Source organism: Dolichospermum circinale AWQC131C (assembly GCF_000426905.1).
In the GTDB taxonomy this organism is placed as follows: Bacteria; Cyanobacteriota; Cyanobacteriia; order Cyanobacteriales; family Nostocaceae; genus Dolichospermum; species Dolichospermum circinale.
In genome coordinates, this window is record NZ_KE384589.1 from 1 (window position 1) to 57,671 (window position 57,671).

Consider the following 57,671-nt stretch of genomic DNA (forward strand, 5'->3'; position numbering starts at 1 on the left):
AGATGAAATCATCCGTGATTATTGTGTATCTTAATGTCTCATTCTTAAGTTAAATGACTATATTGTGTATCTTAATGTCTCATTCTTAAGTTAAATGACTATATTCAGATCCAATCTGGAATTTAAAAATCCAAGCTGGTAATAATACTTTTAAAGACAATATTAGTATGATAACTCATACTACGTATTTGTGGCAACTGCTGATGCTACACCAATTTTAGTCCTGAAGCGGTTTTTAACTAACCACTCCAGACACAGACAACAACCAGAAGAGTCATCTATAACTAACTCTCAATTAGTCTTGTTTTATTTAATGGTATTTAAAATTGCTTATGCAGCGAAGATAGTTCTTCCTCGTCGGTGCTATGATAACATAGTCCCAGCTTCGTGTCAAGAGATTTCTTTCTTTTAAATCCGCAAAAATTATTTTTTGGCAATATGATAGGGTAGTTATATTAGCCTATTTATTGACTTCTAATAACCGGGAGTTTTCTAATCTTGACAGCCACTTTTCTAAATAAACTTGAATGGCTTTTTTCTCAGATGGATCTTGAGTATCTAATGGATAAGGTAAAAGTCCTAAAATTGCGGCCGTGGTGACGCAAAACATGGATTTTTGGAAACTCATACAAATTTGTACTCGTAAATCATCTTCACTCCTGAGACTGCGACGATAAATACTATGTAAATATTCTGGCAAATAATGACGCATATCCTGCATTAATAAAGTTGGGGGAATCCCCGCACCACCAATAGGTAAAGGATCGGCGTATAATGCACCATATTGGAATCGAGATTGATCTGGAGGAACTTGATATGCTTGGGCGTTTAAAGAAACTGTTCCTAAAAATGGTGTTCCTCTAAAAAATACTGCTTCTACATAGGGAATTGCGGTATCTGCAAGGAAGGTTAAACCAACTGATTTAGGAATAATATCATAGACTTTACCACCAATTTTGACGCTGTATGTAATTGGTTTAATTGCATCTGCCACTAAAGCCAGTTTAATATGTTCTACAACTTGGGGAATAGATTTAATTTCGCCGTTGTCATAGCGGTCTGATAAATTCAGAAACATATCAGCCATGACTCGCCAAAATTGACCTAAACCAGTGTAATAAGCTGAAACTCGTAACTGTTCGGTTAAAAATTCAGGAAATAGTTGATTTAATCCCAACAGCAGGGGATTATATTTAAATTTAGCAGCAATAACGGTTTTTGCTCTATCTTGAAATTCCTGAGTATCTAAATATGCGTCTAAACCGCCTCCACCATGCCACATCATGGTTTTCATGCAATATTCAGCATATTCAAAATTAATCCGATCATGCCATAAATGACGGATTAATTTAGCTAAAGAAACATCACCATCAAAATATTTAAAGAAGGGAAAAAACACTAAAAATTGATGTTCAGCGATGTAAATGAGGTTTTTAGAATAGGCATCTAAAACTATACCATAACTTTTGAGAATGCCAACAACTTCTAAAACATTTTCGGGGCTATCTTTGAGTAATGCACCACCATTTTGTAAGCGTTGAAGATACTCAGCTAGGGGATTGTAAGCGGGCTTTTTTTCAGTTTTGACCATACTATTTCTCCTGTAATTGAATTAGAAATCAAAAGTTAAAAGGCTGAATAATACGACTTTTAACTATTTTGAATAGCTATTTTATGCTCACTGTTGTGTACTAGATTACTAGTGTTTACCATGGTGGTAATTGTGGTTTCGGTGTAATGTGCCAGCCAAGTGGGTTGAATACCGAAAATGAGGATAAATACAGCTAAAATAATAGCAGGAAGGCGATCGCTCCAGTAAACACGAGGTAGGTTGTAAATTTCCTCTGATAACCGTCCAAAAAAGGCACGATTGACAAGATTTAAGAAATAAACGGCAGTTAAACCATTTCCTAGCATTCCTAACAATGTTTGAACAGGGAAAACTGCGAAACTACCGCGAAAAACGATAAATTCGGAAATAAATCCCACCATTCCGGGTATACCTGCACTGGCCATGACTCCCATAATCATTAAACTACCAATCAAAGGTAAACCGCGTTCTGGGTTGAGTAGTCCCCGAACCACGTTTAAATCTCGGCTACCAGTTTTTTTATAGACAACTCCTACTAGCAGGAATAACATAGCGGATATTAATCCGTGACTAATCATTTGCATAACTGCCCCTAATACGCTTAGAGGTGTAGATGCAGCAGCCGCTAACAAGACATAGCCCATGTGTCCGATAGAACTATAAGCTACCATTTTTTTCATATCCGTTTGCGCGATCGCACAAGAAGCGCCAAATAAGACACTAATTACTGCCCATGTAGCTAAGTAAGGGGCTAAATAAGCCCAAGCATCTGGTAACAAATTCATGCCAAATCGCAGTAGGCCATAGGTCCCTAACTTCAATAGTATGCCAGCCAAGAGAACAGATATAGGTGTAGAAGCTTCAACGTGGGCATCTGGTAGCCAAGTATGGAAGGGAAAGAGGGGGATTTTAATGCCAAAACCGACCAAAATGCCTACAAGGAGTAAAATTTGGGTAGCTAAGGGCAGATTTTGACTATTTAAGGTCGAGAGTGCAAAACTGGAAGAACCACTTAACCAAACTATACCCAGGAAACTAGCTAAAATGACGATTCCCGAAAAAGCGGTATAAATGAGAAATTTCGTGGCTGCATAACCTCGTCTTGCACCTCCCCAAATAGCAATTAGCAAATACAGGGGTATTAATTCCAACTCATAGAACAGGAAAAATAATAATAAATCCTGTGCTAAAAATGCTCCAATTACCCCAGTGGTCAAGAGAAAAATTAAGGAATAGTAAAATCTAGGACGTTGTTGAGATTCATCACTACTATAGATAGCAATACAAGTTAATAGTCCATTCAGAAGTAATAACGGTAGTGATAAACCATCTATGCCCAAATTGTAATTTAAGCCAATGGCATCTACCCACAGTAGAGATTCGGCAAATTGTTGAGTAACGTCTCCGGGGTTAAACTGAATGGCTATGAAAATACTCCATAGAAAAATAATACCGCTAAAAACTAAAGCTATGATGCGGGCGAGTTTACCAGAAATAGTAGAAGGATAAAAACCAATGAAAGCCGCAGCAATTAACGGCAGTAAAATCAATGTACTGAGCATAGGGGAAGAGGGAATAGGGAACAGGGAACACAGGAGAGAAATATTCTTTTGCAACTGACAATTGACAACTGACAACCGACAACCGACAACGGACAACTGACAATTGACCTAAAAAGGCAACTTATCGAATAAGCCCAATGAGAAGCTAATGAAAAAACCCAGGATGCTAATAACAAAGATAATTGTCAGCATATAGCCTTGGGATTGACCAGAAATGCTGTATTTCAAACTTTGTCCGCTAAAAATTGCCGCAAAGCCGATTAAATTGACTAGACCATCTACCAAAAAGCGATCGCTCCACGCCGATATTTTGGATAACAGCGCCACAGCACTTACAATCGTTAAGCGGTAAATGCGGTCTATGTAAAAATCATAGCCCAATAAATCTTGTAAAAATCTCCAGATTAAAATTCTGGATCTTGACCAAGCCTTGTGAAGATGAATGGTACTACCAAGGGCTACTCCAGTCAGAGTGGAAGCGAATAGAGAACCAACTATATACCTATCTAAACTTTCCCAGCTAGGTAATAAATACCATTGTTGTAGCATTAATGGTAACAATAATGTTAGTATAGTTAAAGTCACCATTGGTAATGCCATTGGCCAGGCGACTTCTGGGGCGCGGTGGGTTTTTGGTTGAGATTTTCCCCAGAAAATTAACCGGAATACCCTAGTTAAGTTCAAAGCTGTGAGGCCATTAACTAAGATTAAAACCACAATTACCCAGGGGCTAACTCTGACCAGTCCATCAGCCCATGCTAACATTGCCCAGAAACTGCCTAATGGTAGTAGAGTCACCATACCTGCTGAACCAACCACAAAAGCAGTGGTAGTAGCCGGCATTTTTGACCATAACCCCCCCATTTCTGTTAAGTCTTGGGTTTGGGTGGTATAGATAACAGAACCAGAACTCATGAATAATAGGGCTTTGGCGATAGCATGACTGAGGAGTAACATTAAAGCTACCCCGCCTTGTTCTAAACCCACTGCTAAAAATACCAATCCCATGTAAGCACTAGTAGAATGGGAGAGCGATCGCTTAATATCAATTTGGGCAATAGACACCAAAGTTGCGCCCACTGCTGTCATTATTCCCACCACCACTAAAGTATTTAAAGCAATAGGGGACAAAGATAATAATGGTTGAATCTTGTAGAGAATATAAGCACCCCCAGCTACTACCAAGGAGTTTCGCATTACCGAGGCTGGATTTGGACCCTCCATGGCTTCATCTAACCACAGATGCAGAGGAAATTGAGCGCATTTACCAGCAGGACCTGCAATTAAACCCAAGCCAAGTAAAGTAGATGTAACTGGGTTTAAATCAGCAGTTTGCGCCCATTCATACAAATCGGAAAAATTTAAGCTCCCAGCCAGAGTAGAAAGAGTGACAACAGACATTAATAGTAATAGGTCGCCTACCCGTTTCGTCAAAAAAGCATCTCGCGCTGCTGTGACTACCAAAGGTTGAGCATACCAAAATCCTACAAGTAAATAAGTCGAAAGAGTGAGAACCTCTAACAAAGCATAACTGAGAAAGAGAGAATCACTAATTGCTAAACCAATCAAAGCCGCCTCAAAAAATCCTAATAAACCAAAAAATCTGGCTAAGGACCAGTCTTTTTCCATGTAGCCTAGAGCATAAATTTGTGCTAATAGACTTAGTGCGGTAATTAAAACAGTTGCTCCCACACTGACCACAGAAATTTCTAAAGCGAAAGATAATTGGAAATCAGCAGCTTGAAACCAAGTTATCAGTAGATGTTCTGGTTCTCGATTCCAAACATCTTTAAATACTAAAAGACTGTGAATAAAACCTAAGATGGTAGTCAGCAAATTCAAGTATACAGCAGGTCTAGGTCCTGTGCGTTGGATAATTCCTATGCCCCAAGGCAAAGTTAAAATTGCCCCTATTAAACTATAAAGAGGGACGAACCAACTTGTTAAAAATAGAAATTCATTCATCTAAAATCTTCCTTGACAACTGAGTTTCGACTCTCTTAAACACCCTTAAAATAATCCTTTGCTCAAAAACAAAATTTTCTGAGAAAATCCATGTTTTCTTAACTTTTTAGCTAAATATCTTAGGCATATTTGCCTGAAAATAGCCTTTGATCGAGTCATTAAATAATGATGTCACATTTTAGATATTCTCTAAAGAACATTTTTTCCTTCCTGCTGTTTTAAATTAGTTTTTCATGTACATTTGTAAAATTTGCGAATTTTCACCCAGTATTTACGAAAATAGCCAAGTAAAATATCTAGCCAATAGCCCATCTATCTCATACCCAGCCTATGCTAATCCTCCTGATCAAAGAATTAGCTGAGGCTGTAAACTGTAGTGGTTCTAAAAGTGATAAAGAAATTATAAAGCATAAGCTGTCACTCTAGGGATCAGTGAATTTGAAGATCACAAAAGACAGTATAAAGTTTTGTTAAGTTTTTTAAATATATTTTATGACAAACTATTATAGTAATTTATGTTGCCAAGGATGCCAAGGTTTCATAAGCTTAAATATGGCGGTATTTTGGAAAGTGAGCATCCCCGGCCAAAATTTCCACCGCTAGTTCTAAAACGATTAATTTTTGAGGAGTTCTGCGATGCCAATTGCAGTTGGAATGATTGAAACTAAAGGCTTTCCCGCAGTAGTAGAAGCTGCTGATGCCATGGTAAAAGCTGCCCGTGTAACCTTAGTAGGATATGAAAAGATTGGCAGCGCTCGCGTTACAGTGATTGTGAGGGGAGATGTTTCTGAAGTGCAAGCTTCAGTTGCGGCTGGTATTGAAGCGGCCAAAAGAGTCAACGGTGGTGAAGTAGTGTCTACACACATCATTGCTCGTCCTCACGAAAACCTAGAATACGTCTTGCCAATCCGTTATACAGAAGCAGTAGAACAGTTTCGCGCTTAGTCTAGTTGTAGAAGTGCTGACCGTTTAAAGGAAAATCATTAACGAGACTGGTGGTTTGAAATTAAATCTGGTACAGGTAAAAATTTAATTTAAGGACAAAAAAATGTCAATTGCAGTAGGAATGGTAGAAACCTTAGGCTTTCCCGCAGTAGTAGAAGCTGCTGATGCGATGGTGAAAGCTGCGCGTGTTACCTTGGTAGGATATGAAAAGATCGGTAGTGGTCGGGTGACAGTTATCGTCCGTGGTGACGTTTCTGAAGTTCAAGCTTCAGTAGGTGCTGGGGTAGAATCAGTGAAGCGTGTTAACGGTGGACAGGTGCTATCTACACACATCATTGCACGTCCTCACGAAAACTTGGAATATGTTCTACCAATTCGATATACAGAAGATGTAGAACAATTCCGGGAAGGTGTAAACACAATTCGCCCTTTCGGTAGAAGACCATAATTAATCATGCAAATTGCCAGAGTTCGTGGCACAGTAACTAGCACCCAAAAAGATCCCAGTCTGCGGGGTGTGAAACTACTGATGTTGCAATTGGTAGATGAAAATGGCAATCTCCTGCCAGTATACGAGGTAGCAGCCGATAATAGTGTGGGGGCAGGAGTGAATGAGTGGGTACTTGTCAGTCGCGGCAGTGCTGCTCGTCAAGTGCTGGGCAATGAACAACGACCCTTAGATGCAGCAGTGGTGGCAATTATAGATACCATTTATGTTGAAGATCGTGTCATTTACAGCAAAAAAGACCAGTTATAGATAGTCAGGAACAGGTGACAGGTGACAGGTAACAGGTGACAGGTAACAGGTGACAGGTGACAGGTGACAGGTAATAGGTGACAACTGACAACTGAACAACTGAACAACTGACAACTGACAACTGACAAAAAGCTTATTTCAGGAGGAATCTCGCAATGGTAGTCCGCAGCACGGCGGCACCCCCAACCCCGTGGTCAAGGAGTTTAGCCGAACCCAATATTGATAAAACTGCATTTGTACACTCTTCTTGTAACCTAATTGGTGATGTCAATATAGGTGCAAATGTCATAATTGCTCCAGGAACTTCCATTAGAGCAGATGAAGGTACACCGTTTTGTGTTAGTGAAAATACTAATATTCAAGATGGTGTAGTCATTCATGGGTTGGAGCAAGGCCGAGTTATTGGTGATGATGGCCAGAAATACTCAGTATGGATTGGCAAAAGTGCTTCCATTACCCACATGGCGCTAATTCATGGACCTGCTTACGTTGGCGATAGTTGTTTTATTGGCTTTCGTTCTACGGTATTTAATGCCAGAGTGGGTGCAGGGTGCATTATTATGATGCACGCCTTAATTCAAGATGTGGAAATTCCACCGGGTAAATACGTGGCTTCTGGGTCAATAATTACTACTCAGCAGCAAGCGGATAGATTACCAGATGTCCAGGTGCAAGATCAAGAATTTGCTCACCATGTAGTCGGAATTAATCAGGCTTTGCGGGCTGGTTATCACTGTGCTGCGGATAGCAAGTGTATTGCACCCATTCGGGATGAACTTAATCTTGCAGCAGATAAATCTTATACAAGCATTGAAATTGAAGAGTTAGAAAGGAGCAGTGACGTGGCCAGTTATAGCTTAGGTGCAGAAACAGTAGATCAATTACGTTATCTACTAGAACAAGGATTTAAAATTGGCACAGAACACGTAGACCAAAGACGTTTCCGTACAGGTTCTTGGCAGAGTTGTCAAGCCATTGAAACCCGGTCTTTAGGTGAGGCTGTTTCTGCTATAGAATCCTGTTTGCGAGACCATAGCGGTGAATATGTGCGTCTATTTGGTATTGATAACAACAGAAGACGGGTATTGGAAACAATTGTTCAACGTCCTGATGGTGTAGTCGCTGGTACATCTAGCTTTAAAGCACCTACGGCCGCATCCGTTGGCAGTTACAATGGTAATGGTAACGGGAATGCCTTTGGTAGTGGGAAATTGAGTGCCGAAACCCTAGAACAAATTCGTCAACTTTTGGCCAGTGGTTACAAGATTGGTACAGAATACGTAGATGAGAGACGTTTCCGTACAGGTTCTTGGAATAGTTGTGAACCAATTCAATCTACATCTACTCAAGCAGTTATTTCTGCTTTAGAAGAGTGTATAGAGTCCCATAAAGGTGATTATGTACGTTTAATAGGCATTGACACCAAAGCTAAACGTCGCGTATTGGAAGCAATTATCCAAAGACCAAACGGAATGGTAGCGTCTGCTGGTAGCAGCAAATCATTTACAAGTACAAATTCTGCAACGGCGACAGCAACGGCGACAGTTACCAGCACCCGTCTAAGCGCAGAAACAGTAGATCAATTGCGCCAATTGTTGTCCAGTGGGGCAAAAATTGCGGTTGAACACGTAGATCAGCGCCGCTTCCGCACAGGTACTTGGACAGTTGCGGGTCAAATTCAGACTACATCTGAACGAGAAGCGATCGCAGCTTTAGAAGGATACGTTTCTGAATATCCAGGCGAGTATGTGCGTTTAGTGGGTACAGACCCCAAAGCAAAACGCCGCGTATTAGAAGCAATGATTCAGCGTCCATAGGAGTAGGTAAAAGGGAAAGGGCAAGAGGCAAGAATTACCAATTACCAATTACCCATTACCAATTACCCATTAGCTAATATATCGTCCATTTCCGGCTTCCGAGGTAATAAATTTCATGTCAATATCGCTGCTACAACTGAGCGATAGATTTGATACACATATTTATGGCGACGTGATTATTCATCCCAGTGCGGTATTAGCCCCGGGAATAATTCTCCAAGCAGCTACTAACAGTAGAATTGTGATTGGTGCTGGGGTATGCCTGGGTATGGGGTCAATTCTCCAAGTAAGCGAGGGTATCCTAGAAATAGAAGCAGGAGCAAACCTGGGAGCCGGTTTTTTGATGGTTGGTCAAGGTAAAATTGGGGCTAATGCCTGTATTGGTGCAGCAACAACGGTTTTTAACTATTCCGTAGCGCCAGGACAAGTGATTGCCTCTGGTTCAATTTTGGGGGATACTAGTCGGCAGGTTGTTGAAGCGTCAGCGGAAGAACCAGATCCTTCTAATTCTCAGCCAGAGAAACCAGAGAAACAGGAACAAGTAATTTCCTCAACTCAACTCTCGGTAGCGGCTTTTCTGGAATTTAAACACCAATCTACACCCGTATCTCCACCTTCACCCACACCGAAAAGCCAGTCTCCTCCGGTAGAAGAAACCGCTGTAGTAAGTGATTCTACATCTGAAGAAACTACGCTCCCGGAGTCTACAGAAGAATGCTCTGATCACTTAAAACCCAGTGAGTCGAATCTTGAAACTCACAATATTTTTGGTACACAAATTTATGGACAAGGTAGCATAAATAGGCTGCTGAGTACATTATTCCCCCATAGACAATCTTTGGGCAATCAAAACTCTGACAATTCTTCAGGTTAAGTGTTAAGTATGAAGTGTGAACCCAAGTCCATATTCAAATGCTAGTTTTCATTCTTCTGTGATTGAAGACGCTATACGAACCTTATCCTGGAAAATAATGCAGATGGAAACATATAATGAAAGTGCTTTGAGCAATATTCATGCAGAACGTCGCCGTGATAGCCTCAAAGATACTGCTTTAGGTTTAGTCTCAACCCTCAGTTTCCCCGCTATAGTTGGCACGGCTGACATGATGTTAAAGTCGGCTGGAGTCCACTTAGTTGGCTATGAAAAAATTGGTAGTGGTCATTGTACCGCTATTGTCCGAGGTGGTATCGCTGATGTACGCTTGGCTGTAGAAGCAGGTGTACAAACTGCTGAACAGTTTGGACAGTTGGTGTCTAGTTTGGTGATTGCGCGTCCTTATCCTAATTTGGATATAATTCTACCTATTAACCGTCTGACTCGATTTATGGGAGATGGTAGATACAGCCGTTTGAGTAATCAAGCCATTGGGCTGGTAGAAACTCGCGGCTTCCCAGCCATGGTGGGTGCTTGTGATGCCATGCTAAAAGCTGCTGATGTCCATTTAGCTTCCTATGAAAAGATTGGTGCTGGTTTATGCACCGCCATCATTCGTGGTTCGGTGGCTAATGTAGCTGTAGCAGTAGAAGCAGGAATGTTTGAAGCGGAACGCATTGGTGAGTTAAATGCAGTTATGGTGATTCCTCGGCCATTAGATGAGTTAGAAGAAACTTTACCTGTGGCTAGTTGCTGGATGGAAGAACGCCAACCAGTGAATATACCTATTAATATTAAAGAGAAAATCACAGATGTGGAGGCGGTGGAGTTGCCAGATTTAGCGAAATTGCCTGTGAGGGTGAAGGAAGAAATTTGGCATGATGAATAATATCACAGGGAATAGAGACTTTATAGTATTTCCGTAGTATTTCAGGAGAAAACGATCATGTCTTTTACAGTCAAAGAACTAGAAGAAATACAGATAGCATATCCTGACTATCGCCTGGAATTAGTAGATGGGAGTATCATTATTATGAGTCCGTCGGGTTATGAATCGGAAGAAGTAGGTACTGAGTTTGCAGCTTTGTTAAGAAATTGGGTAAGACCTCGTAAACTAGGGCGTGTAGTTGGTTCTAGTGCGGGGTTTAAATTACCAAATTCTGATTTACGTGCGCCTGATGTATCTTTTGTTTGTGCTCATCGCCTCAGAAAATCAACGGAAGATTATGCAGAATTAGTTCCTGATTTAGTAGTTGAAGTAAAATCTAAAACTGATTCTTTAGATAAACTGAGAAAAAAGATTGAAGATTTTATGAATTTAGGTGCAAAAGTTGGAATTTTAATTAATCCCAAAACAAGAACTGTAGAGGTTTCTTCTCATGAAAAAACAGTAATTTTCAAAGATGGTGATATTTTAACTCTTCCTGATTTATTACCTGGTTGGGAAGTGGCAATTTCTGAAATTTGGTCGCCTGTTTTTGAGTAGTTTGGATGATGATGAAATCCACATTCCGCTTTTTTCTATTTTTTTTCTATTATTGATGTTGTATTTTGTCCTAAAAATAAGAAATATTACTATTACTAGCGATCGCCTAACAGCAACAATGGGCGGGGGTCTGCTGATTGGCTGCTAAGGAAAGTCAGGTAATGGGATTTTACTTTGAGTCTATTACAGATGGGGTAACAAAAAATGATTGCTGTAAAAGATAAGTTTCCTAAGTTAACACCCGAAGAATATTTTGTCTGGGAAGAGAAACAATTGCTTCGCCATGAGTATCTTAATGGTGAAGTTTACGCTATGAGTGGGGGAACTCAAAATCATGGACGAATTGCTAGTAATATTATTTTTATTGTTAAAGGTCATTTACGGGGTGGTGGTTGTCAGGTTGGTAATTCCGATTGTCGTGTAAATATTTTGGAAACGAACGATTATGTTTATCCTGATGTGAGCGTTACGTGCGAAGATAGCGATCGCACTGCAACCCAAGCAATTCAATATCCCTGTTTAATTGTTGAGGTTTTATCTCCGAGTACAGCCAATTATGACCGAGGGGATAAATTTAGATTGTATCGTCGCAATCCTCGTTTGCAAGATTATGTTTTGGCTGATGCTGAGAAAATAGCGATTGATTTATACCGCAAAAATGATCGCGGTAATTGGGAGATTTTTAATTATCAGTCGGGGGATAATATCGAGCTACGAAGTATTGATTTAAGTTTTCCCATTGAGTCGGTTTATGAGGATATTGTTTTTGAGGAGCTAGTATAGCATTAGATCAAGTAAGTATTCCAAGCTCATAGATAAATTTCCTTTCCCACGCTTGTGTCTCATAAATTAGCGAAATCCTCATCAGTAAAGATCATCTTTTTGCTAAAAGCAGCCAGTTTTCAGGGATTTTAACTATCAGACAGGGAATAAATTACCTGACTTGTTGATCTTCTACAATAAGTGTGATACCTTTGTATTCAGGTGATTAAAGGTGTAGATATGAATTTATCCTACCAGCTACTGAAAAATAATTACTCTATCTTCTCAGTCACAATTTCCATACTTTTCTCTGTCACAGCTTTGACACCAGTGGCAGCAGAAAGAGTTCAGGACAGTCTGGAAAAAACTACAGTACAAATCAATACCGAAGATGATATTTCTCCCGGTGGTTCAGGTGTGATTATTGACAAAAAAGGAAAAACTTACACAGTTTTAACCGCTAATCACGTCGTTTGTGATGCAATAAAAGGAAGGAAAAAAGTTACCTGTAGTACAGATATTACTTACACAATTCGTACTCACATCGGTAAAGATTATCCTATTAAAGACCGTCAAGTATTACAGAAAAATGACAATGACCCAGATTTGGCTACAGTAACATTTGAAGCAGAGGAAAATTATCCGGTCGCCACTTTAGGCAATTCTGAAGAGATAAAACTTGAGGCAGATATTAAAGTTGCCGGCTTTCCTACTATTTTTGACAGGAAAGGGACGGAGAGAACATATACTATTACACGAGGTAAAGTAGTTACCTTTGCTCGCGGAGAGAAGAACGGTTATACCCTAGTATATGATGCAGCTACAAAAACTGGTAACAGTGGCGGACCAGTGTTTGATGATTCTGGTAAAGTTATCGGTATTCATGGACAAGCTGATTTAAGTGGAGGAGATAAGAGTGATCCCACAGGTTCAGAAACTAGAGTCAACCGGAAACCAATCATACCCGTAAAAAAACCAGCACCTGGACAAAAAGAAACAGGAGCATCCGCTGAGGGAAAAACAGGATTTAATGCCGCAATTCCCATTAATACCTTTTACATTATCACTAATCAGAAACCTCCTATTTGGACTGGAATTGCGCCAAAGAAAGAAGTAGAAATACCAAGCAAAGGCAAAACTGTAGACCTTATAGCAACCAAAGGTAATACTGTAGACCTTTCCATTACTGGTAAATTGGAACAATTATTATCTGAAGGTAATTGGCAAGGGGCTGATCAAGAAACAAAGTCTTTAATGTTACAAATTAGCCAAGCTTCTGGATCGCTGAATGATAAAACAATTTCTCGATTATCCTGTGAAAATTTAAGTGCTATTAATCGAGCTTGGCAAAATAAGAGCCAAGGACGCTTTGGGTTTTCAGTACAAGCACAAACATGGAAGAGTTTATTTGGTACTAAATTTGAACCAACAAACGAACATTTTGAAGATTTTGCTACTGATTTGGGCTGGCGTTATCGAGGCAGATACTTATATGGTGATCAGCTTAAATATTCTTTAGAAGCTCCTAAAGGGCATCTTCCCAGAGCATTTTTAGACGGACCAGTCTGGGGCAAATTTGTTGCCTATTTAGATAGTTGCAAGATATAATCAATCCCCTTATGATTGTCGCTTTGTAACTAATGCAGGCGTATATCCTGATGATTTCCACTCAACAACTAGTCTATGAGTTCAATAACTTCAGCTTATTGACTAAATAGGCTATAAATTCCTGATTTTATCTTTAAATTCGGTGAAAAAAAATGTCAAAAAGAATCTCGTGCCTATCCTATTTGATCAAAATCTTGGCATTATCCACTCCATTAGTATTAATGCAATCCTTTCCCAGTTGGGGACAATCTGCTTCTACCCAGCCAGAAATTGGTTTTGAAGTTGAGGGACAATCATAACTTAATCAAATAGTTTTGCCTTTGTATAAGTATGTGGGTGAATGTCCTAGCACTCGAACTTATATAGGTGACACTACAGCCTGGTTTACATCCTCAAGTGAACCGCCGAAAAAAGGTAGAAGAGTAATTATCAGAAACGTTTCACGAGGTATATCTCCTGATAATTTTCCGTACACTGATCGGGATTATAGTAAAGGTAGATCCTCTGAGTTCACCAGAGTAAGCGCTGGAACTAGGCATAGTGATCGTGTATTTGTTGTCAGACAAAATTACAAAAATGAATTTGAATATGAGATTAAACAAGATAATTCAGTAGTGGAGAGAGGACAATTTTTTGCATCTGTCCGTCAAAGTTCTACAGTGTCAGAAATTCCTAGAGAAAAACAAGAGGTTGATAAAGGATATTGTGAAGAAAGAGGGGGTTTTTTGGGTCTAGGTTGCAAAAAGTGGGTATCTAACAAGGTTAAAGAGTGTCCTGAAGACTAGATTTTTATTCCCAGATATTTGTCACTGCTGCACCATATCCCCGACTTGTACTTTAATTTCTTGGTCAGACGACAAGATACTACGACATTGCTGATTTTCAAACTCTTACTTTTTCTCCCTTTGCGCCTCTAGGTCAGACAAATTCATATACCTACTTTGATTCATTCACCAACGCCGTAAAAAGCCCAGTTAAAAGAATTTCGGTGTTACATAATGGCGGTATGGATCTTGTTTCGCACCAAGACGCAAAGGGACAAACTTTGAGCGCACATTCCGCAGGTATTTTTAAAATTTTTGGCATTATTTAGAACCGGATGATAACATCACCAAGTCCAAAATTCCAACTCTATTCCAGATTGCCTATTTCCTGCTATTATTATTAATTTATTGATCTCCGTCTGGGGGGTGACTACCCTGGGCAGATGCTACCCCATCGGGTAATATGACAAAACAAAACCTTAAAACTCACCAACCGCTGTTGACTGCAACGCATGACGAATCAACTGAACAATGGTTTTACATTATTTCTCAGTCTACTAGTTGAGGCCATGCCCTTTTTACTGCTGGGTGTATTTTTCTCCAGTGTACTACTGTTTTTTATTGATGAGAGTAAATTGGTTGAAAAAATGCCCAAAAATCCCCTACTGGGGGCTTTATTCGGCAGCACAATGGGTCTTTTGTTTCCAGTTTGTGAGTGCGGTAATGTACCTGTGGCCAGGAGACTGTTGATGCAGGGAGTACCTACACCAGTGGCAATGGGCTTTTTATTAGCCGCACCGACGATTAACCCAATTGTGATTTGGTCAACTTGGACTGCATTCCGTGATCAACCAGAAATAGTAGTGTTAAGAGTGGTATTTTCTCTGGCCATTGCTACTATTATTGGTTTTATTTTCAGTTTTCAATCAGACTTAATTCCCTTTTTGCAACCAAGTATGGCTCGTTACCTTAAATTTAACCCCCCTACTCAAGCAAAAACGACACGGGGGGGAAGACAATCCCAATTACAACTGCAAACCAGTAGGCCTAGTTTATTGCAATCGGGAACTTATATTCTGGGTGGAACAACGGGAAAACCAAAACGCATAGATGATTATTACAGTGAAGTGGCTGCAATTCCTAACTTTAGTAAACCTTTACCAGAGAAACTCCAGTCTGTATTAGATAATATTGTCCAAGAATTGCGGGAATTAGGTGGAGTTATGGTATTAGGTAGTGCCATAGCTGCTGCTATCCAAGTTTTAGCCCCCCGTGAACTCATTCTCAGTCTGGGAGCAGGTCCTGTTAGCTCCATTTTAGCCATGCTAGTATTAGCGGCAGTTGTATCAATATGTTCTACGGTTGATTCTTTCTTTGCTTTGTCTTTTGCTTCTACTTTTACCAGTGGGTCGTTATTGGCGTTTTTGGTGTTCGGACCGATGATTGATATTAAGGGTGTTGGTTTAATGTTATCCATTTTTAAGCCGAAAGCTCTGATCTATCTTTTTTTCCTGGCTGGACAATTGACGCTTTTGTTCACTTTATTCATGAATTTGCACGTCATTTGAGATGATGGGACTTACGCCAACTACAGAAAGGCTTTTTCTTTGGTGTCTTCTGCTTCTTTCGCTAGGGTTACTAGGCGTTGGTGCGGCTTTCCCTGGTTTCGATATGTGGTTGATTATTCCGTAATTTGTGCGTAAGTAATTAAGTATTATCACTTCACCTATTACTGACAAAATGCCAATTTTTCAATTCAAAGCCTCAAATAAATTCATACCCTGGTTAGATGTGGTCGCTATTGCAGCTTGGGGTATTTTAATGTTGAAATACTGGCTAACAGGTAAACTGTATTTGTTAATTCACCCTGATTACTTTTGGTTAGCTATTGTCGGTGGTATAGGTTTGTTAATTGTTGGTTTTTTTAAAGGTTTACAACTGTGGAAACACCGTCACCAAGCTGATAAGGCTAATGCACTGCATATTAATGTATTTCCTCCTGGTTGGGGTAGTTTCCTGCTATTAACAGCCGCAATTCTAGGGTTAATCATTACACCCCGTGCTTTTGCTAGTCAAACGGCTTTAGACCGAGGTGTGACAGAATTAATTGGTGCGACTCGTGTTCAACCCCAAGCTTTTCGCGCTCAGGTTCGTCCAGAGGAGCGATCGCTGGTAGACTGGGTAAGAACACTAAATGTATATCCTGAACCGGACGCATATACGGGACAAAAGGTAAAGGTGCAGGGATTTGTGATTCACCAACCTAATGTTAGTCAAGAATATATATTTTTAGCCCGATTTATCCTCACTTGTTGTGCCGCAGATGCTTATCCAGTAGGATTACCAGTACAGTTACCAAGTTCGTCTCGTCAACAATACCCACCTGATACATGGTTAGAAGTGGAAGGACAAATGACGACTCAAACTATTGGGGAGAAACGTCAATTAACTATTGCGGCCAATTCTCTGAAAAAAATTCCCCAACCTCAAAATCCTTACAGTTATTAATCAGGAGTAGATGATGATTGTAACTTTTGCTTGTGCTTCTTAAATCCACAATCATATAGTCGTCCTAAAATCCAAAATCTAAAATCCAAAATCTAAAATCCAAAATCCAAAATCTAAAATCCAAAATCCAAAATCTAAAATCCAAAATCTAAAATCCAAAATTGTTAGATGAGCAGATCTTATAAATTTATTCAACCATTAGATGGAATTGCGATCGCCCTGATGCTACTATTAAGTATGCTGATAGGGTTAATCATCTGGAAAGGTGATGTTGTCAAACCTATTGTCCGCAATTTTACCTGGGAAAAACAACAAATTGGAGCGGATGATATTTCATTTTCTCTGAATTTTAGTCGGCCTATGGATATCAAAAGTGTGGAGGAAAATCTGAAAATAGATCCACCTTTGGCTGGTAAAATTAGTTGGGCAGGAAGAAGAATGGTGTATACACTGCTCACACCAGCCCCCTATGGCACAACTTACCAAGTTAAATTAGAAAAAGGTAGAGACAAATATTCCCAAGCAGAAGGAAAAAACCGGGTTATGCAGCCTTTTAATGGTAGTTTTACCACCCGCGATCGCGTTATCCTTTATATTGGAACTAATCAAGAATTTCCAGGACAGTTGGTACTTTATAATTTAACCAAAGAACAAAAAAAGGTTCTTACCCCTAAAGACTTAATTGTTATGGATTTTGAGCCGTTCCCTAATGGTGAAAAAATTGTATTTTCTGCTCGTTCTTCTCAAAATCCCGACCTACTTTCAGCCCAAATTTATACTGTTACTACGGGTATTTCTAGTCAGGTTGGTACTAGGAAAAAAGCAGCAGGGAAAGTTGACTTAATTTTGGATAACAAAGAATATCAAAATCTAAAATTTGACCTTTCAGCAGATGGAGAAACTATTGTTATTCAAAGAGGTAAACGGGATAAACCTGGTGATTTCGCTCTCTGGTATTTACCTACTAGCAATGATATTTATTCAGAAAAACCCACTCCAAAACGTTTACAAGGGCAACCGGGCGGCGATTTTTTGATTACACCAGACAGCAAAGCCGTAGCAGTTTCCCAAGGTCAGGGAACAGCAATTGTTTCTTTAGACGGTAATAGCAACAAACCCCTAGATTTTCTTCCCCAATTTGGCTTAGTACAGGTCTTTTCTAAAGACGGCTCCCAGGCGGCAATGGTTAAATTCAATACCGATTATACGCGGGATTTGTTTTTGGTTACGAATCAAGGTGTACAAAAGCAATTATTAAAGACTAAAGGTTCTATTCTGAGTTGTCAGTTTGATCCTGCGTCCCCCACTCTTTACTGCTTACTGACACAACTTATTTCCCAGGAACAATATCTGGAACAGCCTTACTTACTGGCCATTGATTTGAAAACAGGAATGCAAAAACCACTACTACTGTTACCTGCTGCTCAACGCAATGTGCAAACGAGTTTAGCACCTGACGGTTTAGGCTTATTATTTGACCAAGTAATTCCCATCAGCAATAATACCACACCATTACCCGCAAATACCTTAAAAACTGAGGATGGTGAACCGATTGCTAGTAGTAGTCTTTGGTTGATGCCCTTGCTACCCATCCCGGATAATACTAACATTGACATTAAACCAGAACAATTACCCCTCGTCGGCTTTCATCCCCATTGGCTACCTTAGACGATTGACAACTGACCAAAAAATTTTAGATTTTAGATTTTAGATTTTAGATTGGGAATTTTCGGGACAAGCTTTGCTCTTTCAAAGTGGAACTAATTCACAATCGTAATTTGTAGATTTAATATCTATTGACTATTTTGTTTGTGTCAATAAATAAGATCGCTTAGGTACTTGTGGGTTATAATCATAGTGAGTATAACAAATTGACCTCCCATTAGCCTTCGAGAACGCGACGCTATCGGCCAAGTACAGATGATAAACACGAAACCGTAGTTATGGAAAAATTGGAAGACAGCAACCAACAAGACTTGATTGTAGAACTTGACATTGATCAACACGCACAGGTCAATTTAGAATTTCAGCAACTACTAAATTTAAATACAGAATTACGCACGGCCAATAATGATTTATACGCTCAAGTAGAGCAGTTAAAAACGGAATTAGCTGAAGCGGAAAAGGTTTTGCAATGGCAGAAAACACGCTCTAGTGTTACTGAGTCTATGTTTAAACAACAATCTCAAGAGCTTTCCGCTGCCGGTGAGCAAATTCAGTCTCTATATCAACAGTTAGAGGTATATGTACAAACGGTTCAACGTCAAGAACTCTATATAGAGGGTTATAAATCCCATTTGGAAATTAGCCAACAACGTTTAGCGCGTTTGGAACGAGAATGTTCTTTACTACAAAGTAATTATAGTCAAGAGTCCCAGCAGCTATTACAATGGGAAAATACTTGTCGTGAGTTGCAAACTAGACTCATGCGTCAACAACGACAGACTTTACAATTTAAATCGGCCTTGGAAAAATGTCTAGATACACCAATTCCTAGTCCTGGAAATTATGTAGAGGATCATATTCATCATCCATACAATGTTATTCACAAACAAACTAGATTCTCTAGAAAAGCTCGATCTTTGTTCCCCAACGCTCAACCTATTCAACCTTGGTCTGGAGTTACAGATTCTGAAGATGATTCTATAGATACCTGGATTCCACCAACTGCAAATATTGCTGATGACTATGGCCATGAGCAAGAACCATTCATCTCCCAGCCCATCACAGATAACATAGAAACTGTATCTACTTCTCAAATATTACCGGAAAGTCCGCCACAGGATGATATCACCCATCAGCTTTTTGCTAGTCCATTACCTGAAGTAATTTCACCAGCAGCAGCAGGAGAGGTAAATATTCATCATCCTGATGAAGATGATACATTTATTTGGAAAAATTTGCTCTTGAATCTGGAGGATAATGAACAAACAGAAATAACAATTAAGCAGGATGTGGAGTTAGAAATTAATCCATTGGCTACTAATGAAAATGATGCCAGGAATAATTTACTATTATCACCAGCACCGGAGTTACCAATAACTTCTACAGAGGTGGAAATGGAAGATTATTGGTTAGATGTTGCAGATGATGAATCTTTGGATCATAATACATCCGATACATCTGAAAATAAATCACCTTCACCATTGATTTATCCCCAACGACCACCCAAGGGACGGAAATCTTTAGCGTCCGTAGAATTGCCGAATTTTCGACCCAAACCTAAGTAATTTGTGAAGAGTTTATTTCTAATCAAGTTTTTGATAAAATGCTTGTTGAGAATGAAAATTTTCAAAATGAAAATCATTAATCAATTAAGGGCAGGATAAGAATGACTCAGGTGCTTTTAGGACAAAATGAAAGCATAGATTCGGCTTTGCGTCGTTTTAAACGCCAAGTTGCTCAAGCTGGTATATTAGCTGATGTAAAATCTCGGCGACACTTTGAAACACCTTTAGAAAAGCGTAAACGTAAAGCAGTTGCTATTAGACGTAACCGGCGTTTTAGATAAACATATTTCGGTGGCTACAAAATTTGCTTGAGATGTTATAAGCTAAAGATATACTGCAAAAGTTAGTTGCTGGGTGTAAATTAGTTAGTTTTATCATTTTAGGAGTTCCTAAGATATTTAACTATTGCAAAAACAGCTTTTTTTACGCTTATAAATATTATAATATGCTACACCCATAATTATTGGGTGTTAGCATTAATATGTAAAAATTAAGCAAGATATGTTTTCGCACCAGTAAATCATCAATTACCAACTACCGTACTAAACAGATGAATGATAACTTTAATTAATATTTTCGCTCTTTTGGTGCGAACATGGTGATTGTGACTGGACGATATTGAATATCAATACCTGTTGATGAGTAATAGGCCATTGTATGTTTAAGAAAGTTGATATCATCTCTTTGAGAAAAGTCTTCTCGGAAATGAGCGCCACGACTTTCTTGACGATTTAAGGCCGACGCTAAAATGGTTTGTCCTACCACCATTAAACTGTGTAGTTCCAAGGCTTCAACTAATTCTGTATTCCAGCTTTTTCCCTTGTCATCTAAGTATATTTGTGAATATTGCTGTTGTAATTCGGCTATTTTTTCCAAACCCTGACCCATTAATTCTGCGGTGCGAAAAACGCCGCAATATTCAGTCATATTATCTTGAAAAGATTGACGAATTTGATTAATTCGATATTGTCCAGGTTGTGCTATTAAAGCTTGAATTTGTTGCTGGGATTCCCTGATGTACCGTACTTCATCTACTGATGGTAATTGACGATTTTGGACATAATTAGCGATCGCTGCTCCGGTTCTCTTGCCATAAACTACACATTCCAATAAAGAGTTACTACCGAGACGATTAGCACCGTGAACAGAGACACAAGCTGTCTCACCTGCGGCAAAAAAACCCTCAACAAAACCATCAGCACTATTACGGACTTGACCATCAGTATTAACAGGAATACCACCCATACAATAGTGAATCGTCGGACGTACCGGCATAGGTTGAGTTACAGCGTCCACACCGACCAAACGATGGGCTTCTTCCCAACAAAAAGGAACACGACTCATAATTTTTTCCCGACCGAGATGGCGTAAATCCAGGTAAACAAAAGCACCACCGGGACTACCATCAGTATTTACACCACGACCAGCACGGATTTCATAAGCGATCGCCCGTGAGGTAATATCACGAGGGGCTAATTCCATGCGACTGGGGGCGTAATTAGCCATAAACCGATCACCTTGAGCGTTAATTAAATAAGCTCCTTCACCCCGTACAGCCTCGGAAATCAACACCCCCACCGGGTATAAACCAGTGGGATGAAATTGGACAAATTCCATATCTTGTAGAGGTAAACCAGCGATCGCGGTCATTGCCAAACCGTCACCAGTGGAGGCATAATCATTAGAAGTCGTATTATAAACGCGACCATAGCCACCTGTAGCGAACATCACAGCCTTTGCTCGTAGTACCTGAACATCTCCATCCACAAGATGAAACATGACCACACCCTTAGCCTGGCCGTCCTCTAAAATCAGACGCATTACATACCATTCTTCATAAATTTGGACACCATAACGGCGTAAATTATTTACCAATTCATGTAGAATCGCGTGACCGGTTTTATCAGCAGCGTAACAAGTACGGTTATGAGAATGGCCACCAAAAGCCCGTTGAGCAATACGACCATCAGGTAAACGAGAGAACAACACCCCTAGATGTTCTAAATCAATCACCACATCTGGAGCTTCTTGGGTTAAAATTGCGACTGCATCTTGATCTGCTAAATAATCAGAACCCTTCACAGTATCAAAAGCGTGTGCTTCCCAAGAATCTTGATCATCAACATTTTTCAAAGATGCAGCCATACCGCCCTGAGCAGCCACAGAATGAGAGCGAATGGGGTGAGTCTTAGCAACTACCGCTACCTTTAAATTAGGGTCAATGCGGGCGATTTCCAGCGCAGCCCGACATCCAGCCAAACCACCACCAACAATAATTACATCATGTTCTAGCATTGTCAATCACCGATGATAGATGATAAAAGATGATCAAAAAATTCCCCGTCCTGGATTAGGACTTACGCAATTGTCACAAAAAGTTATCATCTTTTGTTTGTATTCAGGTCTAAAGATAGAACTAAATTCCTGACTAGGATTTCATCTATTATGCCACTTGCGTAAGCCCTGCTAGAGACAGGGTAACAAATCATTGGTTTATGTTGATTCAGTCTTTGTTTCCGGCTCTACAGCATTCAATTCAATATTATTTAATAGAGTTGTCACAAAGGCAAAAAGTAAAAAAGGCAGAGACAGGAGAACCACAAGACCCACCGTAGCCAAAGCGTAAACAGGTCGTTTCGCGCCCATTAATGCTAACGCAGATGCTAAACTAATAGTAATGGTAATTAACCAAACAATAATTTGGCCATATATATCACCAAAGGTCAAGGTACAAGCAAACCGATAGTTTTGAAGATTATTTTTGTTCATTTTATAAATTGGCCTTAATTCTCTTCTATAGCTACTACCTTAAAGCTATGTTTGCCAGGTGAGCAATTTCTCAATATTTTTCCAAAGTTTGTAATATTACTTTACAAATATCAACACCTTGGGTAAAATTTTCCTGATATCGTCATGATTTTATTAGTCTTGAGACTTATACGTAAATTGGCAAAGATATTGAAATATAGTAAATTTTCGGTTATTACCTTTAATTTGTGGTAAGTCGTCCGAATTACTACCTTTGAAAACCACCATGAATAAATTTCATAAATCATTCATGACTATCACAGCCATAGGATTATTTATTGCTCTTTTGCTGAGTTAAACAACCATTCAAGCCCAGGAAGCAACAGTTATTCAATGCGTCAAAGAATACACTAAATTGAACATTTCACCTGATGCAGCATTAGCACAGTGTCAAAAAACTAATCTTGCCAACTGTGTTAAAAATTTAACTGGTCAGAAATATGTAGCCAAATCAGTTTCCCAATCTAATGGACGTTACTTAAATCTAATGGACGTTACTTAGTTGATTTAGGTGACAGTGATACAAGATGGCTAGAGGGTAAAAGCTGGAAAGACAAAGGATGTAGCGCCCACACAGAAGGTCCATATAAAAGACAAAGTGATCAAAACTTAACTTTTTGGAGTAAACAGCGTTCCTATGAGTGGTTTAGGCAGGGTTGGTGTACACAACCACAGATAGAATTAGAGCAAAATTACTCTCTTGACGAAGCAAAAACACTTTGCGAATTAGGTTTACAGCCAAAATCATAAAAGCTGCCACTCCTCACTCATTTTTTTAACAGGGCGTTTTCAATCAGGGGAAAAGATTTCTTGGAAATCTATTTCCCCTGCTCACTGGCCGGGAAAAAGCTAGAGGTGGGGTTTTGTGACAATGAAGAGGTAAAATAGGGGCGGAAACATGGTTCTTGGTATACTTTATAACCTTGGAGATATTATCGGAGATTTGTGGAATGTGATTCAGGTCAATTTAGACAATATTTTAAAAATCTGGATATGATATAGAAGTAAATGAAAATTTAAAAATATTGATTTCAATGTTAAATGAATCTACCAAATTACCAAAACTTAAAGATTCACTAATCGAGCAAATTCTTTTAGGAAATAAACTTAGTCCTGAGTTAATTGCAATTCTGACTATATATTTTGTCCAAGGGATATTAATGTTATCCCGGTTAGCTGTTAGCTTTTTTCTCAAAGATGAATTGTTATTAAGTCCCGTACAAATGTCCGCAATTATCGGTATCAGTACCATACCTTGGATGATTAAACCATTATATGGTTTTGTTTCTGATATTTTACCATTATTTGGCTACCATAGAAAAACTTATATATTCTTATCAGGAATTATAGGAAGTGGGGCTTGGTTGAGTTTAGGAACAATAGTTAATAGTGGCTCAACTGCAACAATGATGATTCTCCTTTCTTCTTTTTCCGTTGCTCTTAGTGATGTGATAGTTGATTCCATAGTAGTGGAAAGAGCCAGATCAGAATCAGCAGAAAAATTAGGTTCTTTACAATCTCTTTGCTGGGCTATTTCGGCCATTGGTAGCTTATGTACAGCTTACTTTAGCGGCCTACTTTTAGAATACTTTACCACTCGTACAGTATTTTTAATCACGGCATTATTTCCTATAATCACCTCATTTGTCGCTTGGTTAATTACAGAAAAACCCATGAACAAAGATGATCAAAAAAACAATTATGATCATATTAAATATCAATTAGTACAAATACGTCAAGCAATCACAAAAAAAGCAGTTTTACTACCAACAGTATTTATATTTGTTTGGCACGCTACACCAAATGCCGAATCAGCATTTTTCTATTTTACAACCAACGAACTACAATTTCAACCAGAATTTTTAGGACGAGTGAGATTAGTCACAAGTTTTGCTTCTTTAGTCGGAGTGTGGGCTTTTCAGCGTTACTTTAAAACTATCTCCTTTAAAATTATCTTTACTTGGGGTATTCTTATATCCACTGCTTTAGGAATGACAACTTTATTATTAGTAACTCATACCAACAGACTTTTAGGAATAAATGATCATTGGTTTAGTTTAGGTGATAATTTAGTTATTACAGTGATTGGACAAATTGTATTTATGCCCGTCCTAGTATTGGCAACAAAGCTTTGTCCTCCCGGTATAGAAGCCACATTTTTTGCCTTAATAATGTCTATATTTAATTTAGGAGGAACAGTTTCCTATTGGTTAGGGTCTATGATGATGAAATGGTTAGGAATCACAGAAAATCAATTTGATTTATTATGGTTACTAATCATCATTACTAACTTTAGTTCTTTAATTCCCATATTTTTTATTAATTGGCTACCAGATGGTACAATGGAAATTGATGATAGTTCATCAATATAGTTTTTATAGTCTTTCAGGATAGTCAACCAAAAAAATGCAAACATTAGAAACCCAAGATAACCAACAAGATAACCAAGTTCTAGAAAAATCCTATACCATCAAAGATTGGCAAGGTGGATATGAATCCCTTCCTGAAGAATATGACTATTGGATTGATGATATCGAAGGAGAAATACCCCCAGAATTAGCGGGAACATTATTTAGAAATGGAGCAGGTTTATTAGATATAAATGGAGAAAGATTACACCACCCTTTTGACGGTGACGGTATGATCAGCCGCATTACATTTATCAATGGTCGCGCTCATTTTCGTAACCGATTTGTACAAACAGCAGGTTATTTAGCAGAACAAAAAGCAAAAAAAATTCTTTATCGGGGGGTTTTTGGTACACAAAAACCGGGTGGTTGGTTAGCTAATATTTTCGATTTTAACCTCAAAAATATTGCCAATACGAATGTTATTTATTGGGGTAAAAAACTCCTAGCATTATGGGAAGCAGCCGAACCCTATTTACTCAATCCTCACACCTTAGAAACTTTAGGAAATGAATATTTTAACGGTGTCTTGTCCAAGGGAGAAGCCTTTAGCGCCCACCCACGAATTGATCCCAATGGGATATTAGTTAACTTTGCCATAAAACCGGGATTATCAACTACAATTACCATCTTTGAATTGAATACAAAGGGAGAAGTTACCAGCAAAAAAAATCATCAAGTTCCTGGTTTTTGTTTCATTCATGATTTTGTAATTACAGAAAATTACTGTATCTTTTTCCAAAATCCCGTTAACTTTAACCCCATACCTTTTGCTTTAGGAATATGTGGTGCAGCCGAATGTATTAAAGTTGAAAAAAATCAACCTACAAAAATCATCATTATTCCTCGCACCACAAATACACCCATTGAAAAAGTCAAAATTTTAGAGACTAAAGCGGGTTTCATTTTCCATCATGTTAATGCTTTTGAACTAGAAAATGAAATTATCGTTGATTCTATTTGTTATGAATCATTAATGAAAGTTGAACCGAATAGCGATTATCGAAAAACTGATTTTGAGAAAAATTCACCTCCCCAACTATGGAGATTTCATCTAAATTTATTAGAGAATCAAGTCGAAAATCAGTTAATAGACACTCGTACCACTGAATTTCCCACCATTCACCCGCATCACGTAGGTAAACCATACCGTTATTTATACAGTGCTGCGGCTCATAAATCAACATTGAATGCACCATTACAAGCCATTTTTAAGGTAGATTTAGAATCAGGAAAAAAACAACTTTGGAGTACAGCACCGCGAGGATTTGTAGGAGAACCAATTTTTGTTCCTCGCGCACATTCTCAACAAGAAGATGATGGTTGGATTATAGTTGTAGTTTACAATGCAGAAAATCATCGTTCAGAGATAGTGATTTTAGATGCTCAGAATTTGGAAAAAGGTAGAATTACAAAACTACGTCTAAAACATCATATTCCCTACGGTTTACATGGGAGTTTTACACCAGAAATATTCATTTGATAGTTGACAATTGACAGGGGACAGACAAGAGATATAGAGATTTCTCTTGTTTTCCCAAATGTACAATTAATTTTGCTCAGGTACTTATTCATTTAACGTAGGTTGGGTTGACGAAACCCAACAACATCACATTTATCTCTGTTTCCTGTTCCCCAGTATAGTAACCGTTCTCTATCATACAAATAAAAATATAATTGTAACAAAAACTACAAAATTCATATATTTCTCAAAAAACAAGGTAAGCTAACCTTATGAATCCAGTTGACAAAGATACTATACTCAGGACTAAATATTATGGTAACAACCTCTCTCCCACTTATGGAAGGTGATTCTCCGGCGCATATTTGCCCCTATGATCAAGCTTGTAGCTATTTACAATGGGCTGCTAAAGAATTAAAATTAGATCAAAGTGTCGTAGAAATACTTAGCTATCCCCGCAAGGTTGTTACAGTTTCTATACCTGTGAAAATGGATCATGGAGATGTGCGGGTTTTGACAGGACACCGGGTACAACATTCGGATATTTTAGGACCATATAAAGGTGGTATTCGCTACCATGAAGCGGTGACATTACGGGAAGTTTCCGCCCTGGCCATGCTCATGACTTGGAAATGTGCATTGTTAGGTATTCCCTACGGTGGTGCGAAAGGGGGAATTCCCATAGACCCTAAAAAGTTCACTGTGGGGGAATTAGAACGAATTAGCCGCCGTTATATCAGTGAATTAATTAAGGACATTGGACCATCAGTAGATATACTTGCTCCAGACATGGGAACATCAGCGCGGGAAATGGCGTGGATGATGGATACCTACTCTGTTAATGTCGGTCATTCTGTTCCAGGAGTAGTTACAGGTAAACCTCTATCTATCGGTGGTTCATTAGGACGAGAAATGGCTACCGGACGGGGTGTAATGATTATCATCCGTGAATCCCTGGCAGATCATGGTAAATCCTTGACTGGAGCGCGGGTAGCGATTCAAGGCTTCGGTAATGTCGGCGGTGCTGCGGCAGAATTGCTACATAAAGCAGGGGCGAAAATTATCGCTGTTTCCAGTGGTGCTGGGGGTATATTTTCTGAAGCTGGTCTTGATATTCCCGTTCTTAAAGCCTATGCTGCTGAAAACCGCCGCAGTGTAGTAGGATTTCCCCAAGGTAAACCTATTAGTAATGCAGATTTGCTAACTTTATCCTGTGATGTACTAATTCCCGCTGCATTAGAAAACCAAATTACTCAAGAGAATGTTAATCAAATTAAAGCGCAATTTATCGCGGAAGCTGCTAATGGTCCTGTAACTTTAGAAGCTAACCGAGCTTTAGAAGGTCGTGGTGTTACCGTTTTACCAGATATTTTAGCCAATGCTGGGGGTGTGGTGGTAAGTTATTTAGAATGGGTACAAGGTCTTTCTTACTTGTTCTGGGACGAAGAACGAGTTAACAAAGAAATGGAACATTTAATGGTTCAAGCTTACCGTAAGGTGATTCATGAGTCAAAGGTAAGGGGGGTAAATCTGCGGTTAGCTGCTTATACTTTGGGTGTAGGTAGGGTCGCGCAAGCTTTAACTGATAGGGGTTTATATCCTTAGTTATGTTCTTAATCTAGATTAAGTAGGGTGTGTTATAGCTTTAGTCTAACCCACCTTTCTATAATTTTTGTACATCATCTATATAGCAAGCATTGATTTATTTAAAGATATGTTTTGCTGTTTCATCAGAATGATTACCTACATTCCACACTTCATGATGAAGTATAAGTCCTTTTAATAATTATTCTTAACAAAGGTTAAAAAATTACGTATTAAAACTGAAAATATATTATAAAATATGTTTGTTTAAAAACAATAAAAAATGAGATTACGTAAATATTTTCATCTGAGAAAATGAAGTAATGAACTGCGGAATATGGATTTTAGTAAATCAAGAGGAATACTAACCAAGTAGTAACTGAGAGTTTTAATATCAGTATACAAAAAAGTTGTCAAAATACTTGGCAAATAAAAGATCATCTGCTATACTAGTTTCATACCCAAAAACCTAATCCCCTAATCCCCTGTCCCTACGGGGATGTAGAGACGTTCCTCGGATCGTCTCTACTCTTTTATATTGATTATATTGATGTTGCAGGTTTCTGAAATTTTAGATATTAGATCTTCAACCTAAAACCAACCTAAAAAATCCAAAATCCAGTTAGTCCCTATCTAATCAGCATTAAGAATTTTAGGAACTCGGAAAAAATCACCTTCCTGTTGAGGTGCGCTGTTGAGGATTGCTTCTCTTTCAGGATAAGGGTGGAGAATGTCATCTCTGGTGACATTGCTAACATCAATAGCTCTGGTTGTTGGTGCGACATTAGTAACATCCAGTTGATTTAGTTGTTCAATATAATCCAGAATATTACCTAATTGAGTGGTAAATTGTGTTTCTTCATCTGCTGTCAATTCTAAACGAGCGAGATTAGCAACTTTACGAACTAGTTGACTATCAATCATAATTTATCAGTTGTTAGTGGTCAGTTGTTAGTGGTCAGTTGTCAGTTGTCAGTTGTCATAAAATTAACAACCGACTCATGGCTAACTTAAAAGAATACGTCAATTTGCGATCGCCCGGTAGTTTTTAGCCAGTTTTGAGCTTCAATGTAATTATTGGGAGCCATGCGAATTGCTCGAATCCAATAATCCGCTGCTTGATCAAACAATGCCTCACCACCGTCATGATCCCCGCTTTCCTTAGCTCTTTCACCTTGAAAATGATAAATGACGGCGATATTATTTAAAGCTTGGGGTAATCGTGGATTTAACTCAATAGCCTGATGATAAAACTCTAAAGCCTTGTTATGATCACCGTTACTGGCATAAATCAAGCCCATATTATAGAGAATATAACCGCGATCATTGGGGTCTTCTTCCACTTCCAAGGCTTCTGTATAATAGTCTAGTGCTTCAGCATATTCGCCTTCTGCCTGTGCGGACATCCCATCTCGGTAATAAACAAATGCCTCTTTAGCTTTTTTGTCGGTTGGCAATATCTTGAGGATGATATCTGCCATAACAGTAAAGGATTTGTCAACAAAGTTATCGTTTTTCTGTGTTCTTGGCATATAAACCTTTTTGGTTACTCAATTCCAGCATAAACCTAATATCGCTAATTTAACTGATTTGTGGGGGTTTGAGTTGGGGAGGGAGGAGGAGACACGAGTATTATATGCTATAATATAATCATTAACCGTAGATAAATGCAAGGGATTAGGGATAAATCATATTTATTCATATCTATTAATTTCCAGCTTGACAATATGATCACCATCTGTAAATAATCAATCAAATCAGATTCAAAACTATTCCCATAAATTGATGATTAAGGCACTAAAACTACCTCAAAAATTAATGTTGCTTGGTTCAGGAGAACTAGGAAAGGAATTTGTAATCGCTGCTCAACGTTTAGGTAATTATGTGATTGCTGTAGATAGATATGCTAATGCTCCTGCTATGCAAGTAGCTGATTGTGCAGAAGTTATTTCTATGCTGAGTGCTGATGATTTAGAAGCAGTAGTAAATAAACATCAGCCTGATTTTATCATTCCTGAAATTGAAGCTATTAGAACCGAAAAATTACAGGAATTTGAACAAAGGGGAATTACAGTGATTCCCACAGCAGCAGCCACTAACTACACCATGAACCGCGACAGAATTAGGGAATTAGCCCACAAAGAACTAGGAATTAGAACTGCTAAATATGGTTATGCTGTCACCTTAGAAGAATTAATTACTATTTCTGAAAAAATTGGTTTTCCCAATGTTGTTAAACCTGTGATGTCCTCCTCTGGAAAAGGTCAATCTGTAGTTAATGATAGAAATGAAGTAGAAAAAGCTTGGCATTATGCTATTTCTAATTCTCGTGGTGATAGTCAAAAGGTAATTGTCGAAGAATTTATTAATTTTGAAATTGAGATTACCTTATTAACAATTAAACAATGGGACGCACCCACAATTTTCTGTTCTCCCATTGGCCACCGTCAAGAAAGAGGAGATTATCAAGAATCTTGGCAACCCGCAGCTATTTCTGAAGCTAAAATATTAGCATCTCAAGAAATCGCCAAAAAAGTTACTGATGCTTTGGGAGGTGCGGGAATTTTTGGGGTTGAATTTTTCATCACTAAAGACGAAGTGATTTTTTCTGAACTTTCTCCCAGACCCCATGATACAGGAATGGTGACATTAATTTCCCAGAATTTGAATGAATTTGAATTACATCTGCGAGCGATTTTAGGTTTACCAATTCCCCATATTCAACAGTTAGGATTTTCTGCAAGTGCGGTAATTTTAGCTTCAGAAAAATCTGATTCTATTACTTTTACTGGTGTAGCTGAAGCTTTAGCAGAAAAAGATGTAGATATTAAATTATTTGGTAAACCTACTGCTCATCCTTATCGTCGCATGGGAGTGGCCTTAGCGAAAGGTGGGGATATACAGGAAGCGAGAGAAAAGGCCACAAAAGCAGCTAGTCAGGTGAAAATAAGTAAATAGTATTTTGTCAATAGTAAAAGTCCTGAACAAATGAGTATTATATTTGACACTCAATCGTCAGGACTATGATTTTGAGATAAATTTACAAGAATCTAACAGTGATGAAAGTTGACGGAACGGGAAAAAATCTCCCTGATGTCAATCTTTGGTACTATTATTACCGAACTTATGCAACATTCATCACCTGGTAAAGCAGTTTGTTGACAAGATTATTTTTTGGGTGAAATCAGCATCATCATATTTCGTCCTTCTTTCTTTGGTGCTTGCTGTAGTTCACCAAAAGGCTCTAAATCTGTAGCCATACGCTTAAGCAAGGTTTCTGCCAAGTCACTGTGTTGAATTTCCCGACCTCGGAACATTACAGTAGCCTTAACTTTATCGCCATCTTTGAGGAAGCGTTCGGCTTGCTTGACGCGCACATTATAGTCGTGTTCTTCTATTTTGTAGCGCATTTTTACTTCTTTCACATCAGCCGTATGCTGCTTCTTCCGGGCTTCCCGCGCCTTCTTTTCTTGCTCAAACTTATATTTCCCATAGTCCATAATTCGACATACCGGCGGGTCAGCTTTATCACTGATTAGCACCAAGTCCAATTCCTTCTCTTCGGCTAATTGTATGGCTTCTTGGGGAGTTATAATTCCCAACTGTGCGCCATCAGTGTCAATTACCCGAATTTTCGGGAAGCGAATGCGTTCGTTAATTTGGGGCAGATCACGAGTTCTTTTTTTCTCAATCACAGGCATTATGATTAGTGGCAGCTCTTTAGTTAAGAATTTGGGTTGGTCTTGATTTAGTTAGCTTGGTTGAATATGCCGATTAAGGCAAAATACAAGAGTAACTCAGAATTGAAAAATGAATATCCATCTCCAGTGTAGCTAATTCATACACTAGTTGGCAGTCTCAACATATTTGTTATGCTATTGCTATACAAAACTTGACAAAAACCGGTTCAAACTTTCTTTAAATGTTGAACTTTAGGGAAGTTTGATCAAGTATTCGACTATTTAGTTTTGTTGTTTATAGCGGTTCTTGGTTGAGTCAATTACAATAACGCCACTCCCAACGCCCTCCCCGCCAGTCAGGGAGGCCAGGATGTACATTATTAAGATTAGGAAACGCTATAATTTCACTAAATTAATTAATGTAAATTACATGATATTTAACACCAATAACTATGGTTGCAATTTATCCTCATTAATACTTAGAAACCTAAGATATCTATGAGGATGCTTCTAGGATAACAAAATTAGGTATACAGTGGAGATAATCAAATATAATTTAACATATTAGGGAACAAGAAACAAGGTTAATAATTGCTTAATCACAAAAGAGGGAAAAGTGACGACTGCAATACATTGGCAGCAACGGGTTGGTAATCAAAGAGACTGGGTATGGCGGGGTTGGCAAACTCGTTATACTTATATTCGTCCTGTCAAAGATCATCCAGGACAAACACCATTGATTTTACTACATGGCTTTGGTGCTTCCATTGGTCATTGGCGGCATAATTTAGAGGTATTAGGTAAACACAATACAGTTTATGCTCTAGACATGATTGGATTTGGCGCATCTGAAAAAGCTGCAACTAATTACAATGTAGAATTATGGGTAGAACAAGTTTACGACTTTTGGAAAACCTTTATCGGTCAACCAGTTGTTTTAGTGGGTAATTCCATAGGTTCACTGATTTCTTTAGTGGCAGCGGCTACCCATGCCGACATGGTAAAGGGTATTGTGATGATCAGTTTACCAGATCCCAGCCTAGAACAAGAAATGATCCCGACTGCTTTCAAACCCGTGGTTAGGGGTATTAAAAGTATATTTACCTCCAGATTAATATTAAAACCGATATTCTATTTTGTGCGTCGTCCTAGCGTGCTGCGGCGTTGGGCGGGTTTAGCCTATGCTCATCCTGAAGCAATTAGTGATGAACTGATAGACATTTTAGCAGGACCTCCCCAGGACAGAGGATCTGCCCGTGCTTTTAGAGCCTTATTTAAGGCAACAACAGGGGCTAATTTTAGTCCGAGTGTCAAGAAAATTTTACCAAACTTAACAATTCCCATGTTGTTAATTTGGGGGAAAAAAGATCGATTTGTTCCCCCAAAACTAGCGGATCAATTTCTGCGCTACAATGAGAAACTAGAACTAGTATATCTGGAAAATGTGGGCCATTGTCCCCATGATGAATCACCAGAACAGGTTAACGAAGAAATTTTAGATTGGATAGGTAGAATGGGTAACTGGCAATAGGTAAGGAGATGATTAAGTTCTTGAGTAACGGTGGTAAGTTATTCAATATTGACTTCTGTAGTATCAATATCCGTACTTCCGTCAACACCATGAGCGATAGAAACCATTTTAGTGAGAATATCCTGACTGGGAACTTTACCTTTTAATACCACAGTGCTACCCGTTTGAGCAACCCAGAGAGTGTCAATATCATCAAGGTCAGGATCTTGATCAAATGCTAATGCTACGCGCTTTGCTAAACCACTTTGGTCATATTCTCCGTTTAATCCTATTCGTTCTGGGGGAGTTGTTTGTCTATTAACATCAGTTGTGGGATTAACTTGAGTGCTTTCCGATTGTTCTAAACCAAAAAGTCTTTGTAACCAACCCATAAATACTGATCTCCTATCATAATTCACCTCTGATTATAATATAAGTCCTTAAAAGTAGATATATCTAACCAAGAAAATTTTGGACAAAATCCACTAGTAGTTAGATTTCTGGATAACTTTTCCAGAAGAACTGAATGATTGGAACTATTAAGTTTGACGCTCCCCGCCCTATAGAGGGACGGGGATTCTTGTTTCAATGAGCAACCTTACTCAAACTTGTTACCAAGTCTGAGCAGTGGGTTATCCGTATAGCTTCATCAATTTTTTGATATTGCTGCTTTGTGCCTTTGGCTTTAAATTCAAAAACAATCATCTTTTATTCCCAATCCCGACCTATTTTGAGTCTAACATTCTTTAGGAAATCCACCAACCTCTAAGATTGGTAAAAATGAAACTACCCTCTCTCACGATTAAGCTGCGCTTAATATCGCTTGGAAGGTGTTTAATTTTTACCCGCCTTACATCCCCACTCTGTAGAGAGATGGGGTATTACGGCGTTTTCTGATAAAATAACAATTAAGACCGACAATTCAGCGTGGTAGAAATTCGCTTCGCACTCATGAGTGCCGGTCTGCGTTCATGCCATGCTTTTTTAGTTGCCGATGAAACATACGCTGTCAGTTATAGTTGAAGATGAAGCGGGAGTTCTATCCCGCATTGCTAGTTTATTTGCACGTCGGGGTTTTAATATTGAAAGCCTTGCTGTCGGTCCTGCGGAGCAAGGAGGAGTATCGCGGATTACAATGGTTGTACCTGGTGATGATCGCATCATCGAACAACTTACCAAGCAACTGTATAAGTTAGTTAATGTTCTCAAAGTGCAAGATATTACAGAAATACCTTGCGTAGAAAGAGAATTGATGCTTCTCAAGGTAAATGCTAATAGCAGTAATCGTTCAGAAATAATTGAATTATCTCAGATTTTCCGGGCGCGAATTGTTGATGTGGCTGAAGATTCTTTGACTTTAGAAGTTGTGGGTGATCCTGGTAAAATGGTAGCAATAGTTCAAGTGCTACAAAAATTTGGACTGAGGGAAATTGCCCGTACGGGTAAAATTTCTCTAACTCGTGAATCAGGTGTAAATACTGAATTACTGAAGTCTTTACAGGTAAAAGTCTAGGGTGATTAAACGCCGATTAAACTTATAGTTGACAATCAAAGTTTCCCGTCCAATTAAGCAGCAGATATGGTGTAACTACTATGTCTGCTGCTATTATTTTGCTATTATTTTGATTTAATCAGGAATTATGTCAACCTGGCGTGACTTAATGAGTGAAAACTTGATAAAAAGTTTATAGTTCAAAGCAAAAAATAATAACCGATAGATTATGTTCATATTTGGTTAGTAAGCATAAATTATATAGCACTCAAACATGACTAGTGAAAATTTATTTTGGTAAATTATCACCCCAGAGGCAGAAGACACAAACCCCAAGAATATATTTTCATTAATCAGCCATTGATGCTATGTGATTTGGGATAAACTCCCAAAAAATGATGAAGATATTGAGTAGATTCATTGATTATTAAATTTTCACCATTTTACCATTAAGATTTGTTTGTATTGATAACCAATTTAGAAGTGGGCAGGTAATCCCTATGATTGATAATTGAATAGGGTTATTTGCGTCAACAGTTTTTTGAGGTTATTAATCAGAATTTCAGGTGTTTATCCAGTGAAAAAATTCTGTAGATTTTCCTGGAGATACTGATATGAATATCCTATTTTCTGTTTCTCATGTCACCATTCAGAGAACAATTAGAAAATTATCAAATCAATTAAGTAAAATCAGGAATAGACATTGGTTTATTTGTGATATCACGGTTTTTGCAATGACACCATTGTTAGCATTAGGATTGCGTTTAGATGGTAATCTGAACTTGCAAGAAGATATTTTCCAGTTGGGAATTGCGACAATTTTGTTTTTAGTAGTCAAACTAATTATCTTTTGGGGGTTTGGTTTTTATAGACGCTATTGGAAGTACGCAAGCATCGAAGAAGGGATTTATATAATCACATTGATGATGGGTGTGGTAGTCATCCAAACGACTCTATTTAATTTATTGGAGATGCTATTAGGTGAACTTCCGCAATCACTGCCAATTTTGGAGGGAATACTATCTTGTATATTTGTGATTTTACTGCGGTTTAGTGTTCGAGTTGTAGAAAGGATAAGCCACAGACAAAAAATATCTAAAAATAGAGAAAGAGTGCTGATAATTGGTGCTGGTAGTGCGGGGGTTTCCCTTGTAGAAGATATGCAAAGAAATCCCCAATTTGGAGCTTATCCCGTAGGATTTATTGATGACGATATCAAAAAACAGAATATACATTTAAGGGGAATTCCTGTATTAGGAAATCGCCAGAAAATTTCTGAAGTTATCAAAACACTAAAAATCCATAAAGTTATCATTGCAATGCCTACAGTTCCTGGACAAACTATTAGAGAAATTGTAGATATTTGTCAAAACAATGGAGTGCAACCTAGTACCTTGCCAGGAATATATGAAATCCTGAATGGTCGCGTAAGAGTAGATAGTGTTAGAGACATCAAAATTGAGGATTTACTCAGACGTGAACCCATTCAGACAGAACTAGAAAGAGTAGCCCAATTTATCAAGAACAAAACAGTATTAATCACAGGTTCAGGAGGATCAATTGGTAGTGAACTATGCCGACAAATTTTACGTTGTCATCCAGCTAAAATTATCCTAATTGGCCATGGAGAAAATTCTGTTTTTAATATCCAACAAGAACTCGAAAAACTGATTCAAATATTGAAAAATAATCATAAATCAGCACCGGATGTTAATATACCACAGATTTATACTTTCATTGCTGATATTAGAGTACAGTCGAGATTGGAACACGCTTTTGAGAGATTTAAACCGGATGTAATTTTTCATGCTGCGGCTCATAAACACGTTCCTCTGATGGAATTAAATCCCGCAGAAGCAATTACTAATAATGTAATGGGAACGAGAAATTTACTACAAGTAGCATTGCAATATAATGTTGAACATTTTGTGATGATTTCCACAGATAAAGCAGTTAATCCTACTAATGTCATGGGTGCTAGTAAAAGAGTAGCAGAAATGTTAGTTTTACAAGCTGCAAAAGAAAGTGGTAAATCCTATGTAGCTGTGCGTTTTGGCAACGTTTTAGGAAGTCGTGGTAGTGTAGTTCCTACGTTTCAAAAACAGATTTTAGCAGGGGGACCAATTACAGTTACTCATCCTGATATTTGCCGATATTTCATGACCATACCGGAAGCAGTTCAACTAGTTTTGCAAGCATCTATTCTGGGTCGTAGTGGTGAAGTTTTAATGTTAAATATGGGTGAACCGGTGAAAATTGTAGATTTAGCGAAAGCATTAATTCATCTTTCGGGATATGAAGTTAACAAAGATATTGACATAGTATTTACAGGTTTAAGACCAGGAGAAAAGCTATTTGAGGAATTGTTTATTGAGGGGGAAGAGTATGAAAATACTGAACACGAAAAACTATTAGTTGTGAAAAATGCAAGTCGGATTATTCCTAATTCTTTGAATATTACTGTAGAAAAATTGCTAGGAGTAGCTGCCAGAAATGATACCAATTCTATTATTTTATTGCTGTCGCAATTGGTAGCAGGTTACAAACCGAAATTCCCCGAAGAAAGCAGTTTATTAGATGCAGCTAAATATGCAAATCAGACCTCCCATAGGCCGGTAAATATTTTAGCAAATATCGAGCCAACAGGTGCATAAACAGTCTTCATAGTTTAAATCAACCTCAATGAAAATCATGCAATTAAGTAATAGAGTTCAGATCAAAGATTTTCCCAAATCAAACTATTTATCTTCCCTCAAAAAAACAGTGAGAACTTTTGTGAGAAGAAAATGTGATTGGTCAATAGGAATTTATACAGGGGAATCACCTTTTCAATTAAGTTCTCCAGAAAATATCAAAAATCCGGTTTTGACGGCCAAAGATGTTACAGATATACCAGCAGACTTAGTTGCTGATCCATTTATGGTTTGTGAAAATGGGATTTGGTATATGTTTTTCGAGGTACTAAATAGTTTGAATTTTAAAGGAGAGATAGGACTTGCAACTAGCAAAGATGGCTTGAATTGGCGTTATGAACAAATCATAATTAGGGAAGATTTTCATTTATCTTATCCTTATGTATTCAAGTTCCAAAATGAATACTATATGATTCCAGAAAGCTATAAAGCCAATGCAATTAGGCTATATAAAGCAGTTGAATTTCCTACTAAATGGACATTGGTTAAAACTTTACTAGAAGGCAGCGATTATGTAGATTCTTCAATTTTCAATTTCCATGATCAATGGTGGATGTTTACGACATCTCCCCAGGGTAATATACTGCATCTTTACTATGCTGATGAATTAATGGGAAATTGGGTCAAGCATCCTCAAAGTCCTTTAATAGAAGGAAATTTTCATATATCCAGACCGGGAGGAAGGGTAATAGTATCTGATGGCAAGATTTTCCGATATACACAGGATGTGGTGGGTTTTTATGGTAATCAAGTTAGGGCTTATGAAATTACCAATTTGACAACTACTAACTATGAAGAAAAAGAGATCATCCATAATCCAGTGATTAAAGGAAGTGGTGCAGGTTGGAATAAAATTGGTATGCACAATATTGATCCACATCAACTTGATAATGGTAAATGGATAGCTTGTGTGGATGGTTATCAAATAGTTTTTGTATTTGGCATGGCAGAAAGAAAAAGAATTAAGATTATGACGAAAGCCAATGCCAAAAAATAAAAACATAACCCTACGTCGTAATTTTTCTTGGACTTTCATTGGTAATCTAATTTATTCAGGTTGCCAATGGGGAATGTTAGTAGTTTTAGCTAAACTTGGTAATCCAGAAATGGTAGGGACATTTACTTTAGGATTAGCAGTAACAGCCCCAGTCATGATGTTTAGTAATCTCCAATTACGAGATATTCAAACAACAGATGCTAAAAATCATTATCTTTTCAATGATTATTTAGGTTTAAGATTGATCACCACAGGGTTAGCATTACCAATAATCTTATGGATTACCTTAGCGACAGGATATAAAGATGAGACAGCAATAGTCATAATTTTGATTGGTTTTGCTAAAGGATTAGAATCAATTAGCGATGTTTTTTATGGACTGCTTCAGAAACATGAAAAAATGGATCGCATGGCCATATCTGTAATGATGAAAGGTCCTTTATCTTTACTGATGTTAAGTATAGGTACTTATATATCAGGTAGTATTATTTGGGGTGTCTTGGGGTTAGTCATAGCTTGGGCTTGTATTTTATTGATCTGGGATATCCCTAGTTATCGGTGGTTGATTAATAAATTTACATCAGAAGGTGAAATTCCTGATTCTCTGGAGGGAAGGACAGCAAAACCTCGGTGGCAATTAGGAACTATCAGGAAGTTAATTTGGTTATCCTTGCCTTTGGGTTTGGTAATGATGTTGATTTCCCTGAATGCTAATATTCCTCGTTATTTTCTCGAACATTCTTTAGGCAAAAAAGAACTCGGTGTATTTGCTGCCCTTGCGTACCTGATAGTGGCAGGAAACATGGTAGTCAGTGCATTAGGTAGCGCAGCCCGTCCTAGACTGGCAAAATACTACGCGGGGGGGAACGTTAGCGCGTACCAAAAACTTCTCCTCCAACTTGTTGCTATTGCTTGTCTGTTGGGGTTATCCGGTATTTTAGTCGCTTGGGTTGCTGGTGGGCAAATCTTAACTATTGTTTACCAACCAGAATACGCCAAATATACTGAGCTTCTGATTTGGTTAATGGTGACAGCGGGAATTGGGTATGTTTCCTCCTTTCTCGGTGAAGGAATGACCGCTGCTAGATATTTTCGTACGCAAATTCCCTTATTCATTGTAGTCACCAGTACATCCGCGATCGCTTCCTTCTGGTTTATTCCTAAAAATGGACTCAAAGGGGCAGCAATAGCACTGATGATAGCCGAAATAGTCCGCACAATTTTTACATTAGGAGTCATATTTCATGCCGTACATCGCATCCAAAGATATCAAACACACAAATAGAGAAATTACTCAAAAAACTCGACGCATTCTTCATGTTTTAGGGGGTATGAATCGGGGGGGAATTGAAACTTGGCTGATGCAAATTTTACAGCATATAGACCGCGATCGCTTCCAAATGGATTTTTTAGTCCATAGCACAGAACCCGGTGCTTATGACCAAGAAGCACGCGCTCTCAACAGTCAAATTATTACCTGTCCCTATCCCTCTCGACCCTGGATTTACGTTCCCAAATTTCGCCAGATTTTGCGTGAACATGAACCCTATGATATTATTCATAGTCACGTACATCTCTTCAGTGGTAATATTTTGCGTCTAGCCGCTCAAGCAGGTATACCATGTCGCATTGCTCACTGTCACACAGACACATTAGCTATAGCCACGAAAGGGGGACTTTATCGCCGCTTATATTATACCTGGATGAAATCTTGGATTAACCGCTATGCAACTATGGGTTTAGGAATCAACAACCAAGCGGTAGCAGCCTTATTTGGTTCGAGTGACAAATCTAACCCCCGTTGGCAAGCTATTAATTATGGTCTGGATATCACCCCTTATGCAGATAAAATTGATGCAGCCGCTCTCCGGGCTGAACTTGGTATCCCTACGGATACTTTTGTAATTGGTCACATAGGTAGATTTGTTGAAGTAAAAAACCATACCTTTATCCTTGATATTGCCGCAGCAGTAGTCAAAAGAGAACCGAAAATGCGTCTTTTGTTAGTAGGAGAGGGTTCACTGAGATCGCAAATAGAACAAAAAGCTTCCGAATTAGGCTTAACGGATCATGTTATCTTTACAGGTGTTCGTGCTGATGTTGCCCGATTAATGCGAGGTGCTATGGATGTATTCCTGTTCCCATCCCTTTTTGAAGGATTAGGAAATGTACGGTTAGAAGCACAGTGCGCGGGATTACCTGCCGTAATTTCCGATGTTGTTCCCCAGGAAGGTGATGTAATCAAACCCCTAGTGCAGCGACTTTCTTTAAGTGAATCAGCGGATACTTGGGCAGAAGCAATTTTAACTTGGAAAAATAAAGTCCCAGGGATTAATCAAACTGAGGCTTTAAAAATCATGAAAGACAGTAATTTCAACATTGAAAAAGCCGTCAAACAATTAGAACAGATTTATCAAAATTAAATATTCAACAACATAGTTTTATGAATCAACAGTCTCTTCACAGGAAAACAATTTATCCTGATAGTTTAATAATTTCCGTTTTCTTTTGTCTCCTTGTATTGCTAGGATGTCTGCCAACTACAAATCAATTTTTGCACTGGTTTATTATTCCAGTAACATTGAGTGGAATTGTCATTGGTATTGACGCTGTGCAATGGTTTCGGGGGCGATTAAATATCTTTTCTCCCGTAGGCGTTATGGGTTTATTAGGTGTTCATTTTTTCTTCTTAGCACCCCTACTTCATGTTAGTTGGAATAATTGGTTAGGTAGTGATTTAATACCACCTCCAGACTGGAGACCCTGGGTAGGTGGAATGGCAATTCTCAACTTATTAGGTATTTTAATTTATCGCGTTTCTAGAAATATAGATTTTTCTGAATTTTTTCAAAAAAGATCAATTAGAAATCAAAAAACAGTTTGGATGATTAATAAACAACGTTTTCCTTTAATTGTGGGGATAGGACTAATTGTTTGTTTAGTTTTACAAATATTAGTTTATAGCCAGTATGGAGGGTTAATTGGTTATATCAATGCTTTCGCAGATAAACAAACCGAAGCCGGAGTAGGACAAGGTTGGTTATTAATGATTTGTGAAAGTTTTCCTAATTTAGCAATGATGGCATTTTCTGTCTATGCTAAAGATAAAAAAAGATTACAAACATGGCCTGTATTGATTACAGTTTTGGTCATATTTTTTGTAATTAAATTACTATTTGGTGGCTTGCGAGGTAGTCGTAGTAATACAATATGGGCATTATTTTGGGCAGCGGGAATGATTCATTTTTGGCTGAGGAAAATTAATAAAAAACAAATCCTCATGGGGATGATATTTTTCATATTTTTCATGTACTTTTATGGATTTTTAAAATCAGGGGGAACTGAAGGATTTGAAACTGCCTTACAGGGAGCAGAAGCTAGGGAAGAATACACAGCAGAAAATGGGAGAACTTGGGAGAACTTATTATTAGGAGATTTAGGAAGAACCGATGTTCATGCTTATATGCTATATAGATTAATGGACGATGATAGTGATTACCAATATGCTTGGGGACGAACTTATTATTCAGCATTTGCTCTTTTAATTCCCCAACAACTTTGGCCTTATCCCGAAAAACCACCAAATAAATCGAAAGAAGGAACAGACCTACTTTATGGTATGGGTTCTTATATTCCTGGAGTGTGGGTATCCTCCAAAGTTTACGGAATTGCTGGAGAAATAATGCTAAATTTTGGACCCTTTGCTGTACCTTTTTCTTATATTGTTCTGGGGATAGTTGTTGGATTAATTCAACGTTCTTTGGCAGGGTATTCAAAAGTAGATACTCGCTTACTATTGCTACCAATGTTAATCAATTTCAGTTTTACAATTTTGATAGGTGACTTGGACAATCTTATATATTTTTTAATCACTGTTGGTGGTGTTCCTTCTCTGGTAATTTTTAGCAGTTCTGACAGAAAAATACTCCTCTCTCACCCTCCTCTTATCAATGAGAGAAAACAAACTCCCCTTTATAACTAAATGACCAATTACCCATGAGCAATTACCTATGTTAAAAATTCTTCATTTAATTAACAGTTTAAATAGAGGTGGAATTGAAATGTGGCTACTTTCTATGCTGCGACAAATTCCCAGAAACCAATATCAGATGGATTTCTGTTGTAAAGGACAAAATGTAGGTGCATTAGCAAATATTGCAGAAGAATTAGGTGCAAAAGTATTTCATTGTCAATTAAATTTTGCTCATTTTGGCTTTATTAACAATTTAAAACGGATTATCATAGAGGGAAATTACCAGATTCTCCATAACCATTTAGAAGCTTATAGCGGTCTTGGTACTTGGCTAGGTAATGAATTAGAAATCCCAGTGATTACCTCCTTTCATAATACGAAATTTTTTACTCCCCAAACACCATTAACTCGTCGTTTTGTAATTCGACAATTACGGTCAATTTACGCAAAATTTAGTATTCGCTACGCATTGGAAAATTCTCATTTAGTTACAGGTTGTTCTCAGGGAGTAATTGATAGTTTGACAGGTTTTGATCAAAACATAAAAAATTCCGGTCTTGTTTTAAATTATGGTGTGAATATTCCCGATTTAGCAACACCTGAAAAATGGAAAGAGTTGCGTAATTCCTTTGGTTGGACTGAAGACACCCCGATTATTCTTCATGTAGGAAGATTGATAGAACAAAAAAATCATTTAGGATTACTTTCTATATTCCAAAAAGTTGTAGAAAAGATTCCTACAGCCAAACTGTTGTTAGTAGGAGAAGGTCCATTACGAGGATTAATTACAGAAAATATCACTAAACTCGGACTTATAAATGCAGTTAAGTTAATCGGACTGCGTGACGATATTCCGGCATTAATGACTTGTGCTAACGTTTTTTTATTTCCCTCTTTTCATGAAGGATTTGGGCTAGTTGCTATTGAAGCTAATGCAGCAGGATTGCCAATTGTTGGTTCAAAAATCCCCGGTTTAATAGAAGCGGTCAAAGATCGAGAAACAGCAATTTTGCATGAAGTAGAAGACCTAGAAGGCATGGCTAAATCAACGATTGACATCATCAATAATCGCCAATATGCTCAAGACCTTGCTCAGGCTGGAAGAGCCTGGATAAAAAGTAAATATTCCACGGAAAATAGTGCCAAAGGACTAATAGAAATTTACCATAATTGCCTAATCAAAACATAAAAATTAAGCTTAAAAAAATGGATGTATTAGTAACAGCCAGCGCCCACTTTGGAATCACAAGTGATGGTATGCTGTGGACTCCAAATCAATCATTAGATTATCACTTCTGGTCTCGATATTTAGACGTATACGATGAAGTTAAGATATTGGCACGAGCAAAACCGTATCAATTACCACCATCCGGCTGGAATCAAGCTTCAGGACCAGGAATCAAAGCGATACCTTTACCCGACTATCAAGGCGGATCAGGCTTAGTAAGAAACTATACTCATATCAAAAAAACTGCGATCGCTGCGTTAGCGAATACGAAAGCCGTACAAATGCGTTTATCCTGTGATATCGGTGCAATTGTCTGGCGGTGTTTAGCATCTTCAAGACCTTATGGCATAGAAGTAGTTAATGATCCTTATGATGTCTTTGCCCCTGGTGCTTATAAGCATCCTTTGAGAGCAATTTTTCGGAGATGGTCAACGTGGCAATTACAACGTCATACTGCCAATGCTACCGCTGCTGCTTATGTAACAGAATACTCATTACAAAAGCGATATCCGCCAAAAAACGGGGCATTTTCCACTTATTTCTCCAGTATTGATTTACCCAACTCAGCCTTTGCGGCTGCACCGCGAGAGCCAAGAACAGGTATAAAATCATTTACGCTTATTAGCGTAGGTACATTAGCGCAACTTTATAAAGCACCAGATGTCTTAATTAAAGCCATTGCAATTTGTGTACAAGAAGGGTTAGATATACAACTAATTTGGGTAGGAGATGGTAAGTACAAATCAGAACTGCAAACATTGGCAGCGGAAAAAGGTATAAATAAGCGAGTCACATTTGGCGGATATTTATCCACCAGAGATCAAGTAATTGAGCAATTGGATCAAGGGGATCTTTTCGTTCTCCCATCATACCAGGAAGGCTTACCAAAAGCCATGATTGAAGCCATGGCGCGAGGGCTACCTTGTATTGGCTCAAATGTAGGGGGTATTCCCGAATTATTACCAGAGGAGGATATGGTTAACCCTGGTTGTCACATAGCACTGGCACATAAAATCCGAGAAGTTGTCACTAACCCATACCGTTTAGCAACTATGTCAATTTCCAATTTAGAAAAAGCCAAAAATTACAGAGAAGATATTTTGCAAAAACGCCGAATTAAATTCTACAACCATGTCAAAGAACAAACGCAGACATGGTTATCAAGCCAGACAAAATCCTTTTAAATTATCTATCAACCTCTAAATAAAAATGAATAAAATTTTAATAGTAACAACAATTCCTAGCACTATTAATGCCTTTCTTTTACCTTTTGTCGAACATTTCCGGTCTCATGGTTGCAAAGTAGATGCAATGGCGCGGGGAATCAGTGCAAACGCTCAATGTTTAGCCGCATTTGATCAAGTCTGGGATATAGAATGGTCAAGAAATCCCCTAAATCCATTGAATTTAATAGCTGCTCCTCAAATGATTCAGAAAATAGTTGAAAAAGAGAAATATGATATAGTTCATGTTCACACACCAGTAGCAGCTTTTGTAACTCGCTATGCTTTAAAAAACCTGAAAAAGCAACTTAATACAAAAGTCATTTATACAGCCCATGGTTTTCATTTCTACCAAGGAGGTAAAGCTTTGAAAAATGCTTTATTCCTATTTTTAGAAAAATTAGCTGGCTATTGGACGGACTATTTAGTAGTAATTAATCGTGAAGATCAAGCAGCCGCTCAAAAATACAAACTTGTATCATCAGAACGGCTTAATTATATGCCAGGAATTGGTGTAAATTTGCAATATTACAAAGCTGATTCTATCTCTTTAGAAGATATTGAGAAATTACGTCAAGAATTAGGACTAACAGCAAACACTAAATTGCTGTTATCAGTAGCTGAATTTATTCCCCGAAAAAGATTGTCAGATATCTTAAAAGCCTACTGTAATTTAAACAGAGCTGAAACCTGTTTAGTTTTTGCTGGAGACGGAATATTAATGGAGGAAATGCAGCAGTTAGCAATTAAATTAAATATTCAAAATCAAGTCCGATTTTTAGGAATACGTCGAGATATTCCTATTTTAATGCGTACCGTAGCAGCCACAATTTTAGTTTCCGAGCAAGAAGGGTTACCCAGATGTGTAATGGAAGCTATGTCCTTAGAAACTCCAGTAATTGGTACAAATATTCGCGGAACTAGAGACTTATTAGAAAATGGGTGTGGTTTACTTGTAGAAGTGGGTGATATAGAGGGAATAACAAAAGCCATGACATGGATATTAGATCATCCAGAAAAAGCGAGAATTATCAGTAAAAAAGGACGAGAAAAAATAGCTGATTATGACATAAACCAAATTATTAAAATGCACACAGCTTTATACACTCAAGTTCAGACACCAAACTTATAGCGATTCACAAACATTAAAAAATCCGCAATAATTATGAACAAATATCCGGTATTATTAGCTCTTTTTATCTGCATTTTTATAGTTTTCCAAAATGGAGTATTTCCACAAAACTTATCTGCATTAGCAACAAGAAAAGTTATTAATAACGAAAGAGGATTTTACTATGTATTTCCTTATAATGATCAGTGGTCAAAAGTTGGAGCTTATATAGGATTAGCTCATTATGATAGTTTTGAAGCCATGAATCAAGAAGCTATTAGAGGAATTCAGGGTCGTTTTCAACACTTTCATTCTCAGGATGAAAATAAATATGCTTATTTTCCCTATGCTGAATTAAAGGAATATGAAACTGACGAATTAAATCAAAATCATCCACCATTATGGGTTACTGCTAAGTATAAAGATCAAAAAAAACCTGTAATTTTTGAATGGTTGTCAAAAGAAAAAGCCCAAGGTGTGAATTTTACTGATGAACGTTATATAAATTTCTTTATTAAAAAATATGTCCGTAATAAACTACAAAAAAATTCCTATCAAAATATTTGGTTAGGATTGGATAACTGCGCTTTTAATTACAATTTATATGGTGTATTTGATGAAAAAAATAATTTTATAAAAAACGTTAAATGGGAGAAACCATTTCCCCAAAATAATCAAGAGTTTTTGCAATCTGTCAAGCATTTTTTCAAACGAATTAAAGAATTAGCACCCGATATTAAAATTATTTGTAATGAAGGGAGTATTGCTGATGAAACTCAGTATAATCAAATATTTGCGAATACAGATGGAGTTATTTTAGAAGATTTTCTTGGTGAGATATATAATCAAGATGGAAATTATGCTAGAGATAAAATTTATCAGATTTATTTGCGAATGAAAAATTTTGCAACCAACAAAGTACAAATTTATCAACCTCATACACACGACCGAGATGAACTTATTCATGATATGTACCTTGGATATTTAATTTTTGGTGGAGAAAATCGGTTTTTAAGTATGGATAATGATCAAAGTCAAGAGATTGATCCAAAACGATATATAGAAATTAAAAGTGCTTTGGGTAATCCAACTTCTCCAGCAACAGACCAACAGGAAATAAATAAAAGTCAAGGATATCGTCTTTATTCCAGAACTTATGAAGGAGGAATTATATATTTTAATCTCACGGGAAAAACGCAAACCATAAAATTAAAATCAGGACAGAAATATTTTGATGAAGATCGTCGTCCAGTAACAAGCATTGTCATTCAAGATAAAACAGCCAAATATGTAGTTTTTAGTCCACAATTAAAAGCCGAAAAACCTGTTATTAGTCCGGTTCAAGACGGAATAATCACCGGTAAAGTTCTTGTGAATATCGAGAGTGAAATACCTAATGCAACTATTAGATATACTATTGATAATAGCGAACCAAATCAAAATTCTCCAATTTATACTAGTCCGCTTAAACTAACTAAAAGTGCTATGGTAAAAGCTAAAGTGTTTAGTTCTAATGGTTCTACAAGTTGGACATCAAATACTTATTATAGTATGACCAATAAATTGCCGCAAGTTGAATTTCATGTAAGTGCAGCCAGTGGAAGTGAATTTTTAAATATGGATTATCCTTTAGTAAAACTAAATTACATGAGTGGGAAAACAGTAACTGTTAATTATTCAGTTATAGGGGGTACAGCCAAGAATGATGGTATAGATTATAAGTTAGGAAATGGTCAGTTGACATTTAAAGCTGGAGAACAGTACAAATATTTACCAATACCAATTATTAATGATGATCAAAAAGAAAATAATGAGACTATTAAAATTAAGCTTTATCAACCAATTAATGCCAAGTTAGGAAATAAAAATTTATATACTTATACAATTAAAGATAATGATTAAAGGTATTGACAATATGGCTATATTATCTTTTGTATTTTCGCTATATTTTTAATAAGGGTTTTGTTTCGCGCACAGGTGCAAAGACGCAAAGAATAATATAAATATCTGATAGCGTAGCGTAAGCCATATCAGGATTTATTAAGATTAACAGAGTAGAAAAACATGAGAAATAGCGAATCACAAACTAGGAATTATAATCAATCTTACCTAAGATGGATTAGCAGATTTATCAAATTAGTATTAGATAGATTTGTCGCTTTTATCGGCATAATTTTTCTTTTTCCTATTCTGATAATTGTAGCAGGTGCTATTTATTTGCGTATGGGGAGTCCAGTTTTATTTATGCAACCCCGTCCAGGTAAAAATGCTCGGATTTTTAATTTCTATAAATTCCGCACCATGACTAACGAAAAGGACGCAAAAGGTAATTTATTACCTGACGAAAAACGCTTAACATCCTTTGGTGATTTTATCCGCAAAACCAGCTTAGATGAACTTCCTCAATTGTGGAATGTTTTCAAGGGTGATATGAGTTTTGTTGGTCCACGTCCTTTGCGTGTGCAATATCTTGAACTTTATACTCCTGAACAAGCTCGTCGTCACGATGTTTTACCAGGAATTACAGGACTAGCTCAAATTAATGGTCGTAATGCTATTAGCTGGGAAACAAAATTTAACTTGGATATTTGGTATGTTGATAATTGGAATCTTTGGCTAGATTTGAAAATTCTTCTATTAACATTTTGGAAAGTCCTGAAGCGTGAAAATATCAGTCAGGAAGGATATGCAACTGCGCCGGATTTTAAAGGTCAAGAATAAATAAATCAGGTAAGGGTCAAGAATAAATAAATCAGGGCTAAAGCCCTGACTACAAACATGAGATCATATCTTGATGTGAAATTTGCGTCAGTCTTATAGATATCAACTCAAGGATGGGAATTTTATGGACAAAGTTGTTATTTTTGGCAACAGTTTTTTTGCAGAAACTATTTACTTTTATCTCCAGCATGATTCAGATTATCAATTAATCGCATTTACCGTTGATGAATCTCACATGACATCAGAAAGTTTCCATGATTTACCAGTTGTGGCTTATGAAAAACTTGAAAAATATTATCCACCAACTGAATACAAGTTGTTTATTCCTCTCGGTTATGAAAGATTGAATAAGCTACGGGCAGAAAAATATTATAATGCCAAAAATAGAGGATATGGTTTCATTTCCTATATCAGTTCTAAGGCTGATTATCATAATATATCTGTAGGTGAAAACTGTTTGATTTTAGAAAATAGTATCATAGAACCTCAAGTGACTATTGGTGATAATTGTATTCTTGCTGGTGGTAATCATATTGGACATCATTCGATAATTAATAATCATTGTTTTCTTGCTTCTCATGTTGTCTTTGGTGGACGAGTAATCGTAGGAGAATACACTTTTATTGGCATGAATGCTACTATTAGAAATGCCATAAATATTGGCAAAGAAAACATTATTGGTGCGGGGTCAATAATTCTTACCAATACCGAAGATCAAGCAGTTTACTCTCCAGGAGAAACTCCAAAATTTCAAGTTCCTAGCAATCTTATCCATATTTAAAGGAGAAAATAATTTATGATCGATTTTTCCTGTTTTGCTGTTGGTAATGGGACTTTATCTATCAATTGTTTAGAACTTTTATTACTCAAAAATTGCCAATTATTAGGAGTATATTCGCCGGATAATTCATTACAAGCATGGTGTGAAAGTCATGGAATTGAATACATAGGTTCTCGCAATCTTTTTCACAAAAGACTTTTGAGCGTTGAATATGACTATCTTTTTAGTATTAATAATGTTCAATGGATTATTCCCAAAAATGTAATTGCTAGAGCGAAAAAAGCGACCATTAATTATCATGATGCTCCACTACCAAAATACGCTGGTTTATACGCAACTTCCTGGGCATTACTCAACGGTGAGACCGAACACGCTGTCACTTGGCATCAAGTCGTTTCCCAAGTTGATGCTGGACCTATTTTTAAACAAAAAATAGTGCCAATTCGCCCAGATGATACAGCCTTTACTTTAAATATTAGCTGCTTTGATGCTGCGATCGCTTCTTTTGATGAACTGACAGAAGAATTAATCGCTGGTAATGTTGAACCAATACCCCAGGATTTATCCCAACGAACTTATTTTGGTTATGAACATCGTCCGGTTTCTCTAATATCTTATGATGTCAGCAGTAAGGATATTTGCAATTTAGTTAGAGCCTTGGATTTTGGTCCGGTATGGCTAGACCAGGCAGGTTATCGGAATGAATTAGGTCAACCTAAAATCTGGCTACCAGGAGGAGTTGTTGTAGTCGGTTCTGCGCGGCCAATCATATCTGAATATGGAACTCCTGGACAAGTTCTGAATTTAAAAGCGGAAGGAATTAGTATTGCTACCATAGACGGGGCGGTGCAATTTGGTAATTTAAAAACATTAAATGGAAAGGACATTTCTTTTCAAGAGTTGCAACAATATTATGGTGTGCGGGTTGGTGATGTTTTACCTGTAATTGACACGGAAACTAAAAAGGCAATTAGTCAGCGGAATATTGCTGTATCTCGTTATGAACAAATTTGGGTTGAAAGATTAACAAAGTTTACACCTTTTCAACATCCCTATTTAGGGCGAGAAATATCCCATCAATTACCAGAGTTTTCATCTCCCCAACTGCAACGTTATCGGATTTTGTCCAATGTACCTGTAGAACCAAAAAATCTATTGGTGATGTTTGCAGCTTATTGTGTGCGATTAGCCGCCGAATCAAGTGGGGAATTTGATTTAGGACTACAAACGGAATCTCAGCGCGGCATTGCTCCTGAATTATTTTCGCAAATAGTTCCTTTGCGTGTGAATTTTGAAAAGGAAGAGTCTTTTAGTGATTTTCAAGGGCGATTATCAGCGGATTTAGATTATATAAATAATTTAGGTAGTTTTAGACATACGCTATTAGGACGTTATCCTGAATTACATGATACGGAATACGGGCGGAATCTTTTTTCTAGAAATAACTCCCCGTGGTCGCCAAAAATCTTTCCGGTAGCGATCGCATCTGTTCCTACTCCCGATGCTTTAAAAGACTTGGCTGACTGGGATTTTATGAATGCTTCTATGGCCTTTGTGGCTTATGAGGATGGGAGTGACAGTGAGTTGGTACATAGGGGGGAATTGAGTGATACAGACTCTAGGGAAATTGTCCAACAACTTGAGGTTTTTATCTCTGCTTGTTTAGAACATCCTGATCAATCTTTAGATAAGTTACCAATTCTTAATCTCAGCCAACAACAGCAGATTTTAGAAGCATGGAATCAGACTGCACAACCTTTCGCGGCAGATAAATGTATTCATGATTTATTTGCCCAACAAGTAGAGCGGACACCTGATGCTATTGCTGTGGTTTTTCAAGAACAACAATTAACTTATCGGGAATTAAACACACAAGCTAACCAACTAGCGCATTACTTAATTTTACAGGGAGTTGGACCGGATGTGTTGGTGGGTTTGCTGATGGAGCGATCGCTAGAAATGATGATCGGGTTATTAGCAATTCATAAGGCTGGAGGGGCTTATCTTCCCCTAGACCCTGATTTTCCTCAAGAGCGTTTGGCTTTCATGGTAGAAGATTCCCAAGCACCCATTATTTTAACCAATTTAGCAGCAACCAGGGAAGATTGCCCCACGCGGGAAATGGGGAATCTGAGGATTATTCCCATTGATGCAATGGTGGCAGAAATTAGCCAACAACCGACGACGAATCCCCATACAGAAGTTAAACCAGAAAACCTCAGTTATGTCATCTACACCTCCGGTTCTACGGGAAAACCCAAGGGTGTGATGGTAGAACATAGAAATGTGCTTAACTTTTTCACAGGAATGGATGGGGTAATTAACCATGAACCGCCAGGAGTATGGTTAGCTGTAACCAGTTTGTCCTTTGATATTTCAGTTTTGGAACTCCTCTGGACTCTAGCACGGGGATTTAAAGTAGTAATTTATAACCCTAAAGCAGAGCGGAAACCTGCCACTTCCCAAAGTTTAAAACAGCAAAATCGCTCTAAATCCATAGATTTTAGTCTTTTCTACTTTTCTAGCCATGAAAGAAATCAAGATGCGGGGGAAAAATATCGCTTATTACTAGAAGGGGCTAAATTTGCCGATGCTCATGGGTTTAAAGCAGTTTGGACTCCTGAACGTCATTTTCACGCTTTTGGTGGCTTATTCCCCAATCCAGTGGTCAGTAGTGCAGCGATCGCTACCATCACTAAAGACATCCACATCCGCGCTGGTAGCTGTGTTTCTCCACTACATAACACAATTCGTCTGGCGGAAGATTGGTCTTTAGTAGATAATCTTTCCCATGGTCGAGTAGGTATATCTTTTGCCGCTGGTTGGCAACCCAACGATTTCGCCCTGTATCCCGATAGATTTGCCAACCGCAAGGAAATCATGTTTGAGCAAATAGAGGAGGTACAGGCACTTTGGCGGGGAGAAAGCCTTGAGCTTACCAACGGAAAGGGAGAAAGGTGTTTTGTGCAAACTCTACCACGTCCCATTCAACCGACTCTGCCAATCTGGATCACAGCCGCAGGTAATCCAGAGACCTTTCGTGAGGCAGGAGCTAAGGGTTTTAATATTTTAACTCACCTACTGGGACAAAGTTTAGAAGAATTAGCGACCAAAATTGCCATTTATCGTCAAGCTTATACAGAAAATGGACATACAGGCGAGGGAATTGTCAGCTTGATGATACATACTTATGTAGGGGAAAGTAAGGAAAAAGTAAAGGAACTGGTGCGGCAGCCAATGCGCCAATATTTGGCCAGTTCTTTGGATTTAATCAAACTTGCGGCCTGGTCTTTCCCCACCTTCAAGCAGAAAACCACGAATGACAAAGGACAGTTTTCGGTGTCCCATTTGTCTGACCCAGATATGAATGAGGTACTAGATTTCTCCTTTGAACGCTACTTTGAAACTAGTAGTTTATTTGGAACAGTGGATACCTGTGTACAGATGGTAGATCGAATTAAAGCCATTGGTGTTAATGAAATTGCCTGTCTGATTGATTATGGTGTGGATACGGATACGGTACTATCTCAATTACCGCTACTGAATGAATTGAAAACACGAATCGCCTCTCAACCTACCACTGAATCTGTAGCCGATTTGATTAAGCGTCACCAAGTGACACATCTGCAATGTACTCCTTCTATGGCTAGTTTACTGATTGCAGACACCCCCAACCGCCAAGCTTTATCGCAGTTATCTAATTTAATGATCGGTGGTGAGGCTTTTACCGAAGCTTTAGCAAAGGAACTTAGACAGATAATTCCCGGACAGATTCATAATATGTATGGTCCAACAGAAACCACTGTTTGGTCTGCAACCCATACTTTAGCTCAAGTCAATGGAGTGGTTCCCCTGGGTCGTCCCATTGCCAATACTGAGTTATACGTTCTGGACAATAATCAGCAACCTGTGCCTGTTGGTATCCCTGGTGAGCTATATATTGGTGGTGCAGGGGTGACGCGTGGGTATTTAAACAGACCAGAATTAACTCAGTCAAGATTTATCCCCCATCCCTTTAGTAGGGACACTAACGCCCGTTTATACCGAACTGGGGATTTAGTTCGCTACCGCAGAGATGGTATTTTAGACTTTTTAGGACGCATAGATTTTCAAGTAAAAATACGGGGATATCGGATTGAATTAGGAGAAATTGAGACAATTTTAAGCCGACATGAAGCAGTACAAGAAGCTGTAATTATTGTTCGTGAAGATATCCCAGGGGATAAGCGACTTGTAGCCTATATTTCCAACCAGGACAACAACCAATGTCATGCAAGTATGAGAGAATACTTGCTTTCCCACTTACCTGAGTATATGGTTCCTTCTAACTTTGTTGTTCTGGAGAAGTTTCCCCTGACTCCCAACCATAAAGTTGACCGCAAGGCCTTACCTGCTCCCATGTTAGCGCCTGTGACTGGGGATACTGTAAGTACCATAATACCCCAAAATCATGTTGAACAAACTCTGATAGAAATTTGGCAAAAAGTGCTTCAGATTTCCACCGTGGGAACTCAAGATAGTTTCTTTGATTTGGGGGGTAATTCCCTAGTTGCAGTGAGATTAATTGGGGAAATTCGCTCAGTATTTAATGTAGATTTACCCTTGATTACTTTGTTTCAAGCTCCAACTATACTCGACATTTCTGAGCAGATTATGGCTAAGTCCGCGAATCAATCCAGTTCACAACATTGGGGTCAAATCTGTGCCAATAAATCCCGTCATGAAAAAGTGGAGATGGTAGGAATATCCAGATAAATTATTGCCATTGATATAGGTAATATAGGCTGATCATTTGATATTTTAGATTTTGGGTTGACTCTTCTTCAATCTAAAATCTAAAATCCGAATTTCTGAACTGACAAACTTATTTTTTTTGATTCTCGATATTCCTCAATATTCATTTATCAACATAGTGCCAAAGTGGCGAGAATATTTCAACGGATTTAGTATAGTTATTAATAACTGCTCATTTTTACTTATTAGATAGACTAGTAAATGAATATAATTTAGGATGTATAAATATGAATAATCGCCAAGAAATACTAGAAATGTTAGGTGAAGCGATGGAAATAAATAGTGCAGAACTTACAGAAGAAACAGTATTAGAAAGCTTAGGAGATGCCTGGGACTCAGTGGCTATACTATCGGTAATATCAATCATTGATAGTCATGCTCAGAAATCTATTCCTGTTAATCTTATAGTCGAGAGTAAAACGATTAAAAACCTCATTGATTTGGTCTATAAAAATGACAATTAAGGGGGATATCGTGAGGAACGTTCACGAAGTGTGGCCAAGCCATAACCCAACTTTAAATACCAATTGGTTATCGGTTATTTTAACAGTAAAGGAGAATAAGATGTTAGAGACGAAGAGAGAAGAAGTTATGAAAATCATCAAAAGGGCATTTGCAGAAGTTGGAGATAAGTCAAATATTAATTTGCCCAAAAAATTAGATGAAGAAACGAGAATTTTAGGAGGAAATTCGCCTTTTGATTCTATGCACGTTGTCAATATTATTGTTCTGATTGAAGATTATATTGCAGATACATTTAACCTGAATATTACCTTGGCTAATGAACATACTATGTCCCAGGGTAAAAGTCCATTTTTATCTATTAGGACATTGACAGATTATATAGTAGGTAATCTCATCTAATCTTCAACCATGAAAAATCTTCAAAATAGTCTTTATCAAGACCGTATTGTTTTAATTACTGGCACAACTAAAGGTATTGGACTGCATTTAGCAAAACATTTTTTAGAACAAGAAGCTATTGTTTGTGGTTTCGCTCGTTCTCAATCATCTTTGCAACACAATCAATACTATCATTATCGAGGAGATGTAACTAATATTAATGATGTGAAAGGAGTTATACAAGAAATCAGAAAAAAGTTTGATCATTTAGATATACTGATTAATAATGCAGGTATAGCGTCAATGAATCCTTCTATGTTGATGCCAGAAACTACTGCTAAAGAAATACTTGATATCAATATAATTGGTGTTTTTAATATGTCGCGGGAAAGCACCAAGTTGATGATGAAAAAAAACTATGGTAGAATTATCAACTTTAGTTCTGTTGCTGTTCCTATGCACATTGAAGGAGAGGCAATTTACGCATCTAGTAAAGCAGCTATTGAAGAATTTTCTCAGATTTTTGCCAGAGAAGTTGCTAGATTTGGCATCACAGTTAACGTCATTGGACCTTCACCAATTATGACAGATTTGATTGCTAAAGTATCTCCAGAAAAAATCCAAAATCTTGTTAATAAAATGCCTTTAAGTCGTTTAGGAGAATTTAAAGATGTGGAAAATGTGATTGATTTTTTTGCTAGTGAAGCTAGTCAATACATTACAGGACAAGTTATTTATCTGGGAGGTGTTTCATGAATAATCTTGAGAGATTTTTCTCCTATTTCGCAGATTATGATCATAAAACTGCTTTAATCTTGAATAATCGAAATTATAGTTACAACTGGATTTTAGAACGAATAGAATACTGGTCTTATATTTTGTCGGAGGAAGGTATAGAAAAATCTGTTGTTGGTTTTCAAGGAGATTATTCCCCGGAAATTATAGCCTTATTCTTCGCACTCATGCGGCTAAAAAATATATTAGTCCCTTTAGGTGTAATTAATCAGCAAGAACAAAAAAGATATTTTGATATCGCTAATCTTCGGTATATTCTGTCAATTGATAAACAAGAAAAGTTAGTAATTCAAGATTTAAAAACTATTGTAGATAATACTACTTTATCTCAATTCATTAAAGGGGAATCAGCGGGAATTATCTTATTTTCTTCTGGTTCTACCGGCACACCCAAAGGAATGCTTCATGACTGTGATAAATTATTATCAAAATATAATCATGGCAGAAAAACTCTCAATACTTTAGCATTTTTATCTCTGGATCATATTGGAGGAATCAACACTCTATTATATCAATTATCTAATGGAGGAATAACAGTCTTAACGGATGATAGAAAACCAGAAAATATCTGTCAATTAATTGAAAGTTGTCATATAGAATTATTGCCAGTCTCTCCAACTTTTCTGAATTTACTTTTGATGTCAGAGTCTTATAAAAATTATGATTTAAGTTCTTTAAAAATTATTAGTTATGGCACAGAAGTAATGCCAGAAAATACATTATTGGCTTTAGCTAATGCTTTTCCTGGGGTAAGTTTAAAACAGACTTATGGACTATCAGAATTAGGAATATTACCCACTAAAAGTGAAAGTTCTGAAAGTAAATGGGTTAAGTTAGGTGGGGAAGATTACCAAGTGAAAATAGTAGATAATATCCTCTGGATAAAAACTAATTCAGCTATGGTTAGTTATTTGAATGCTCCCTATCCTTATGATGATCAAGGTTGGTTAAATACAGGAGATGTGGTAGAAACAAAAGGGGATTATTTTAAAATACTTGGTCGTCAATCAGAAATGATTATTGTCGGTGGTTTAAAAGTCTTTCCCCAAGAAATAGAGAATATTCTCATCCAAATGCCGGAAATTGATCAAGTAACAGTTTTTGGTGAAGCAAATGCAATTACAGGAAATATAGTTGTTGCTGTAGTTAAACCCACAGATTTATCAATTGACGCACGGAAAATGAGACAATTGATTCAATCCTATTGTCAAGAGAAATTACAAAGTTATAAAATTCCAGTTAAGGTTTATTTACACTCTAGTGAACATCACAATCATCGCTACAAAAAAATTCGTTCTCAAGTTAAGGAAATGCTATGAATAAAACAAGTATTCCTCATGTCAGTATGGGAGGCATTGCGATCGCTTTACCTGAAAAAATCGAATTTAATCATCAATTATCCGATGTGTTAGATGATGAAGACATAGAAAGAGTTAGTCAAACAATTGGTATTTATAGTAGAAAGGTTGCCGGTGAGGGAATTACAGCTTTTAATCTGATGTTCCAAGCTATAGAAAACCTTTTAAAAACTACAAATATTAGCAAGAATAATATAGATTGTCTGGTGTGTATTACCCAAACTCCAGACTATTTAATTCCCGGAAATTCTTTTCTTTTATCTCATCAATTAGGACTAAAAACAAGTGTTTTAACTCTTGATATAAATGCTGGTTGTGCCGGATTTACCCATGGTCTAATT

The 57,671-nt window shown here is 37.7% G+C and carries 47 protein-coding genes (1 of these 47 running past the window's edge); 38 read left to right on the forward strand and 9 right to left on the reverse strand.

What is annotated here, in order from left to right:
• Positions 1 to 460: 460 nt before the first annotated feature.
• From ACIR131C_RS0102515 to ACIR131C_RS0102525, 3 genes are all read right to left on the reverse strand, one after another.
• Positions 461 to 1,591, reverse strand: coding sequence for a CO2 hydration protein (locus ACIR131C_RS0102515; RefSeq protein WP_028088942.1), 1,131 nt, complete (start codon positions 1,589 to 1,591; stop codon positions 461 to 463).
• A gap of 59 nt (positions 1,592 to 1,650) precedes the next feature.
• Positions 1,651 to 3,153, reverse strand: coding sequence for an NADH-quinone oxidoreductase subunit M (locus ACIR131C_RS0102520; RefSeq protein ID WP_028088943.1), 1,503 nt, complete (start codon positions 3,151 to 3,153; stop codon positions 1,651 to 1,653).
• A 108-nt stretch (positions 3,154 to 3,261) separates the two neighbouring features.
• On the reverse strand, positions 3,262 to 5,118 hold the full coding sequence (locus ACIR131C_RS0102525) for an NAD(P)H-quinone oxidoreductase subunit F (protein WP_028088944.1): 1,857 nt from the start codon (positions 5,116 to 5,118) through the stop codon (positions 3,262 to 3,264).
• 636 nt (positions 5,119 to 5,754) lie between these two features.
• On the opposite strand from ACIR131C_RS0102525, the gene ACIR131C_RS0102530 reads away from it, so the two are divergent.
• From ACIR131C_RS0102530 to rpsU, 15 genes are all read left to right on the forward strand, one after another.
• Positions 5,755 to 6,063 (forward strand): carbon dioxide-concentrating mechanism protein CcmK, encoded by a 309-nt coding sequence (locus ACIR131C_RS0102530; RefSeq protein WP_027401081.1) that lies wholly within the window; start codon positions 5,755 to 5,757, stop codon positions 6,061 to 6,063.
• A gap of 103 nt (positions 6,064 to 6,166) precedes the next feature.
• Complete coding sequence (locus ACIR131C_RS0102535) at positions 6,167 to 6,511, forward strand: carbon dioxide-concentrating mechanism protein CcmK (RefSeq protein ID WP_015080435.1); 345 nt, start codon at positions 6,167 to 6,169, stop codon at positions 6,509 to 6,511.
• A 6-nt stretch (positions 6,512 to 6,517) separates the two neighbouring features.
• Positions 6,518 to 6,820, forward strand: coding sequence for a beta-carboxysome shell vertex protein CcmL (gene ccmL, locus ACIR131C_RS0102540; protein ID WP_028088945.1), 303 nt, complete (start codon positions 6,518 to 6,520; stop codon positions 6,818 to 6,820).
• Between the two features lie 155 nt (positions 6,821 to 6,975).
• Positions 6,976 to 8,637: a beta-carboxysome scaffolding protein CcmM gene (gene ccmM, locus ACIR131C_RS0102545; protein ID WP_028088946.1), complete on the forward strand. Its 1,662-nt coding sequence runs from the start codon at positions 6,976 to 6,978 to the stop codon at positions 8,635 to 8,637.
• Positions 8,638 to 8,752: 115 nt separating this feature from the next.
• Positions 8,753 to 9,511: a beta-carboxysome scaffolding protein CcmN gene (gene ccmN / locus ACIR131C_RS0102550; RefSeq protein ID WP_028088947.1), complete on the forward strand. Its 759-nt coding sequence runs from the start codon at positions 8,753 to 8,755 to the stop codon at positions 9,509 to 9,511.
• Between the two features lie 103 nt (positions 9,512 to 9,614).
• A complete protein-coding gene (gene ccmO, locus ACIR131C_RS0102555) occupies positions 9,615 to 10,400 on the forward strand; it encodes a beta-carboxysome assembly protein CcmO (protein WP_028088948.1) in 786 nt (261 codons plus the stop codon).
• Between the two features lie 57 nt (positions 10,401 to 10,457).
• Positions 10,458 to 10,997, forward strand: coding sequence for a Uma2 family endonuclease (locus ACIR131C_RS0102560; RefSeq protein WP_028088949.1), 540 nt, complete (start codon positions 10,458 to 10,460; stop codon positions 10,995 to 10,997).
• A 204-nt stretch (positions 10,998 to 11,201) separates the two neighbouring features.
• A complete protein-coding gene (locus tag ACIR131C_RS0102565) occupies positions 11,202 to 11,780 on the forward strand; it encodes a Uma2 family endonuclease (RefSeq protein ID WP_028088950.1) in 579 nt (192 codons plus the stop codon).
• Positions 11,781 to 11,999: 219 nt separating this feature from the next.
• Positions 12,000 to 13,367: a GUN4 domain-containing protein gene (locus ACIR131C_RS25905; RefSeq protein ID WP_051347475.1), complete on the forward strand. Its 1,368-nt coding sequence runs from the start codon at positions 12,000 to 12,002 to the stop codon at positions 13,365 to 13,367.
• 320 nt (positions 13,368 to 13,687) lie between these two features.
• A complete protein-coding gene (locus ACIR131C_RS23830; RefSeq protein ID WP_155962979.1) occupies positions 13,688 to 14,152 on the forward strand; it encodes a hypothetical protein in 465 nt (154 codons plus the stop codon).
• A 491-nt stretch (positions 14,153 to 14,643) separates the two neighbouring features.
• Positions 14,644 to 15,699: a permease gene (locus tag ACIR131C_RS0102585; RefSeq protein WP_028088952.1), complete on the forward strand. Its 1,056-nt coding sequence runs from the start codon at positions 14,644 to 14,646 to the stop codon at positions 15,697 to 15,699.
• 172 nt (positions 15,700 to 15,871) lie between these two features.
• Positions 15,872 to 16,639, forward strand: a complete 768-nt coding sequence (locus tag ACIR131C_RS0102590) for a TIGR03943 family putative permease subunit (protein WP_035371408.1) — start codon at positions 15,872 to 15,874, stop codon at positions 16,637 to 16,639.
• Between the two features lie 168 nt (positions 16,640 to 16,807).
• Positions 16,808 to 18,307 (forward strand): Ig-like domain-containing domain, encoded by a 1,500-nt coding sequence (locus ACIR131C_RS0102595; protein WP_028088954.1) that lies wholly within the window; start codon positions 16,808 to 16,810, stop codon positions 18,305 to 18,307.
• 275 nt (positions 18,308 to 18,582) lie between these two features.
• Positions 18,583 to 19,869: a hypothetical protein gene (locus tag ACIR131C_RS21715; RefSeq protein WP_051347476.1), complete on the forward strand. Its 1,287-nt coding sequence runs from the start codon at positions 18,583 to 18,585 to the stop codon at positions 19,867 to 19,869.
• A 101-nt stretch (positions 19,870 to 19,970) separates the two neighbouring features.
• Positions 19,971 to 20,150: a 30S ribosomal protein S21 gene (rpsU, locus tag ACIR131C_RS0102605; RefSeq protein ID WP_028084685.1), complete on the forward strand. Its 180-nt coding sequence runs from the start codon at positions 19,971 to 19,973 to the stop codon at positions 20,148 to 20,150.
• A 286-nt stretch (positions 20,151 to 20,436) separates the two neighbouring features.
• On the opposite strand, the gene ACIR131C_RS0102610 is transcribed toward rpsU, so the two are convergent.
• Both ACIR131C_RS0102610 and ACIR131C_RS21720 read right to left on the reverse strand, forming a co-directional pair.
• Positions 20,437 to 22,164 (reverse strand): succinate dehydrogenase/fumarate reductase flavoprotein subunit, encoded by a 1,728-nt coding sequence (locus ACIR131C_RS0102610; protein WP_028088955.1) that lies wholly within the window; start codon positions 22,162 to 22,164, stop codon positions 20,437 to 20,439.
• A 198-nt stretch (positions 22,165 to 22,362) separates the two neighbouring features.
• Positions 22,363 to 22,638 (reverse strand): hypothetical protein, encoded by a 276-nt coding sequence (locus tag ACIR131C_RS21720; RefSeq protein WP_051289692.1) that lies wholly within the window; start codon positions 22,636 to 22,638, stop codon positions 22,363 to 22,365.
• A 1,073-nt stretch (positions 22,639 to 23,711) separates the two neighbouring features.
• On the opposite strand from ACIR131C_RS21720, the gene ACIR131C_RS0102620 reads away from it, so the two are divergent.
• The 3 genes from ACIR131C_RS0102620 to ACIR131C_RS0102630 all read left to right on the forward strand — a co-directional run bounded on the left by ACIR131C_RS0102620 (position 23,712) and on the right by ACIR131C_RS0102630 (position 28,152).
• Positions 23,712 to 25,049: a folate/biopterin family MFS transporter gene (locus ACIR131C_RS0102620; protein WP_028088956.1), complete on the forward strand. Its 1,338-nt coding sequence runs from the start codon at positions 23,712 to 23,714 to the stop codon at positions 25,047 to 25,049.
• Positions 25,050 to 25,083: 34 nt separating this feature from the next.
• A complete protein-coding gene (locus ACIR131C_RS0102625) occupies positions 25,084 to 26,568 on the forward strand; it encodes a carotenoid oxygenase family protein (protein ID WP_028088957.1) in 1,485 nt (494 codons plus the stop codon).
• Positions 26,569 to 26,862: 294 nt separating this feature from the next.
• Entirely contained in the window at positions 26,863 to 28,152 is a 1,290-nt protein-coding gene (locus tag ACIR131C_RS0102630) for a Glu/Leu/Phe/Val family dehydrogenase (protein ID WP_028088958.1), read from the forward strand.
• A 612-nt stretch (positions 28,153 to 28,764) separates the two neighbouring features.
• Here the strand turns inward: ACIR131C_RS0102630 and gatC are convergent.
• Complete coding sequence (gene gatC, locus ACIR131C_RS0102635) at positions 28,765 to 29,055, reverse strand: Asp-tRNA(Asn)/Glu-tRNA(Gln) amidotransferase subunit GatC (protein ID WP_028088959.1); 291 nt, start codon at positions 29,053 to 29,055, stop codon at positions 28,765 to 28,767.
• A gap of 86 nt (positions 29,056 to 29,141) precedes the next feature.
• Positions 29,142 to 29,663, reverse strand: a complete 522-nt coding sequence (locus ACIR131C_RS0102640; protein WP_028088960.1) for a photosystem I assembly protein Ycf3 — start codon at positions 29,661 to 29,663, stop codon at positions 29,142 to 29,144.
• Between the two features lie 253 nt (positions 29,664 to 29,916).
• On the opposite strand from ACIR131C_RS0102640, the gene purT reads away from it, so the two are divergent.
• Positions 29,917 to 31,089, forward strand: coding sequence for a formate-dependent phosphoribosylglycinamide formyltransferase (purT, locus tag ACIR131C_RS0102645; protein ID WP_028088961.1), 1,173 nt, complete (start codon positions 29,917 to 29,919; stop codon positions 31,087 to 31,089).
• A 209-nt stretch (positions 31,090 to 31,298) separates the two neighbouring features.
• Here purT and infC read toward each other — a convergent pair whose 3' ends face one another.
• The gene (gene infC / locus ACIR131C_RS0102650; protein ID WP_015083285.1) at positions 31,299 to 31,832 is read right to left on the reverse strand and encodes a translation initiation factor IF-3; all 534 of its coding nucleotides are present in this window, start codon (positions 31,830 to 31,832) and stop codon (positions 31,299 to 31,301) included.
• Positions 31,833 to 32,427: 595 nt separating this feature from the next.
• Here infC and ACIR131C_RS0102655 point away from each other — a divergent pair.
• Positions 32,428 to 33,342, forward strand: coding sequence for an alpha/beta fold hydrolase (locus tag ACIR131C_RS0102655; protein WP_028084674.1), 915 nt, complete (start codon positions 32,428 to 32,430; stop codon positions 33,340 to 33,342).
• 38 nt (positions 33,343 to 33,380) lie between these two features.
• Here ACIR131C_RS0102655 and ACIR131C_RS0102660 read toward each other — a convergent pair whose 3' ends face one another.
• Positions 33,381 to 33,713: a hypothetical protein gene (locus ACIR131C_RS0102660; protein WP_028084673.1), complete on the reverse strand. Its 333-nt coding sequence runs from the start codon at positions 33,711 to 33,713 to the stop codon at positions 33,381 to 33,383.
• A gap of 602 nt (positions 33,714 to 34,315) precedes the next feature.
• Between ACIR131C_RS0102660 and ilvN the strand changes: the two genes are divergently transcribed.
• The 18 genes from ilvN to ACIR131C_RS21755 all read left to right on the forward strand — a co-directional run.
• Positions 34,316 to 34,834 (forward strand): acetolactate synthase small subunit, encoded by a 519-nt coding sequence (ilvN, locus tag ACIR131C_RS0102665; RefSeq protein WP_028084672.1) that lies wholly within the window; start codon positions 34,316 to 34,318, stop codon positions 34,832 to 34,834.
• 593 nt (positions 34,835 to 35,427) lie between these two features.
• On the forward strand, positions 35,428 to 37,467 hold the full coding sequence (locus ACIR131C_RS0102670; protein ID WP_028088962.1) for a polysaccharide biosynthesis protein: 2,040 nt from the start codon (positions 35,428 to 35,430) through the stop codon (positions 37,465 to 37,467).
• Positions 37,468 to 37,495: 28 nt separating this feature from the next.
• Positions 37,496 to 38,503, forward strand: a complete 1,008-nt coding sequence (locus ACIR131C_RS21725; protein ID WP_196811713.1) for a glucosamine inositolphosphorylceramide transferase family protein — start codon at positions 37,496 to 37,498, stop codon at positions 38,501 to 38,503.
• A complete protein-coding gene (locus ACIR131C_RS0102680) occupies positions 38,490 to 39,788 on the forward strand; it encodes a lipopolysaccharide biosynthesis protein (RefSeq protein WP_028088963.1) in 1,299 nt (432 codons plus the stop codon). Before ACIR131C_RS21725 ends, ACIR131C_RS0102680 begins: the two co-directional genes overlap by 14 nt.
• The gene (locus tag ACIR131C_RS0102685) at positions 39,748 to 40,926 is read left to right on the forward strand and encodes a glycosyltransferase family 1 protein (RefSeq protein ID WP_155962981.1); all 1,179 of its coding nucleotides are present in this window, start codon (positions 39,748 to 39,750) and stop codon (positions 40,924 to 40,926) included. The genes ACIR131C_RS0102680 and ACIR131C_RS0102685 overlap by 41 nt, the downstream gene beginning before the upstream one ends.
• Positions 40,927 to 40,946: 20 nt before the next feature.
• Positions 40,947 to 42,485, forward strand: coding sequence for a hypothetical protein (locus ACIR131C_RS21730; protein ID WP_051347478.1), 1,539 nt, complete (start codon positions 40,947 to 40,949; stop codon positions 42,483 to 42,485).
• Between the two features lie 28 nt (positions 42,486 to 42,513).
• Positions 42,514 to 43,665, forward strand: a complete 1,152-nt coding sequence (locus ACIR131C_RS23835; RefSeq protein WP_028088965.1) for a glycosyltransferase family 4 protein — start codon at positions 42,514 to 42,516, stop codon at positions 43,663 to 43,665.
• A 17-nt stretch (positions 43,666 to 43,682) separates the two neighbouring features.
• A complete protein-coding gene (locus ACIR131C_RS0102700; RefSeq protein ID WP_028088966.1) occupies positions 43,683 to 44,888 on the forward strand; it encodes a glycosyltransferase family 4 protein in 1,206 nt (401 codons plus the stop codon).
• A gap of 25 nt (positions 44,889 to 44,913) precedes the next feature.
• A complete protein-coding gene (locus ACIR131C_RS0102705; RefSeq protein ID WP_028088967.1) occupies positions 44,914 to 46,059 on the forward strand; it encodes a glycosyltransferase family 4 protein in 1,146 nt (381 codons plus the stop codon).
• A gap of 33 nt (positions 46,060 to 46,092) precedes the next feature.
• Positions 46,093 to 47,940, forward strand: coding sequence for an FN3 associated domain-containing protein (locus ACIR131C_RS0102710; protein WP_028088968.1), 1,848 nt, complete (start codon positions 46,093 to 46,095; stop codon positions 47,938 to 47,940).
• A gap of 162 nt (positions 47,941 to 48,102) precedes the next feature.
• On the forward strand, positions 48,103 to 48,759 hold the full coding sequence (locus tag ACIR131C_RS0102715; RefSeq protein WP_035371410.1) for a sugar transferase: 657 nt from the start codon (positions 48,103 to 48,105) through the stop codon (positions 48,757 to 48,759).
• Between the two features lie 124 nt (positions 48,760 to 48,883).
• Positions 48,884 to 49,540 carry an acetyltransferase gene (locus ACIR131C_RS0102720; RefSeq protein WP_028088970.1) on the forward strand — a complete coding sequence of 219 codons (657 nt, stop codon included), beginning with the start codon at positions 48,884 to 48,886 and terminating at the stop codon, positions 49,538 to 49,540.
• 15 nt (positions 49,541 to 49,555) lie between these two features.
• Positions 49,556 to 54,295, forward strand: coding sequence for a MupA/Atu3671 family FMN-dependent luciferase-like monooxygenase (locus ACIR131C_RS21740; protein ID WP_051347479.1), 4,740 nt, complete (start codon positions 49,556 to 49,558; stop codon positions 54,293 to 54,295).
• 266 nt (positions 54,296 to 54,561) lie between these two features.
• The gene (locus ACIR131C_RS21745; protein WP_035371412.1) at positions 54,562 to 54,798 is read left to right on the forward strand and encodes a phosphopantetheine-binding protein; all 237 of its coding nucleotides are present in this window, start codon (positions 54,562 to 54,564) and stop codon (positions 54,796 to 54,798) included.
• A gap of 100 nt (positions 54,799 to 54,898) precedes the next feature.
• Positions 54,899 to 55,198, forward strand: a complete 300-nt coding sequence (locus ACIR131C_RS23840) for a hypothetical protein (protein ID WP_155962983.1) — start codon at positions 54,899 to 54,901, stop codon at positions 55,196 to 55,198.
• Positions 55,199 to 55,207: 9 nt separating this feature from the next.
• Entirely contained in the window at positions 55,208 to 55,933 is a 726-nt protein-coding gene (locus tag ACIR131C_RS0102740; protein WP_035371413.1) for an SDR family NAD(P)-dependent oxidoreductase, read from the forward strand.
• Positions 55,930 to 57,291: an ANL family adenylate-forming protein gene (locus tag ACIR131C_RS0102745; RefSeq protein ID WP_028088972.1), complete on the forward strand. Its 1,362-nt coding sequence runs from the start codon at positions 55,930 to 55,932 to the stop codon at positions 57,289 to 57,291. The genes ACIR131C_RS0102740 and ACIR131C_RS0102745 overlap by 4 nt, the downstream gene beginning before the upstream one ends.
• Positions 57,288 to 57,671, forward strand: the 5' end (the start) of a protein-coding gene (locus ACIR131C_RS21755) for a 3-oxoacyl-ACP synthase III family protein (RefSeq protein ID WP_051347481.1). Its footprint extends 669 nt past the window's final position; only the first 384 of its 1,053 coding nucleotides appear in the window; the start codon lies at positions 57,288 to 57,290; the stop codon falls past the right edge of the window. Before ACIR131C_RS0102745 ends, ACIR131C_RS21755 begins: the two co-directional genes overlap by 4 nt.

Bases quoted from the DNA above. Each gene is read 5' to 3' on its own strand.
- ACIR131C_RS0102515 (WP_028088942.1), bottom strand. From the start codon at position 1,591: ATGGTCAAAACTGAAAAAAAGCCCGCTTACAATCCCCTAGCTGAGTAT.
- ACIR131C_RS0102520 (WP_028088943.1), bottom strand. From the start codon at position 3,153: ATGCTCAGTACATTGATTTTACTGCCGTTAATTGCTGCGGCTTTCATT.
- ACIR131C_RS0102525 (WP_028088944.1), bottom strand. From the start codon at position 5,118: ATGAATGAATTTCTATTTTTAACAAGTTGGTTCGTCCCTCTTTATAGT.
- ACIR131C_RS0102530 (WP_027401081.1), top strand. From the start codon at position 5,755: ATGCCAATTGCAGTTGGAATGATTGAAACTAAAGGCTTTCCCGCAGTA.
- ACIR131C_RS0102535 (WP_015080435.1), top strand. From the start codon at position 6,167: ATGTCAATTGCAGTAGGAATGGTAGAAACCTTAGGCTTTCCCGCAGTA.
- ccmL (WP_028088945.1), top strand. From the start codon at position 6,518: ATGCAAATTGCCAGAGTTCGTGGCACAGTAACTAGCACCCAAAAAGAT.
- ccmM (WP_028088946.1), top strand. From the start codon at position 6,976: ATGGTAGTCCGCAGCACGGCGGCACCCCCAACCCCGTGGTCAAGGAGT.
- ccmN (WP_028088947.1), top strand. From the start codon at position 8,753: ATGTCAATATCGCTGCTACAACTGAGCGATAGATTTGATACACATATT.
- ccmO (WP_028088948.1), top strand. From the start codon at position 9,615: ATGGAAACATATAATGAAAGTGCTTTGAGCAATATTCATGCAGAACGT.
- ACIR131C_RS0102560 (WP_028088949.1), top strand. From the start codon at position 10,458: ATGTCTTTTACAGTCAAAGAACTAGAAGAAATACAGATAGCATATCCT.
- ACIR131C_RS0102565 (WP_028088950.1), top strand. From the start codon at position 11,202: ATGATTGCTGTAAAAGATAAGTTTCCTAAGTTAACACCCGAAGAATAT.
- ACIR131C_RS25905 (WP_051347475.1), top strand. From the start codon at position 12,000: ATGAATTTATCCTACCAGCTACTGAAAAATAATTACTCTATCTTCTCA.
- ACIR131C_RS0102585 (WP_028088952.1), top strand. From the start codon at position 14,644: ATGACGAATCAACTGAACAATGGTTTTACATTATTTCTCAGTCTACTA.
- ACIR131C_RS0102590 (WP_035371408.1), top strand. From the start codon at position 15,872: ATGCCAATTTTTCAATTCAAAGCCTCAAATAAATTCATACCCTGGTTA.
- ACIR131C_RS0102595 (WP_028088954.1), top strand. From the start codon at position 16,808: ATGAGCAGATCTTATAAATTTATTCAACCATTAGATGGAATTGCGATC.
- ACIR131C_RS21715 (WP_051347476.1), top strand. From the start codon at position 18,583: ATGGAAAAATTGGAAGACAGCAACCAACAAGACTTGATTGTAGAACTT.
- rpsU (WP_028084685.1), top strand. From the start codon at position 19,971: ATGACTCAGGTGCTTTTAGGACAAAATGAAAGCATAGATTCGGCTTTG.
- ACIR131C_RS0102610 (WP_028088955.1), bottom strand. From the start codon at position 22,164: ATGCTAGAACATGATGTAATTATTGTTGGTGGTGGTTTGGCTGGATGT.
- ACIR131C_RS21720 (WP_051289692.1), bottom strand. From the start codon at position 22,638: ATGAACAAAAATAATCTTCAAAACTATCGGTTTGCTTGTACCTTGACC.
- ACIR131C_RS0102620 (WP_028088956.1), top strand. From the start codon at position 23,712: ATGTTAAATGAATCTACCAAATTACCAAAACTTAAAGATTCACTAATC.
- ACIR131C_RS0102625 (WP_028088957.1), top strand. From the start codon at position 25,084: ATGCAAACATTAGAAACCCAAGATAACCAACAAGATAACCAAGTTCTA.
- ACIR131C_RS0102630 (WP_028088958.1), top strand. From the start codon at position 26,863: ATGGTAACAACCTCTCTCCCACTTATGGAAGGTGATTCTCCGGCGCAT.
- gatC (WP_028088959.1), bottom strand. From the start codon at position 29,055: ATGATTGATAGTCAACTAGTTCGTAAAGTTGCTAATCTCGCTCGTTTA.
- ACIR131C_RS0102640 (WP_028088960.1), bottom strand. From the start codon at position 29,663: ATGCCAAGAACACAGAAAAACGATAACTTTGTTGACAAATCCTTTACT.
- purT (WP_028088961.1), top strand. From the start codon at position 29,917: ATGATTAAGGCACTAAAACTACCTCAAAAATTAATGTTGCTTGGTTCA.
- infC (WP_015083285.1), bottom strand. From the start codon at position 31,832: ATGCCTGTGATTGAGAAAAAAAGAACTCGTGATCTGCCCCAAATTAAC.
- ACIR131C_RS0102660 (WP_028084673.1), bottom strand. From the start codon at position 33,713: ATGGGTTGGTTACAAAGACTTTTTGGTTTAGAACAATCGGAAAGCACT.
- ilvN (WP_028084672.1), top strand. From the start codon at position 34,316: ATGAAACATACGCTGTCAGTTATAGTTGAAGATGAAGCGGGAGTTCTA.
- ACIR131C_RS0102670 (WP_028088962.1), top strand. From the start codon at position 35,428: ATGAATATCCTATTTTCTGTTTCTCATGTCACCATTCAGAGAACAATT.
- ACIR131C_RS21725 (WP_196811713.1), top strand. From the start codon at position 37,496: ATGAAAATCATGCAATTAAGTAATAGAGTTCAGATCAAAGATTTTCCC.
- ACIR131C_RS0102680 (WP_028088963.1), top strand. From the start codon at position 38,490: ATGCCAAAAAATAAAAACATAACCCTACGTCGTAATTTTTCTTGGACT.
- ACIR131C_RS0102685 (WP_155962981.1), top strand. From the start codon at position 39,748: ATGCCGTACATCGCATCCAAAGATATCAAACACACAAATAGAGAAATT.
- ACIR131C_RS21730 (WP_051347478.1), top strand. From the start codon at position 40,947: ATGAATCAACAGTCTCTTCACAGGAAAACAATTTATCCTGATAGTTTA.
- ACIR131C_RS23835 (WP_028088965.1), top strand. From the start codon at position 42,514: ATGTTAAAAATTCTTCATTTAATTAACAGTTTAAATAGAGGTGGAATT.
- ACIR131C_RS0102700 (WP_028088966.1), top strand. From the start codon at position 43,683: ATGGATGTATTAGTAACAGCCAGCGCCCACTTTGGAATCACAAGTGAT.
- ACIR131C_RS0102705 (WP_028088967.1), top strand. From the start codon at position 44,914: ATGAATAAAATTTTAATAGTAACAACAATTCCTAGCACTATTAATGCC.
- ACIR131C_RS0102710 (WP_028088968.1), top strand. From the start codon at position 46,093: ATGAACAAATATCCGGTATTATTAGCTCTTTTTATCTGCATTTTTATA.
- ACIR131C_RS0102715 (WP_035371410.1), top strand. From the start codon at position 48,103: ATGAGAAATAGCGAATCACAAACTAGGAATTATAATCAATCTTACCTA.
- ACIR131C_RS0102720 (WP_028088970.1), top strand. From the start codon at position 48,884: ATGGACAAAGTTGTTATTTTTGGCAACAGTTTTTTTGCAGAAACTATT.
- ACIR131C_RS21740 (WP_051347479.1), top strand. From the start codon at position 49,556: ATGATCGATTTTTCCTGTTTTGCTGTTGGTAATGGGACTTTATCTATC.
- ACIR131C_RS21745 (WP_035371412.1), top strand. From the start codon at position 54,562: ATGAATAATCGCCAAGAAATACTAGAAATGTTAGGTGAAGCGATGGAA.
- ACIR131C_RS23840 (WP_155962983.1), top strand. From the start codon at position 54,899: ATGTTAGAGACGAAGAGAGAAGAAGTTATGAAAATCATCAAAAGGGCA.
- ACIR131C_RS0102740 (WP_035371413.1), top strand. From the start codon at position 55,208: ATGAAAAATCTTCAAAATAGTCTTTATCAAGACCGTATTGTTTTAATT.
- ACIR131C_RS0102745 (WP_028088972.1), top strand. From the start codon at position 55,930: ATGAATAATCTTGAGAGATTTTTCTCCTATTTCGCAGATTATGATCAT.